The 56,246-nt window shown below is 71.2% G+C and carries 52 protein-coding genes, 1 tRNA gene, 1 rRNA gene and 1 pseudogene; 38 read left to right on the forward strand and 17 right to left on the reverse strand.

The window, feature by feature from the left end:
* Positions 1–74, forward strand: a 5S ribosomal RNA gene (gene rrf, locus AC3X7R_RS12150); the annotation flags it as partial.
* 105 nt (positions 75–179) lie between these two features.
* Here rrf and AC3X7R_RS12155 read toward each other — a convergent pair.
* Complete coding sequence (locus AC3X7R_RS12155) at positions 180–1,319, reverse strand: DUF1015 family protein (RefSeq protein ID WP_489965928.1); 1,140 nt, start codon at positions 1,317–1,319, stop codon at positions 180–182.
* Between the two features lie 56 nt (positions 1,320–1,375).
* Between AC3X7R_RS12155 and AC3X7R_RS12160 the strand changes: the two genes are divergently transcribed.
* From AC3X7R_RS12160 to der, 21 genes are all read left to right on the forward strand, one after another.
* Positions 1,376–2,398 (forward strand): HAD-IIA family hydrolase, encoded by a 1,023-nt coding sequence (locus AC3X7R_RS12160; protein WP_489965929.1) that lies wholly within the window; start codon positions 1,376–1,378, stop codon positions 2,396–2,398.
* Between the two features lie 10 nt (positions 2,399–2,408).
* Positions 2,409–2,642 carry a hypothetical protein gene (locus AC3X7R_RS12165; RefSeq protein WP_489965930.1) on the forward strand — a complete coding sequence of 78 codons (234 nt, stop codon included), beginning with the start codon at positions 2,409–2,411 and terminating at the stop codon, positions 2,640–2,642.
* A 6-nt stretch (positions 2,643–2,648) separates the two neighbouring features.
* Positions 2,649–3,482, forward strand: a complete 834-nt coding sequence (locus tag AC3X7R_RS12170) for a TlyA family RNA methyltransferase (RefSeq protein WP_489965931.1) — start codon at positions 2,649–2,651, stop codon at positions 3,480–3,482.
* Positions 3,483–3,484: 2 nt separating this feature from the next.
* Positions 3,485–4,462, forward strand: coding sequence for an NAD kinase (locus AC3X7R_RS12175; protein ID WP_489965932.1), 978 nt, complete (start codon positions 3,485–3,487; stop codon positions 4,460–4,462).
* Entirely contained in the window at positions 4,455–6,230 is a 1,776-nt protein-coding gene (gene recN, locus AC3X7R_RS12180) for a DNA repair protein RecN (RefSeq protein ID WP_489965933.1), read from the forward strand. The genes AC3X7R_RS12175 and recN overlap by 8 nt, the downstream gene beginning before the upstream one ends.
* Before the next feature lie 52 nt (positions 6,231–6,282).
* Positions 6,283–7,470 carry a putative cytokinetic ring protein SteA gene (gene steA / locus AC3X7R_RS12185; protein ID WP_489965934.1) on the forward strand — a complete coding sequence of 396 codons (1,188 nt, stop codon included), beginning with the start codon at positions 6,283–6,285 and terminating at the stop codon, positions 7,468–7,470.
* Positions 7,467–8,372 (forward strand): copper transporter, encoded by a 906-nt coding sequence (locus AC3X7R_RS12190; protein WP_489965935.1) that lies wholly within the window; start codon positions 7,467–7,469, stop codon positions 8,370–8,372. Before steA ends, AC3X7R_RS12190 begins: the two co-directional genes overlap by 4 nt.
* Before the next feature lie 11 nt (positions 8,373–8,383).
* Positions 8,384–10,060 carry a CTP synthase gene (gene pyrG, locus AC3X7R_RS12195; RefSeq protein ID WP_489965936.1) on the forward strand — a complete coding sequence of 559 codons (1,677 nt, stop codon included), beginning with the start codon at positions 8,384–8,386 and terminating at the stop codon, positions 10,058–10,060.
* The gene (locus tag AC3X7R_RS12200; RefSeq protein WP_489965937.1) at positions 10,057–10,668 is read left to right on the forward strand and encodes an NUDIX domain-containing protein; all 612 of its coding nucleotides are present in this window, start codon (positions 10,057–10,059) and stop codon (positions 10,666–10,668) included. The genes pyrG and AC3X7R_RS12200 overlap by 4 nt, the downstream gene beginning before the upstream one ends.
* Positions 10,655–11,593 (forward strand): site-specific tyrosine recombinase XerD, encoded by a 939-nt coding sequence (gene xerD / locus AC3X7R_RS12205; RefSeq protein ID WP_489965938.1) that lies wholly within the window; start codon positions 10,655–10,657, stop codon positions 11,591–11,593. Before AC3X7R_RS12200 ends, xerD begins: the two co-directional genes overlap by 14 nt.
* Positions 11,594–11,618: 25 nt before the next feature.
* Positions 11,619–14,231: a DEAD/DEAH box helicase gene (locus AC3X7R_RS12210; protein WP_489965939.1), complete on the forward strand. Its 2,613-nt coding sequence runs from the start codon at positions 11,619–11,621 to the stop codon at positions 14,229–14,231.
* A gap of 367 nt (positions 14,232–14,598) precedes the next feature.
* Positions 14,599–15,471: a ParA family protein gene (locus AC3X7R_RS12215; protein WP_489966487.1), complete on the forward strand. Its 873-nt coding sequence runs from the start codon at positions 14,599–14,601 to the stop codon at positions 15,469–15,471.
* Positions 15,456–15,788 carry a hypothetical protein gene (locus AC3X7R_RS12220; RefSeq protein ID WP_489965940.1) on the forward strand — a complete coding sequence of 111 codons (333 nt, stop codon included), beginning with the start codon at positions 15,456–15,458 and terminating at the stop codon, positions 15,786–15,788. Before AC3X7R_RS12215 ends, AC3X7R_RS12220 begins: the two co-directional genes overlap by 16 nt.
* Positions 15,785–16,660, forward strand: a complete 876-nt coding sequence (locus tag AC3X7R_RS12225; RefSeq protein ID WP_489965941.1) for a segregation and condensation protein A — start codon at positions 15,785–15,787, stop codon at positions 16,658–16,660. The genes AC3X7R_RS12220 and AC3X7R_RS12225 overlap by 4 nt, the downstream gene beginning before the upstream one ends.
* Complete coding sequence (gene scpB, locus AC3X7R_RS12230) at positions 16,657–17,481, forward strand: SMC-Scp complex subunit ScpB (protein WP_489965942.1); 825 nt, start codon at positions 16,657–16,659, stop codon at positions 17,479–17,481. Before AC3X7R_RS12225 ends, scpB begins: the two co-directional genes overlap by 4 nt.
* Positions 17,478–18,290, forward strand: coding sequence for a pseudouridine synthase (locus tag AC3X7R_RS12235; protein ID WP_489965943.1), 813 nt, complete (start codon positions 17,478–17,480; stop codon positions 18,288–18,290). Before scpB ends, AC3X7R_RS12235 begins: the two co-directional genes overlap by 4 nt.
* A 61-nt stretch (positions 18,291–18,351) precedes the next feature.
* On the forward strand, positions 18,352–18,744 hold the full coding sequence (aroH, locus tag AC3X7R_RS12240; RefSeq protein ID WP_489965944.1) for a chorismate mutase: 393 nt from the start codon (positions 18,352–18,354) through the stop codon (positions 18,742–18,744).
* Entirely contained in the window at positions 18,741–19,808 is a 1,068-nt protein-coding gene (locus AC3X7R_RS12245; RefSeq protein ID WP_489965945.1) for a prephenate dehydrogenase, read from the forward strand. The genes aroH and AC3X7R_RS12245 overlap by 4 nt, the downstream gene beginning before the upstream one ends.
* A gap of 46 nt (positions 19,809–19,854) precedes the next feature.
* On the forward strand, positions 19,855–20,541 hold the full coding sequence (gene cmk, locus AC3X7R_RS12250; protein WP_489965946.1) for a (d)CMP kinase: 687 nt from the start codon (positions 19,855–19,857) through the stop codon (positions 20,539–20,541).
* Positions 20,538–21,284 carry a lysophospholipid acyltransferase family protein gene (locus AC3X7R_RS12255; RefSeq protein ID WP_489965947.1) on the forward strand — a complete coding sequence of 249 codons (747 nt, stop codon included), beginning with the start codon at positions 20,538–20,540 and terminating at the stop codon, positions 21,282–21,284. The genes cmk and AC3X7R_RS12255 overlap by 4 nt, the downstream gene beginning before the upstream one ends.
* Positions 21,281–22,630 (forward strand): ribosome biogenesis GTPase Der, encoded by a 1,350-nt coding sequence (gene der, locus AC3X7R_RS12260; protein ID WP_489965948.1) that lies wholly within the window; start codon positions 21,281–21,283, stop codon positions 22,628–22,630. The genes AC3X7R_RS12255 and der overlap by 4 nt, the downstream gene beginning before the upstream one ends.
* Before the next feature lie 33 nt (positions 22,631–22,663).
* Here the strand turns inward: der and AC3X7R_RS12265 are convergent, their stop codons facing one another.
* Positions 22,664–23,401 (reverse strand): M23 family metallopeptidase, encoded by a 738-nt coding sequence (locus AC3X7R_RS12265; protein ID WP_489965949.1) that lies wholly within the window; start codon positions 23,399–23,401, stop codon positions 22,664–22,666.
* Positions 23,402–23,641: 240 nt separating this feature from the next.
* On the opposite strand from AC3X7R_RS12265, the gene AC3X7R_RS12270 reads away from it, so the two are divergent.
* Positions 23,642–23,715 (forward strand) — tRNA-Pro (locus AC3X7R_RS12270).
* An 81-nt stretch (positions 23,716–23,796) separates the two neighbouring features.
* On the opposite strand, the gene AC3X7R_RS12275 is transcribed toward AC3X7R_RS12270, so the two are convergent.
* Complete coding sequence (locus AC3X7R_RS12275) at positions 23,797–23,961, reverse strand: hypothetical protein (RefSeq protein WP_489965950.1); 165 nt, start codon at positions 23,959–23,961, stop codon at positions 23,797–23,799.
* A gap of 39 nt (positions 23,962–24,000) precedes the next feature.
* On the opposite strand from AC3X7R_RS12275, the gene AC3X7R_RS12280 reads away from it, so the two are divergent.
* Positions 24,001–24,171, forward strand: coding sequence for a hypothetical protein (locus AC3X7R_RS12280; RefSeq protein WP_489965951.1), 171 nt, complete (start codon positions 24,001–24,003; stop codon positions 24,169–24,171).
* Positions 24,172–24,180: 9 nt separating this feature from the next.
* Here AC3X7R_RS12280 and AC3X7R_RS12285 read toward each other — a convergent pair whose 3' ends face one another.
* Positions 24,181–24,672: a DUF427 domain-containing protein gene (locus AC3X7R_RS12285; protein ID WP_489965952.1), complete on the reverse strand. Its 492-nt coding sequence runs from the start codon at positions 24,670–24,672 to the stop codon at positions 24,181–24,183.
* Positions 24,673–24,754: 82 nt separating this feature from the next.
* On the opposite strand from AC3X7R_RS12285, the gene AC3X7R_RS12290 reads away from it, so the two are divergent.
* A complete protein-coding gene (locus AC3X7R_RS12290) occupies positions 24,755–25,417 on the forward strand; it encodes a DUF6629 family protein (RefSeq protein WP_489965953.1) in 663 nt (220 codons plus the stop codon).
* 169 nt (positions 25,418–25,586) lie between these two features.
* On the opposite strand, the gene AC3X7R_RS12295 is transcribed toward AC3X7R_RS12290, so the two are convergent.
* On the reverse strand, positions 25,587–26,921 hold the full coding sequence (locus AC3X7R_RS12295) for an alpha/beta fold hydrolase (RefSeq protein WP_489965954.1): 1,335 nt from the start codon (positions 26,919–26,921) through the stop codon (positions 25,587–25,589).
* A gap of 163 nt (positions 26,922–27,084) precedes the next feature.
* On the opposite strand from AC3X7R_RS12295, the gene AC3X7R_RS12300 reads away from it, so the two are divergent.
* From AC3X7R_RS12300 to AC3X7R_RS12320, 5 genes are all read left to right on the forward strand, one after another.
* Complete coding sequence (locus AC3X7R_RS12300) at positions 27,085–27,375, forward strand: hypothetical protein (protein ID WP_489965955.1); 291 nt, start codon at positions 27,085–27,087, stop codon at positions 27,373–27,375.
* A gap of 259 nt (positions 27,376–27,634) precedes the next feature.
* Positions 27,635–28,144 (forward strand): 2Fe-2S iron-sulfur cluster-binding protein, encoded by a 510-nt coding sequence (locus AC3X7R_RS12305; protein ID WP_489965956.1) that lies wholly within the window; start codon positions 27,635–27,637, stop codon positions 28,142–28,144.
* A complete protein-coding gene (locus AC3X7R_RS12310; protein ID WP_489965957.1) occupies positions 28,141–29,142 on the forward strand; it encodes an FAD binding domain-containing protein in 1,002 nt (333 codons plus the stop codon). Before AC3X7R_RS12305 ends, AC3X7R_RS12310 begins: the two co-directional genes overlap by 4 nt.
* Positions 29,139–31,265, forward strand: a complete 2,127-nt coding sequence (locus tag AC3X7R_RS12315; protein WP_489965958.1) for a xanthine dehydrogenase family protein molybdopterin-binding subunit — start codon at positions 29,139–29,141, stop codon at positions 31,263–31,265. The genes AC3X7R_RS12310 and AC3X7R_RS12315 overlap by 4 nt, the downstream gene beginning before the upstream one ends.
* 128 nt (positions 31,266–31,393) lie before the next feature.
* Positions 31,394–32,539, forward strand: coding sequence for an XdhC family protein (locus AC3X7R_RS12320; RefSeq protein ID WP_489965959.1), 1,146 nt, complete (start codon positions 31,394–31,396; stop codon positions 32,537–32,539).
* Positions 32,540–32,560: 21 nt separating this feature from the next.
* Here the strand turns inward: AC3X7R_RS12320 and AC3X7R_RS12325 are convergent, their stop codons facing one another.
* Positions 32,561–33,205 carry a nucleotidyltransferase family protein gene (locus tag AC3X7R_RS12325; RefSeq protein ID WP_489965960.1) on the reverse strand — a complete coding sequence of 215 codons (645 nt, stop codon included), beginning with the start codon at positions 33,203–33,205 and terminating at the stop codon, positions 32,561–32,563.
* A 124-nt stretch (positions 33,206–33,329) separates the two neighbouring features.
* On the opposite strand from AC3X7R_RS12325, the pseudogene AC3X7R_RS12330 reads away from it, so the two are divergent.
* Positions 33,330–34,192: pseudogene (locus AC3X7R_RS12330) on the forward strand (IS3 family transposase); the annotation flags it as partial.
* Positions 34,193–34,767: 575 nt separating this feature from the next.
* Positions 34,768–35,823, forward strand: coding sequence for a zinc-dependent alcohol dehydrogenase family protein (locus AC3X7R_RS12335; protein ID WP_489965961.1), 1,056 nt, complete (start codon positions 34,768–34,770; stop codon positions 35,821–35,823).
* A gap of 66 nt (positions 35,824–35,889) precedes the next feature.
* Here the strand turns inward: AC3X7R_RS12335 and AC3X7R_RS12340 are convergent, their stop codons facing one another.
* Positions 35,890–37,062, reverse strand: coding sequence for an ROK family transcriptional regulator (locus tag AC3X7R_RS12340; RefSeq protein ID WP_489965962.1), 1,173 nt, complete (start codon positions 37,060–37,062; stop codon positions 35,890–35,892).
* A 174-nt stretch (positions 37,063–37,236) separates the two neighbouring features.
* On the opposite strand from AC3X7R_RS12340, the gene AC3X7R_RS12345 reads away from it, so the two are divergent.
* Genes AC3X7R_RS12345 through AC3X7R_RS12355 form a run of 3 tightly spaced genes read left to right on the forward strand, consistent with a single transcriptional unit; the run spans position 37,237 to position 40,372 of the window.
* Positions 37,237–38,319, forward strand: coding sequence for a sugar ABC transporter substrate-binding protein (locus tag AC3X7R_RS12345; RefSeq protein WP_489965963.1), 1,083 nt, complete (start codon positions 37,237–37,239; stop codon positions 38,317–38,319).
* Between the two features lie 35 nt (positions 38,320–38,354).
* Positions 38,355–39,113 carry an ATP-binding cassette domain-containing protein gene (locus tag AC3X7R_RS12350; protein ID WP_489965964.1) on the forward strand — a complete coding sequence of 253 codons (759 nt, stop codon included), beginning with the start codon at positions 38,355–38,357 and terminating at the stop codon, positions 39,111–39,113.
* Complete coding sequence (locus AC3X7R_RS12355) at positions 39,110–40,372, forward strand: sugar ABC transporter permease (protein WP_489965965.1); 1,263 nt, start codon at positions 39,110–39,112, stop codon at positions 40,370–40,372. Before AC3X7R_RS12350 ends, AC3X7R_RS12355 begins: the two co-directional genes overlap by 4 nt.
* Positions 40,373–40,468: 96 nt before the next feature.
* Here AC3X7R_RS12355 and AC3X7R_RS12360 read toward each other — a convergent pair whose 3' ends face one another.
* From AC3X7R_RS12360 to AC3X7R_RS12400, 9 genes are all read right to left on the reverse strand, one after another.
* The gene (locus tag AC3X7R_RS12360) at positions 40,469–41,212 is read right to left on the reverse strand and encodes a hypothetical protein (RefSeq protein ID WP_489965966.1); all 744 of its coding nucleotides are present in this window, start codon (positions 41,210–41,212) and stop codon (positions 40,469–40,471) included.
* A 77-nt stretch (positions 41,213–41,289) separates the two neighbouring features.
* Complete coding sequence (locus AC3X7R_RS12365; RefSeq protein ID WP_489965967.1) at positions 41,290–42,420, reverse strand: phosphatase PAP2 family protein; 1,131 nt, start codon at positions 42,418–42,420, stop codon at positions 41,290–41,292.
* Between the two features lie 107 nt (positions 42,421–42,527).
* Positions 42,528–43,880, reverse strand: a complete 1,353-nt coding sequence (locus AC3X7R_RS12370; RefSeq protein ID WP_489965968.1) for a dihydrolipoyl dehydrogenase family protein — start codon at positions 43,878–43,880, stop codon at positions 42,528–42,530.
* Between the two features lie 43 nt (positions 43,881–43,923).
* Positions 43,924–45,204 (reverse strand): glutaminase, encoded by a 1,281-nt coding sequence (locus tag AC3X7R_RS12375; protein ID WP_489965969.1) that lies wholly within the window; start codon positions 45,202–45,204, stop codon positions 43,924–43,926.
* Between the two features lie 27 nt (positions 45,205–45,231).
* A complete protein-coding gene (locus AC3X7R_RS12380; RefSeq protein ID WP_489965970.1) occupies positions 45,232–46,311 on the reverse strand; it encodes an extracellular catalytic domain type 1 short-chain-length polyhydroxyalkanoate depolymerase in 1,080 nt (359 codons plus the stop codon).
* A complete protein-coding gene (locus AC3X7R_RS12385) occupies positions 46,308–47,189 on the reverse strand; it encodes an alpha/beta fold hydrolase (RefSeq protein WP_489965971.1) in 882 nt (293 codons plus the stop codon). Before AC3X7R_RS12385 ends, AC3X7R_RS12380 begins: the two co-directional genes overlap by 4 nt.
* Positions 47,190–47,230: 41 nt before the next feature.
* Positions 47,231–48,115: a protein kinase domain-containing protein gene (locus AC3X7R_RS12390; protein WP_489965972.1), complete on the reverse strand. Its 885-nt coding sequence runs from the start codon at positions 48,113–48,115 to the stop codon at positions 47,231–47,233.
* 77 nt (positions 48,116–48,192) lie between these two features.
* A complete protein-coding gene (locus AC3X7R_RS12395) occupies positions 48,193–48,912 on the reverse strand; it encodes an ABC transporter permease (RefSeq protein WP_489965973.1) in 720 nt (239 codons plus the stop codon).
* Between the two features lie 56 nt (positions 48,913–48,968).
* Positions 48,969–49,847: an ABC transporter ATP-binding protein gene (locus AC3X7R_RS12400; RefSeq protein ID WP_489965974.1), complete on the reverse strand. Its 879-nt coding sequence runs from the start codon at positions 49,845–49,847 to the stop codon at positions 48,969–48,971.
* A 120-nt stretch (positions 49,848–49,967) separates the two neighbouring features.
* Here AC3X7R_RS12400 and AC3X7R_RS12405 point away from each other — a divergent pair, with 120 nt between their 5' ends.
* The 3 genes from AC3X7R_RS12405 (at position 49,968) to AC3X7R_RS12415 (ending at position 53,556) form a co-directional block, all read left to right on the forward strand.
* Positions 49,968–52,877, forward strand: coding sequence for an ATP-binding protein (locus tag AC3X7R_RS12405; RefSeq protein WP_489965975.1), 2,910 nt, complete (start codon positions 49,968–49,970; stop codon positions 52,875–52,877).
* 120 nt (positions 52,878–52,997) lie between these two features.
* Entirely contained in the window at positions 52,998–53,312 is a 315-nt protein-coding gene (locus AC3X7R_RS12410; RefSeq protein WP_489965976.1) for a GNAT family N-acetyltransferase, read from the forward strand.
* A gap of 13 nt (positions 53,313–53,325) precedes the next feature.
* Positions 53,326–53,556 carry a (4Fe-4S)-binding protein gene (locus AC3X7R_RS12415; protein ID WP_489965977.1) on the forward strand — a complete coding sequence of 77 codons (231 nt, stop codon included), beginning with the start codon at positions 53,326–53,328 and terminating at the stop codon, positions 53,554–53,556.
* A 421-nt stretch (positions 53,557–53,977) separates the two neighbouring features.
* On the opposite strand, the gene AC3X7R_RS12420 is transcribed toward AC3X7R_RS12415, so the two are convergent.
* On the reverse strand, positions 53,978–56,179 hold the full coding sequence (locus AC3X7R_RS12420; RefSeq protein WP_489965978.1) for a hypothetical protein: 2,202 nt from the start codon (positions 56,177–56,179) through the stop codon (positions 53,978–53,980).
* Positions 56,180–56,246: the final 67 nt, after the last annotated feature.

The raw sequence follows: 56,246 nt of genomic DNA on the forward strand, positions 1-56,246 counted from the left end.
ACCCGGAAGTTAAGCCTTTCAGCGCCGATGGTACTGCAACCGAGAGGTTGTGGGAGAGTAGGACGCCGCCGGACATAATTTGAGAAGAGGGACCGCCTTAGGGCGGTCCCTCTTCGTCATTTCGGGGCACGCTAGTAGATGGTGTCTTGGTAGGCCGATTGATCGTGTGGCGGGATGTGTCACGCGTCCGCGCGCACGGCCCGCATGTAGACACCGAGACTCGGCTTGGGTTGGAATGACGTGGCCTTCTCAGGCAGGAGGCGCCCCTCGAGGGAGGCGCGCTCCACCTCGGTGAACGTCGGCGCGGGCAACAGGACCGCCACGGCGCCGGGCCTCGCGCTCTCCGTCTCGGCCTCCTCCATCGTGTGCCGGTAGGAGACCGCCACCCAGTGGCTGCGACGGAGCTGGGGAAGCAGCGTGTGGTGGAGATGTTCCACCGCGGTCTCGTCCCCGTAGGACGGGTGCACCGTCAGCCAGCGGTCGCCGTCCGTGATCACCCAGACAGCGGGGGAGAGCGCCCCGACGGCCACGTCGCGGCTCGCCGGCTCGGCCCGGCCGCCGGTCGCTGTGACGGCTTCGACGAGCTCATCGAGCGCGACCCCTCGGATCACCCGGTGGATGGCTCCGAGGTGGAGGGGGGTGTCGTCCTGGTCGACGACCATGGCGAGGCCGCGGTCCCATGCGGTGCCGGGGTGCAGCTCCTGCAGGCGGAGGTACGCGGCGTACCTGTGGTGTCCGTCGGCGATGAGCAACGGATTGTCGGCGAGTGCCTGGGCCAGCTGCGCCTGATGGGCCGGCTCGGTGATCCGCCATTGGCGGTGGTGCTGGCCGGCATGGTCGAGGAAGTCGTGGTCGGGTGGAGCCGACATGACTGCCTCGAGGACTCTCCGACTCGACGGCCCACCGCGGTGGACCAGAAGAATCGGGGCCGGGTTGAGACTCAGCTCGGCCATGCGTCGTGCCAGCTCGTCGGCCTGCTCAGGGTGGATGGCCTCATGGGGCAGCACGGCACGCTCTGAGGGCTCGGACGCCCTGGTCGAGAGATCGAGTGCGCCCACGAGACCCCGCACAGTGACGCCCATCGTGGTGTACTCGTGGAGGTGGAGGGCCCGCTCGTCCTCCCGGGTGATGCGGCCAGTCTCCTCCCAGTGGGCCAGACGTCGCGCCGCCTGCCGATAGGGTCGTGACATCGGCCGCAGGGTGCCGAGGTCCGTGACCCGGTCGGGCGCGAGTCGCAGGGCACGAAATGGGTGCAGGCGAGCGGGGCGGCGCGGCGAGAGTGGTACCTCGAACCCCGGTGCCACCCCTTCAGCCGTCATCGTCACAATCCTAGGGGCCGAGCCCTGGGACCCACAGGAAGGACACCCCAGGAGCCATGCTGCGCGAGTCCCAGGCGCCCCTGAGCGAACGGCACGACCTGATCATGCTGGACCTCGATGGTGTGGTCTACATCGGGGACGATGCCGTGCCGGGAGTCGGTGACCAGCTGCGGCGACTGCGGGAGGCGGGTGTCCCGGCCGCCTTCATCACCAACAATGCCTCTCGTCCCCCGGAAGCCGTCGCTGAGCGCCTGACACGCATGGGGATCTCCGCCGCCGCCGACGACGTGGTGACCTCGGCTCAAGCTGCGGCCTCGGTGCTGCGAGAGCGGTTCGGCCCCGGCGCCCGGGTGCTGGTGCTGGGTGGTCAGGGGCTGCAGGAGGCGCTGAAGGCCGCCGGTCTCGTGCCCGCGGGTGCCTACGACGAGTCGGTGGTCGCGCTGGCCACCGGGTACGGCCCCGACGTGCTCTGGCGCGACGTGATGCGGGCAGCCGTGGCGGTGCGGGAGGGCCTCCCCTGGGTGGCGAGCAACACCGACATGACGATTCCCACCCCGTACGGGAAGGCGCCGGGGCACGGCGTGCTGGTGCGCACCATCTCGGAGTTCGCCGGCACGTGGCCCGTGGTGGCCGGCAAGCCGGCGTCGCCGCTGTTGGAGGAGACCGTGCGACGGATGGGGGGCACGTCCCCGCTGATGGTGGGGGACCGGCTCGACACCGACATCCTCGGGGCCACGACGCTGGACCTGGACTCCCTGCTCGTCCTCACCGGCGTCAGCGGTCTCCACGAGGTCGTCGGCGCGCCGGAGGATCAGCGTCCGGCGTACCTCTCCCCGACCTTGGCGGGGCTCTTCGAGGTCCACCCGGTGCCGGTGGCTGACGCGTCGGGTGGCCATGCCTGCGGGGGCTGGACGGCGCGGACCGAGGCGGGACGGCTGGTCGTCACCGGCTCCGGCGCCGCGCCGGACTGGTGGCGTGCGGTCGCGACCGCCGGCTGGGCCTACCTGGACGACTGCGGGCAGGTGGTCGACACCACCGGACTGCGTCCGCCCGGGGATGACGTCGGCGGTCACGGGTAGCCTCACCTGCATGGATCACCACCGCCCTGACGTGCCCGGCTCCGGCGAGGGGAGCGAGGAGCTCGTCCGTCCCGCAGCCACCGAGCGTGTCGGCGTCCCCGCCGTCGACGCCGTCCTCGAGGAGGTGGAGTCGGTCAACGACCTGCCGGTGGGTGAGCAGGTCGCCGTCTTCGAGCGGGCCCACGAGCAGCTGAGACGGGCCCTGAACGCCACCGACGAGCCCGCTGCCGGCCCGACGAGCTGAGGGCCCGTGGCACCACGCCGTCTGAGGCTCGACCAGGAGCTCGTACGCCGCGGCCTCGCCAGGTCGCGCGAGCACGCGAGCGCTCTCGTCGCCGAACGCCGGGTGAAGGTCGCCGGGGTGGTGGCGACCAAGCCCGCCACCGGCGTCACCACCGACGTGGCACTGGTAGTGATCGAGGACGCCAGCAAACCTGAGTTCGCCTCCCGGGGCGGGCACAAGCTCGCCGGGGCGCTCGACGCCTTCGCGGCTCATGGTCTCGACGTGGCGGGACGGCGCTGCCTGGACGCAGGTGCCTCGACCGGTGGCTTCACCGACGTGCTCCTGCGCGCGGGTGCGCGTAAGGTCCTCGCGGTCGACGTCGGCTACGGACAGCTGGTGTGGCGGCTGAGGCAGGACGACCGCGTGGTGATCCACGACCGCACCAACATCCGGGACCTCACGCCGGAGCTGGTCGGCGAGCCCGTCGACCTGGTGGTGGGAGACCTCTCCTTCATCTCCCTCGTGCTGGTCCTCGACGCCCTGCTCTCGGTCACGGCGCCCTCCGGCGCGCTGGTGCTGATGGTCAAGCCTCAGTTCGAGGTGGGCAAGGATCGTGTCGGGAAGGGCGGCGTGGTGCGAGACCCCGCGCTTCGCGCCGAGGCCGTCCAGAAGGTCGCCGACGCAGCGGCTCAGCGCGGGTGGGGGGCGGTGGCCGTCTGCACCAGCCCCTTGCCCGGTCCCTCCGGGAACGTTGAGTTCTTCCTGCTGCTGCGCCAGGGCCCGCCGTCCATCGACGAGGACGCCATCAGGTCCGAGGTCGAGCGCGCGAGCTCATCGTCGCCGCCGGATGAGAAGGTGTGACCGTGACTGACTCCCAGGCTCCCGTGCGCCGCGTCCTGCTGCTGGCCCACACCGGCCGGGAGGAGGCCCGGAAGGTGGCCCGAGCCTTCGTCGACGCCCTGACCGGACACGACATCGTGGTGCGTCTGCTGACCGACGAGGCGGACGACCTCGGGATCGACCGCACCTTCCTCGACCCCGCCATCGAGGTGGTGGGCGTGGAGGACCGGCCCGGCGACGACTGCGAGCTCGCCCTGGTCGTCGGAGGCGACGGCACGCTCCTGCGCGCCGTCGAGCTCACCCACAGCAGCGGCACGCCCCTGCTGGGTGTCAACCTCGGACACGTGGGCTTCCTGGCCGAGGCCGAGGTGGACGACGTCGAGTCGACGATCGAGGCGGTCGTGCACGGCCGCTACACCCTGGAGGAGCGGCTCACCCTCGAGGTGAGCATCCTGCAGGACAAGGAGCTCGTCGCCAGCACCTTCGCCCTCAACGAGGCGAGCGTCGAGAAGGCCGCCCGCGAGAGGATGCTGGAGGTGGTCGTCGAGATCGACGGCCGCCCGCTCTCCCGGTGGGGGTGTGACGGGGTGGTCTGCGCCACGCCCACCGGGTCCACCGCCTACAACTTCAGCGCCGGCGGCCCTGTCGTCTGGCCCGGTGTCGAGGCGCTGCTGATGGTCCCGATCAGCGCCCACGCCCTCTTCGCCCGCCCCATGGTGGTCGCCCCCACGTCGGTGCTCGCCGTCGAGGTGTTGGCCGGGACCGAAGGGGCCGGCGTGCTGTGGTGCGACGGGCGACGGACCGTCGACCTCGCCCCCGGCGCCCGGATCGAGGTGCGCAGAGGGGCGCAGCCGGTCCGGCTGGTCCGGCTGCACGAGGCCCCCTTCACCGATCGCCTCGTGGCGAAGTTCGGGCTCTCCGTCGAGGGGTGGCGCGGAGCCGCCGAACGACGCCGACCCCAGGCCGCCGAGGCGGAGCAGGGGAGCGGGTCACATGCTTGAGGAGATCCGGATCCGCTCCCTGGGAGTGATCGAGTCCTCGACCCTGGAGCTCGGTCCCGGACTGACGGTGATCACCGGAGAGACGGGCGCCGGCAAGACGATGGTCGTGACGGCCCTGGGGCTGCTCCTCGGCGGGCGTGCTGACACCGGCGCCGTCCGCAAGGGCTCGGACACCGCGCGGGTCGAGGGGGTCGTCGACGCCCGGCAGCTCGACACGTTCACCGCCGAGGTCCTCGACGCCGGCGGGGAGGTGGAGGACGGGCGGGTCGTGCTGGCGCGCAACATCTCCGCCGAGGGGAGGTCGCGAGCCTGGGTCGGGGGCGCCGGAGTACCCGCCTCCAAGCTCGCCGGCATCGCCGAGCCACTCGTGGCGGTCCACGGCCAGTCCGACCAGCACCGCCTGCTGCGGCCCGCTGCCCAGCGCCTCGCGCTCGACAGGTTCGGGGGAGAGCGGGTCGCGGAGCTCCTGACCCGCTACCAGGCCCTGCACGGTCGGCTGGCGGAGGTCGAGGCGCGGCTGCACGAGGTGGTCTCCACGGCCCGTGAACGCGCCCGTGAGGCCGATCAGCTGCGCTTCGCCCTGCAGGAGATCGAGGCAGTCTCACCCGAGCCCGGTGAGGACGCCGCCCTGGCGGCCGAGGAGTCACGGCTCGGCTTCGCCGACACCCTGCGCACGGCGGCCGAGGTGGCCCGCGAGGCCCTCTCCAGCGACCAGGACGCACCCGACGCGCTGGGGACCGCCGCCGCCGCTCGCTCCGCCCTCGACGGGGTGCGCGAGCACGACCCCGAGGCGGGCCAGCTCGCCGACCGCCTCGGCGAGCTGACCTACCTGCTCTCCGACCTGGCTGCCGACGTCGCGTCCTACGCCAGCAGGCTGGAGACCGATCCGTTGCGGCTCGCTGCGGTGAGCGAGCGGCGCGCGGCGCTGGTCGCGCTCACCCGCAAGTACGGCGAGACGATCGACGAGGTCCTCGACTGGTCGGGCCGGGCCGCGCTGCGCCTGGTGGACCTGGAGGACACCGACGACACGATCACGGCGCTGCGCGACGAGCGGGCCGGGCTGAGGAGCCGGCTCGCCGCGGCCGCCGGCGAGCTGTCGCAGGCTCGTCAGGAGGCGGCCGTCCGCCTGGGGCGTGAGGTCACCGACGAGCTGACCCTGCTGGCGATGCCGCACGCCACCCTTGAGGTCGTCGTCTCCCAGCAGGAGGTCGCCACCGACCGGCTCCAGGACGCCGAGGAGGAGCCCGGCGTCCTGCCTCCCGGTGCCCCCCTCGACGTGGGCGGCCGGCGGGTCCGCTTCACCGCGTCCGGGATCGACGACGTCGAGCTCCTCCTGGCGGCCAACGCCGGGATGACCCCGCGTCCGCTCGACAAGGGGGCGTCGGGGGGTGAGCTCTCCCGGGTCATGCTCGCGGTCGAGGTGGCGCTGGCGGGCACCACCCAGGTGCCGACCTTCGTCTTCGACGAGGTGGACGCCGGGGTCGGTGGGAAGGCCGCGATCGAGATCGGCCGCCGGCTGGCCCGGCTGGCCCGCGACTCCCAGGTGCTGGTCGTGACCCACCTGCCCCAGGTCGCCGCCTTCGCCGACCGGCACATCGTGGTCGCCAAGGCCAGCGACGGCTCGGTGACCACCTCGGGCCTGACGTCGCTGAGCGCGGAGGAGAGGGAGCGCGAGCTCTCCCGCATGCTCGCCGGCGTCGAGGACTCCGACACCGCACTGGCCCATGCCCGCGAGCTGCTGGAGGCCGCGCGCTCCACGACGCGCTGAGCAGGGCGCGGTCCCCGTCTGGCCCCACCGGGCCTGACAGCATGGTCACGCCATGAAGTTCGCGACCAGGAACCGTCCCGCCCCCACCCTCCCGGGAGTGGAGGGCACCGCCCGAGCCGACCGGCGTACCCGGGGGCTGCTGGGTCGACTCAACGCCGGTGACGTCGCCGTCCTCGACCAGGTCGACCTCGACCGAGCCACCGCCCAGGCGCTGGTGGACGCGGGGGTGGTGGCGGTGCTCAACGCCTCCGCCATGATCTCCGGGCGCTTTCCCAACCTGGGGCCCAGCGTCCTCGCCGCCGCCGGGGTGCCGATGGTCGACCTGCTCGGTCCGGAGCTCTTCGCCCGGGTGAAGGACGGAGCGACCATCCGCGTCGTCGACGGGGAGATCCGGGTCGAGGACGACGCCGTCCTCACCGGTCGCTGCCTGGACCAGGAGCTCATCGCCGGCCAGCTCGACGACGCCCGTCAGGGCCTCGCCCACCAGCTCGACAGCTTCACCCACAACAGCAGCGAGTTCCTCCGCCGCGAGCAGGACCTCCTCCTGCACGGGCAGGGAGTGCCGCGGCTCGTCACCCGGTTCGCCGACCGCCCGGTGGTCGTCGTGGCCCCGGGGGAGGACCACGAGGCGGAGCTGCGTCTGGTCCGCGGCTTCGTCAAGGACCAGCGCCCCGTGCTGATCGGCGTGGACGCCGGGGTCGAGGCGATCGTCGCCCAGGGCCTGCGCCCCGACGTGGTCGTCCTCTCCGACGCCCGCGACGAGGGGCCGTCGGTCAAGGCGCTGCGTGCGGCCACCGACGTCGTCGTCCGGGTCGACCGCGGTGCCGCGGCCTCGGTGACGGACCGGTTCTCCAAGCTCGGGCTCATGCCGCTGCGCTTCGAGTCCACCGCCACGGCCGAGGACGCCGCCCTGGTGCTCGCCGACGCCGGCCACGCCTCAGTCATCGTCGGCGTCGGGATGCACGCCACCCTGGCCGACTTCCTGGACCGGCAGCGGTCCGGCATCGCCAGCACGTTCCTCACTCGGCTCAAGGTCGGCCCCCGGCTCGTGGACGCCACCGCGGTGCCCACGCTCTACTCGGGCAGGGTGCGCCCCCGCCACCTGACCGGCGTGGTGATCGCCGGCCTCCTGGCACTCGCTGCCGCGGTGGGGACCACCCCCGTCGGTCAGGAGTGGGGCGACGCAGTGAGCAACCAGACCATCGAGCTCGTCGACTACCTGCAGGGAAAGCTCTCGTGATCTCCTTCCGTACCCACATCGTCACCCTCGTCTCCGTCTTCCTCGCCCTCGCGGTCGGCGTCGTGCTGGGGGGTGGTCCCCTCAGCGAGGTCGGCCGGGGTGGCGAGGACGGGACGGACGTCGCAGAGCTGCGCACCGTCGCCGCCGAGGACGCACGGAGGGCCGACGCGGGCGACCAGTTCGCCACGGCAGCCGCCGCTCCGCTCTACGCCGACCGGCTCACCTCCCACCAGGTGGCGGTGGTGACGATGCCGGGCGCGGACGAGCGGGTGACCACCGCGCTCACCGAGCAGGTGGCACTGGCCGGGGGAGTCGTCAGCGTCGTCCAGCCGCTGTCGGAGTCCTTGCTCAACCCGACGGAGAAGTCGCTGGTCGACACCCTCGGGACCCAGCTCGCTGCCCAGCTGCCGGCGAGCGCGGTGTCGGCCGAGGCCACGACGTACGACCGCATGGGACGCCTGGTGGGCCTCACCCTTGCGTCCGCCGACGCCGCCGACGCCGCCGGCGAGACCATCAACGGCCAGTCCGGGGCCGTCCTCGACAGCCTGCTGGGCGCCGGGCTGATCCCCGAGGCGCCCGCGCGGGAGCGCCGCGCGCCGCTGGTGCTGGTGGTGCTGGGCGACGAGGTCGACGGTGAGGGTGGGGACGCGCTGCTGGCCGCCCTGCTCAACGGCCTGGCGACCTCCGCCGTGGGCGTCGTGGTGGCCGCCGAGGACGGGTCAGACGGTTCCCAGCTCGCACGGCTGCGCGCGGACGGCGACGTGGCGGGTCTCACCACCGTCGACGGGGTCGGCACAGCGACCGGTCAGGTGGCCACGACGATGGGTCTGATCCGCGGTCTTGCCACCAACGGCGGCGCATTCGGTGCGTCGGGTGCCGATGGAGCCATCCCTCTCGGGTAGCATGGAACCCCGTGAAGAACCCGACCCCCACCAAGCACGTATTCGTCACCGGGGGCGTCGTCTCCTCCTTGGGAAAGGGACTGACGGCTTCGAGCCTCGGTAGCCTGCTGAAGTCGCGGGGCCTACGGGTCACCATGCAGAAGCTGGATCCCTATCTCAACGTGGATCCCGGCACGATGAACCCCTTCCAGCACGGCGAGGTCTTCGTCACCCAGGACGGCGCCGAGACCGATCTCGACATCGGCCACTACGAGCGGTTCCTGGACACCGACCTGTCGCAGATCGCCAACGTCACCACCGGGCAGGTCTACTCCAGCGTCATCGCCAAGGAGCGCCGCGGCGACTACCTGGGCGACACGGTCCAGGTCATCCCGCACATCACCAACGAGATCAAGGACCGCATCCTCGCGATGGGCGGTCCCGACGTCGACCTGGTGATCACCGAGATCGGCGGGACCGTCGGAGACATCGAGTCGCTGCCGTTCCTCGAGGCGGCCCGTCAGGTGCGCCACGAGATCGGGCGGAGCAACTGCTTCTTCATCCACGTCTCCCTGGTGCCCTTCATCGGCCCGTCGGGGGAGCTCAAGACCAAGCCCACCCAGCACTCGGTGGCCGCACTGCGCTCCATCGGCATCCAGCCCGACGCCATCGTGTGTCGCGCCGACCGGGACCTGCCCAGCGGCATCAAGCGCAAGATCGCCCTGATGTGCGACGTCGAGGACGAGGCCGTCATCACCTGCGCCGACGCCCCGTCGATCTACGACATCCCCAAGGTGCTCCACCGCGAGGGCCTCGACGCCTACCTGGTGCGCCGGCTCGACCTCCCCTTCCGCGACGTCGACTGGGCGCTCTGGGACGACCTCCTGCGCCGCGTCCACCACCCGAAGGAGGAGGTCACCATCGCGCTGGTCGGCAAGTACGTCGACCTCCCCGACGCCTACCTCTCGGTCGCCGAGGCGCTCCGCGCCGGCGGGTTCGCCCACGAGGCGAAGGTGAACCTGCGCTGGGTCGCCAGCGACGAGTGCTCGACCCCGGCCGGGGCGGCTCGCCATCTCTCCGACGTGGACGCCGTCTGCGTCCCGGGCGGATTCGGGATCCGGGGCATCGAGGGAAAGCTCGGCGCCCTGACCTACGCGCGCACCCACCGGATCCCGACCCTGGGACTCTGCCTGGGCCTGCAGTGCATGGTGATCGAGTACGCCCGCAACGAGGCCGGGCTGAGCGAGGCGGGCTCCACCGAGTTCGACCCGGAGTGCCCGGAGCCGGTCATCGCCACCATGGAGGAGCAGAAGTCCATCGTCGAGGGCGCGGGTGACCTGGGAGGGACCATGCGGCTCGGCTCCTACCCCGCCGACCTGGTTCGCGACTCCCTCGTCCAGGCGGCCTACGGCGAGAGCCGGGTCGAGGAGAGGCACCGGCACCGCTACGAGGTGAACAACGCCTACCGCGACCGGCTCGAGAAGGCGGGTCTGGTGATCTCCGGGACCAACCCCGACCTCGGGCTCGTCGAGTTCGTCGAGCTGCCGCGTGAGGTGCATCCCTACTACGTCGCCACTCAGGCACACCCTGAGCTCAAGTCGCGCCCGACCAGGCCGCACCCGCTCTTCGCCGGGCTGGTCGGTGCGGCGCTGGTACGGCAGAAGGAGCTCCTCATCCCGATGGAGGAAGAGGAGCGGCAGGGCTCGTGAGCGACGACCTCGCGGACCGGCCCCTGGAGTGGCCCGTCCTCTCCAGCCGGGAGATCCACCGCGACGACTGGGTCGTGGTGGTCCGCGAGGACGTGGTCACCCGTCCCGGCCATCCCGACGAGCGCTTCTCGCGGCTCGCGGTGGAGCACCCGGGGGCGGTGATGGTGCTCGCCGTGGACGACGACGAGCGGGTCTTCTGCCTCCGGCAGTACCGGCACACCTCACGCCACGAGTTCATCGAGATCCCCGCCGGCCTGCGGGACGCCGGGGACGAGCCCCCGGTGGAGACGGCCAAGCGGGAGCTCCGCGAGGAGGCCGAGCTGGCCGCCTCGGACTGGACGCTGCTGCTCAGCACCTACCCGTCGGCGGGGCTCACCGACGAGGTCCACGAGATCTACCTCGCCCGTGGGCTCTCCCACGCGCCCCGGGGCGACTTCGAGCTCCGTCACGAGGAGGCGGAGATGGAGGCCTTCTGGGTCCCCTTCGACGATCTCCTCGCCGCCGTCCTCGACGGCCGGGTCAGGCAGGGCCCGATCGTGCAGGCCGTCCTCGCCTACCAGGTCCAGCGGGGTCGGTTCCTCGAGCAAGGCCGCGATGTCGGCGCCTGACGTCACGCGTGCTGTCCGCACCTACCTGGACCACCTGGGAGTCGAGCGGGGCCTGGCGGCCAACACGCTCGCCTCCTACCGGCGCGACCTGCGCCGCTACGCCGAGTTCCTCGCCGAGCAGGGGATCGAGACGCTCGACGCCGTGGAGGAGGGCACCGTCTCCTCGTTCCTCGTCCGGCTCCGCGAGGGGGACCAGGAGCACCCTCCGCTGAGCGCGACGTCGGCCGCGCGCACGGTGGTCGCGGTCCGCGGGTTCCACAAGTTCGCTCTCCGCGACGGTCTGGCCGCCCACGACCCGGCCTCCGCGGTGCGACCGCCCACGCCGACGAAGCGGCTGCCCAAGGCCCTGCCACTCCCTGACGTCGAGGCGATCCTGGAGGCCGCCGGCTCGCCCGGGACGCCGCTGGCCCTGCGGGACCGCGCGCTGCTGGAGGTGCTCTACGGCACCGGCGCCCGGATCTCCGAGGCGGTGGGGCTCGACGTGGACGACATCGACACCGTGGACCGCACCGTGCTGCTCCGCGGCAAGGGCTCCAAGGAGCGACTGGTGCCCGTCGGGTCGTACGCCCTCGAGGCCGTCTCGGCGTACCTGACCGGTGGCCGTCCCGCCCTCGCCGAGGGCAGCGGCGCGGCGCGCAACGGCGGCGCGCTCTTCCTGAACTCCCGCGGTGGGCGCCTCTCCCGGCAGAGCGCCTGGGCGGTGCTGGTCAAGGCCGCTGACCGGGCCGGCGTCACCAAGGACGTCTCACCCCACACGCTCCGGCACTCCTTCGCCACCCACCTCCTCGACGGCGGTGCCGATATCCGGGTGGTGCAGGAGCTGCTCGGCCACGCCTCGGTGACCACCACGCAGGTCTACACCCTCGTCACGGTGGAGAGCCTGCGCGAGGTCTTCGCGACTGCCCATCCGCGGGCCCGGGCATGAGGGGCGCGGGCATGAGGGGCGCGGCATGACGGGGACGGGCGCCTGGTGGGAGCGCGCCGAGGGGACGGACGCGCTCTACGACGCCTTCACCACCTGGGCCGAGAAGCAGGGGACCGCGCTCTACCCCCACCAGGACGAGGCGGTGATGGAGCTGCTCGCCGGCAGCAACGTGGTGCTGGCCACCCCCACGGGGTCCGGGAAGTCACTGGTCGCCCTGGCCGCCCACGTCTCCGCGCTGGCTCAGGACCGGGTCTCCTTCTACACCGCTCCGATCAAGGCCCTGGTCAGCGAGAAGTTCTTCGCCCTCTGCGACGTGCTGGGTGCCGAGAACGTGGGGATGCTCACCGGCGACGCAGCCGTCAACGCGGACGCCCCGGTCATCTGCTGCACCGCCGAGGTGCTGGCCAACATCGCGCTGCGCGAGGGGTCGCGCGCCGACGTGGGCCTGGTGGTGATGGACGAGTTCCACTACTACGGCGACCACGAACGAGGGTGGGCCTGGCAGGTGCCGCTGCTGGAGCTCCCGCAGGCGCAGTTCCTCCTCATGTCGGCGACCCTGGGAGAGATGACCGCGATCGCGGAGGACCTGACGCGCCGCAACGGCCGTGAGACGGTGGTCGTCGACGACGCCCAGCGGCCGGTGCCGCTCGACTTCAGCTGGTCGCTCACGCCCCTCGACGAGACGCTCCAGGAGCTCGTCGCCACCCATCAGGCCCCGGTCTACGTCGTCCACTTCACCCAGGCCGCCGCGGTGGAGCACGCCACCAACGTCCTCAAGCAGCTCGGTCGCACCGACCGGGCCGAGGAGCTGCGCGAGCGGCTGGCGCCGTTCCGGTTCAGCGCCGGCTTCGGCAAGACCCTCTCCCAGCTGCTCCGGCAGGGGATCGGCGTCCACCACGCGGGGATGCTGCCGAAGTACCGCAGGCTCGTGGAGCAGCTCGCCCAGGCCGGCCTGCTCCGGGTGATCTGCGGCACCGACACCCTGGGCGTCGGCATCAACGTGCCGATCCGCACCGTGCTCTTCACCGGGCTGGCCAAGTTCGACGGCCGCCGCCAGCGGATCCTGCGCAGCCGCGAGTTCCTCCAGATCGCCGGGCGGGCGGGTCGCGCCGGGTTCGACACCCAGGGGTACGTCGTCGTCCAGGCGCCCGAGCACGTCATCGAGAACGAGCGGGCCAAGGCCAAGGCCGAGGCCAAGAACGCCGCGATGAGCGCGGAGAAGCAGGCCAAGCGGCGCAGCAAGGCGCAGCTGAGGAAGCCCCCCGAGGGCTCGGTGGTCTGGACCGAGCAGACCTTCGAGAAGCTGGTCGCCTCGACGCCGGAGCCGTTGGTCTCGCGGATGAAGGTCGACAACGCGATGCTCCTCAACGTGGTCGCGCGCGAGGAGGACGCCTTCCCGGTGATGCGCCACCTGGTGGAGGACAACCACGAGGACAGGCGCGGCCAGCTGCGGCTGGCCCGCCGGGCCCTGCGGCTCGCGCGGAGCCTGCTGCGCACCGGCGTGCTCACCCGGCTCGACGAGCCCGACGAGCACGGGCGCCGCTACGTGTTGACCGTCGACCTGCCCCTCGACTTCGCGCTCAACCAGCCGCTGTCGCACTTCGCGCTCGCCGCCTTCGACGTGCTCGACCCGGAGGCGCCGACCTACACCCTCGACGTGGTCTCGGTGGTCGAGGCCGTCCTGGAGGCGCCGCGCCAGGTGCTGATGGCTCAGCAGCACGTCGCGCGCGGCGAGGCGATCGCCGAGATGAAGGCGGACGGGCTCGAGTACGACGAGCGGATGGAGCGCCTCGAGCAGATCACCTGGCCGCAGCCGCTCGCGGAGCTGCTGGAGGTCACCTACGAGCTCTACCGGCAGAGCCACCCGTGGCTCCCCGAGGACGGGCTCAGCCCCAAGTCGGTGCTGCGGGAGATGTACGAGCAGGGGATGGGCTTCACCGACTTCGTCTCCCGCTACCAGCTGGCCCGGTCCGAGGGGCTGGTGCTGCGCTACCTCACCGACGCCTACCGGGCGCTGCGACAGACCGTCCCCGAGGCGCACCGCACCCCCGAGCTGGAGGACCTCACCGAGTGGCTGGGGGAGACGGTGCGGCAGACCGACTCCTCCCTCCTCGACGAGTGGGAGGCGCTGAGCGACCCCGCGCACGTGCCCAGCGAGGTCGCGCACCACGAGCCGCCCCACAACCCGCGGCCGCTCTCCCAGCAGGACCGTGCCATGCGGGTGATGGTCCGCAACGCGATGTTCGCCAAGGTCCAGGGCGTCGCGCGAGACGACCTGGACGCGCTGGTGCGCAGCGAGCGCCAGGCGGCGGACCGGACCGACCCGCCGCGCGAGGTGGTGATGACCCGCTCCGCCTGGGACGAGGCGCTGGAGGCCTACTACGCCGAGCACGACACGGTCGGCACGGACGCCGAGGCACGTGGCCCGTCGTACCTGACGATCGGCGAGGAGGAGACCGGGGAGCCGGTCGGCTCGAAGGACGACGAGCCGGTCCGCATCCGCCGGGTGGTCCAGACCCTGGCGGATCCCGAGGGGCACCGCGACTGGGTCGTGGAGGCCGTCCTCGACTGTGACGCGACAGACGAGCTCGGTGAGCTGGTGCTCCAGACCGCCGCGATGCGGAGGGTGGACGGGTGAGATCGCACCGGCTGGCTGCCCGGCCCGGGGGCCGCGTCGCCGTAGGGACTTGTGCACAGACTTCTGCACAGGCAGAACGGCCCTGTGCACAGGACCGTGCGGGAGTGCACAGATTCCGGCACCGGGTTGGGGAGTTCGGGAGTCGCCTTGTGACGCGGGAACAGCGGGGCCTAGAGTCGCGCGAAGCATCAAGATGTCGGCGAGTCGACAAACCGGGTGGGAGCTGCAGATGACTGGAGACAGGCCCATCCACGGCGCGTCCGGCAGCAGTCCCTCCCCGATGCCTCCCCTGGTCGTTCCTCGGCCTCAGCCCACCACCTCCCCCGGAGACGAGACCTCTGTGAGCGAACCGATTCCGTTCCCCTCCATGGAGGGGACCGTCCCGGCCCCACCCGAGAAGGTCATCGGCCCGACCGGACGCCCCATGCCGGTCTTCCCCGACCCGCAGCCCGTCGCCGAGGGCGCGCCGGCGCGGGTGATCTCCATGTGCAACCAGAAGGGCGGGGTGGGCAAGACGACCACCACCATCAACCTGGGCGCCTCCCTGGCGGAGTTCGGTCGCAAGGTGCTGCTGGTGGACTTCGACCCCCAGGGGTCCCTCTCGGTCGGGCTCGGCCTCAACCCGCACGAGATGGAGCTGACCGTCTACAACCTGCTGATGCAGCGCGACGTGACGCTCGACGAGGTGGTGGTGCCCTCCGGCGTGCCGGGGATGGACCTGCTGCCCTCCAACATCGACCTGTCGGCCGCCGAGGTCCAGCTCGTCCACGAGGTCGCCCGCGAGCAGACCCTGCAGCGGGTGCTCGCCCCGGCGCTGCAGCAGTACGACGTGATCCTGATCGACTGCCAGCCCTCGCTGGGCCTCCTCACCGTCAACGCGCTGACCGCCTCCGACGGCGTCATCGTGCCGCTGGAGTGCGAGTACTTCGCCCTGCGCGGGGTGGCGCTGCTCAAGACCACCATCGACAAGGTCCGCGAGCGGCTCAACCCCAAGCTCGAGATCGACGGCGTGCTCGGCACCATGTTCGACGGGCGCACCCTGCACAGCCGCGAGGTGATGGACCGGCTGGTCCAGGCGTGGGGCGACAAGGTCTTCCACACCGTGATCCGGCGGACGGTGAAGTTCTCCGACTCCACGGTCGCCGGGGAGCCGATCACCACCTATGCCTCGAGCTCCACCGGGGCCGAGGCCTACCGCAACCTCGCCAAGGAGGTGCTGGCCAGGTGGCTCGACGGGTGAGCCTGCCGGCTGCCGACGACCTCTTCCGTCCCACCTCGGAGCGCGCGGAGGAGCCGTCCCCGCGGCCGGTCCCCGACGCTCGGCGTACCCCCGCCCGCCGGCCCAGCGGCCGGGTGCGACACGACGAGAAGATGACGGTCTACGTGACCTCAGACGAGCTCCTGGAGCTCGAGCACGCGCGGCTGAGCCTGCGACGCAACCACGGCATGGCCGTGGACCGGGGACGGATCGTGCGCGAGGCGGTGGCCCTGGTGCTCGCCGACCTCGAGGCGCACGGTGACGAGAGTGCCCTGGTCCGGAGGTTGTCCGAGCAGTGACGACTCCGTCCTCGGCCGCGATCACCGAGCCCGGGCAGGCGGCTCCGGCGTTCGCGGTCCGGCTGGACAACTTCGAGGGTCCCTTCGACCTGCTGCTCTCGCTCATCTCCAAGCACAAGATGGACGTCACCGAGGTCTCCCTCTCCCGGGTCACCGACGAGTTCATCGCCCACGTGAAGGCGGGCGGCCCGGTCTGGGACCTGGAGCAGACCACCTCCTTCCTCCTGGTCGCGTCCACGCTGCTGGACCTCAAGGCCGCCCGGCTGCTGCCCCAGGGCGACGTCGAGGACGAGGAGGACCTGGCCCTGCTGGAGGCCCGCGACCTCCTCTTCGCCAGACTGATGCAGTACCGGGCGTTCAAGCTGGTCGCCGGCGTGCTCGAGGGCAGGCTGGCCGACGAGAGCCTCCGCTACCCGCGGGCCGTGGGCCTGGAGGAGCGGTTCGCCACGCTGCTGCCGGAGGTGCTGATCGGCATCGGGCTGGACAGGTTCGCCGCGCTCGCCGCGAAGGCACTGGAGCCCAAGGCCGTCCCCGAGGTCTCCCTCCAACACATCCACGCGGCCCGGGTCAGCGTCCGCGAGCAGGGGAACCTGGTCGTCGACCGGCTCCGCCGTCAGGGCACCATGACCTTCAGGGCCCTGTGCCGGGACTCCCCGGACACCCTGACCACGGTCGCGCGGTTCCTCTCCCTGCTCGAGCTCTTCCGGGAGGGGGCGGTGGCCTTCGACCAGGTCACCCCGCTCGGCGAGCTCACCGTCCGGTGGACCGGCAGCGAGGAGGGCGACGTGGAGATCGTGGACGAGTTCGACGGGGCGCCGCCGGACGACCAGGCACCCGCCACCGAGACGCAGACAGCGGAAGAGGATCGATGAGCGAGCAGACGGGCACCGAGCCGGGGCGCGAGCCCGGGGTCGACGAGCCCACCGTGGGTGACCGGCCTGCGCCGGACCAGCCCCAGGAGCAGGAGCCGCAGGAGCAGGAGCCGCAGGAGCCCGAGACGCTGGCCGTCGAGCTGGTGGCGCTGCGGCCGGCCCTGGAGGCGATCCTGATGGTGGCCGACCAGCCGCTGGACCGGGTCACCCTGGCCTCCGCCGTCGGGCACCCGGTGGAGGAGGTGGACGCGGCGCTCCACGCCCTGGCCCAGGAGTACACCGACCAGGACCGCGGCTTCGAGCTGAGGAACGTGGCCGGCGGGTGGCGCTACTACACCCGTGAGCAGTACGCCTTCGTGGTGGAGGGGTTCGTCCTGGAGGGCCAGCAGGCCAGGCTGACCCAGGCCGCGCTGGAGACGCTGGCGGTGGTGGCCTACAAGCAGCCCGTCTCGCGTGCCCGGGTCTCGGCGATCCGGGGGGTCAACGTCGACGGCGTGATGCGCACCCTCCTCTCGCGGGGCCTGGTGGAGGAGGCGGGGCAGGACGAGACGACCGGAGCGCACCTGTACCGCACCACGAGCTACTTCCTGGAGAGGATCGGCGTGACCAGCCTCGACGACCTGCCTGAGCTGGCGCCGTACCTGCCGGACATGGACGACCTGGACGAGGAGCTGGCCGCCGTGGGCGGCAGTGCTGGCTCGCGCCCCGAGCCGCAGCAGCCGCCCGCCCAGGCGTCCTCCCCACCGTCGGCGCAACCGCCGCACCCGTCACCGCACAGCGGGGCCGGGACCGAGCCGGACGCCGGGACGGAGATCGCATGAGTGACGACCAGCACGGCGCCCAGCACGGTGACCGGGACGGCGTCCAGCCTCCGGGCGGGTGGCCCGACGAGGAGGGGCTGGTGCGGCTGCAGAAGCTGCTGGCCCAGTCGGGGGTGGCCTCGCGGCGCAAGTGCGAGGAGCTGATGCTCGAGGGGCACGTGGAGGTCGACGGCGAGGTCGTCACCCGGCTCGGCACCAAGGTGGACCCGACGACCGCGGTGATCCGGGTCGACGGCAAGCGGCTGCCGCCGCAGTCGGCGCACGTCTACCTGGTGCTCAACAAGCCCAGGGGAGTGGTCTCCACGATGTCGGACCCCGAAGGACGCCGCTGCCTCACCGACGTGGTCGCCGACCGGCCGGAGCGGCTCTTCCACGTCGGCCGGCTCGATACCGACACCTCGGGCCTGCTGCTGCTCACCAACGACGGGGACTTCGCCCACCGGATGGCCCACCCCTCCTTCGAGGTGGAGAAGACCTACGTCGCGGAGGTGGAGGGCGAGGTGGATCGCGCCACCCTGAAGCGCCTGCGCGACGGTGTCGTCCTGGAGGACGGGCCCGTCCAGGTCTCCCGGGTCAAGGTGATCGAGACCGGGCGCGGCGGGGCGCAGGGACGCAGCATCGTGGAGCTGGTGATCCACGAGGGGCGCAACCGGATCGTGCGCCGGCTGCTCGCCGAGGTCGGACACCCCGTCCGCCGCCTGACGCGGACCAGGTTCGGGCCGGTCGAGCTGGGCCGTCTCCCGGCCGGGGAGCTGAGGGACCTGACGCGTGACGAGCTGGGCGCGCTGCTGGACCGCGTGGAGCTGTAGCGGCCGGGTCGAACTAGGCTGAGCCGGTCGGTGTAGACGAGAAGTCGGTCAGGAGAGAGACGTGAGCGTGCGCGCCGTGCGCGGAGCCACCCAGCTGGACGAGGACAGCCGCGAGCACATGCTCGAGCGGGTGGCCGAGATGGTGCAGGAGATGATGTCGGCAAACGGGCTGACCGTGGACGACTTCATCTCCGTGATCTTCACCGCCACCAGTGACCTGGTCGCCGAGTTCCCCGCCTACGCGGCACGCCAGCTGGGCTTCTCCGACGTTCCCCTGATGTGTGCCCGCGAGCTCGAGATCGCCCGCTCCATGCCACGGGTGGTCCGGATGATGGCGCACGTGGAGACCGACCTGCCCCGCGCCGAGGTCACCCACATCTACCTGCACGGCGCGGCCGCGCTCCGTCGTGACCTGGCCCGGGTCCGCGAGGTACCCGGCGGCGAGCACTCGTGAGGCTCACCGGACCGGTCGAGGTCGTGGGCGCCGGTCTGGTCGGGACCTCGATCGCCCTCGCCTGCCGCGGCGCCGGGCTCGAGGTGCTGCTCAGCGACGTCTCCGGGGAGAACCTCCGCACCGCCAGCGGTCTGGGGGCCGGCCGGGCCCGGCGCCCTGAGGACCAGCCTCAGCTGGTCGTCGTCGCGGTGCCGCCCGATCTGCTGGGTGAGTCAATCACGGAGGCGCTCCAGGCCAGCGACGCCGTGGTCACCGACGTGGGCAGCATCAAGTCCCGCCCCCTGGCCGAGGTCCTCGGCCGCGTCGACGCGCAGACGGCGTCGCGGTACGTCGGGAGCCACCCGATGGCCGGGAGTGAGCGCTCCGGCCCGCTGGCGGCCTCCTCAGGCCTCTTCGACGGGCGGCCGTGGGCCGTGGTGGGCCACGAGCGGAGCGCGCCCTCGGCGATCGAGCTGGTCCGCGACCTCGCCAGGCTCTGCGGCGCGGTGGTCGTCGAGCTCGGGCCCGAGGAGCACGACCGGGCGGTGGCCCGCACCTCCCACCTGCCGCACCTGGCCGCCGTCCTGGTCGCCGGACGGCTGCGGGAGGCACCCGACCGGGACCTGGCGCTCTCCGGGCAGGGTGTGCGGGACGTCACGCGCATCGCCGCCAGCGACCCACGACTGTGGGAGCAGATCGTGGCGGCGAACTCCGAGGCGGTGCTCGAGGTGCTCGGCGAGGTGCGCGAGCAGCTCGACGTCCTCCTGGACGCCGTCCGCGACGGTGAGCGGGGGGTGCTGCACGACCTCCTGACCCACGGGGTCGAGGGGACCCGTGCCATCCCCGGCAAGCACGGCGGTCCGATGGTGCCCGTCGCCTCCGTCTTCGTCGCCGTGCCGGACACCCCGGGCGAGCTCGCCCGTCTCTTCGCCGACGCCGGCGCCAGCGACGTCAACATCGAGGACGTGCGGATCGACCACGACCCCGGCCGCCCGGTGGGTCTGGTCGAGCTCGTCGTCCGGGAGCAGCGTGAGGCGCACCTGCGTGCGTCTCTGGAATCTCGGGGCTGGGTCACCCACCGGTAGGCTGCGCTGGCAAGGTCCGCCTCTGCCAGCTAGGAGCAACCCCGCGGTGAGCACGTCGCACGCACGTCCGTCCGGTCCCGTCATCGCGGTCGACGGACCCTCCGGTTCCGGCAAGTCGAGCACCTCGCGCGGCGTCGCCCGCGAGCTCGGCCTGCGCTACCTGGACACGGGCGCGATGTTCCGGGCGGTCACCTGGTGGATGCTGCGAGCTGGAGTGGACGTGCACGACGCCGCGCTCGTCGCGGCCAGGGCCGCTGAGCCCCGGATCGAGTCCGGCACCGACCCGGCCCACCCCACCATCACGGTCGACGGCACCGACGTCTCGGTCGCGATCCGCGCCGACGAGGTCAACGCCGCCGTCAGCCCGGTCAGCGCCGTGCCCGAGGTGCGGGCCCGGCTGCTCGAGCTGCAGCGCGAGGTGATCGGCGACGGCGGCATCGTCGTGGAGGGCCGCGACATCGGCTCCGTCGTCGCCCCCGACGCGGACGTGAAGGTCTTCCTGACCGCCGACCCGGCCGCGCGTGCTGCCAGGCGTGCCCTGGAGGAGGGCGGCTCCGACGTGGCCAGCACCGAGGCCTCGTTGCTCGCCCGCGACGCCATCGACTCCACCCGCAAGACCGCGCCGCTGGTGCAGGCCGACGGGGCGGTCCACCTCGACACCACCGGCTACTCCCTCGAGGAGGTCATCGCCCAGGTGGTGGACCTCGCGCGGGCGGTGGCGAGCCCGCGATGACCCTGGCCGAGCTGCCACGGAGCAGCGAACGGCACCCACCGACGAGGATGCTGGTGCGCTGCCGGCCGTTGGCCCACAGACTCGTCTCGTCCTGGTACGACGTGCGGGTGCACGGTGACTCCCAGATGCCCAGGACCGGCCCGGCGATCGTGGCCGGCAACCACATCGGGGTCCTCGACGGTCCGCTGATGGCGATCCTGGCGCCGCGTCCGGTGCACGCGCTGACCAAGGCCGAGATGTTCTCAGGCCGCCTGGGCGGTTTCCTGCGCCACGCTGGTCAGATCCCCCTCGACCGCTTCCACCCGGATCCGTCCGCCGTCCGCCAGTGTGTGCGGGTGCTGCGGGACGGTGGCGCGGTGGGCGTCTTTCCCGAGGGCACCCGCGGCCCCGGCGACCTGTCCCGGTTCCACCACGGGGCGGCGTACCTGGCCCTGGTCACCGGGGCGCCCGTGGTGCCGGTCAGCTTCTTCGGCACCCGCGTGCCTGGCGGGGCCTCGAGCTCCGTGCCGCCCCGCGGGGCCAGGATCGACTTCGTGCTGGGCGAGCCGTGGGCGGTGCAGCACTCTCCGTGGCCTCGGCGACGGGAACAAGTGCTGCGCGCCTCGGCGTTGCTCCTCCAGCACATGCGCGGACAGCTGGACCGCGCCTGCGCCCTGACCGGGCGAGACCTGCCGGGACCTCTCCCGGCCGGGCAGACCGAGAAGGACCCGGACACCGGGTTCGTGAACAGAGGAACACCATGACCGAGCCGCTCGAGACCTCCACCTCCCTGGGCCCTGTCCCGATCCTGGCGGTGGTCGGCCGGCCGAACGTCGGGAAGTCGACCCTCGTCAACCGGATCATCGGCCGCCGCGAGGCCGTCGTGGAGGACCGCCCGGGTGTGACCCGGGACCGGGTCTCCTACGACGCCAACTGGAACGGCCGTGCGTTCACGGTCGTCGACACCGGCGGCTGGGACCCCGACGCCCGTGGCCTGGCCGAGCAGATCTCCGGGCAGGCCGAGGTGGCGGTCCAGCTGGCCGACGCCGTCCTCTTCGTGGTCGACGCCAACGTGGGCATCACCGACGCCGACGAGGCGGTCGTCAAGGTGCTGCGCAAGTCGGGCAAGCCGGTCGTGCTGGCCGCCAACAAGGTCGACGACCAGCGGACCGAGACCGAGGCCTACGGCCTGTGGAACCTGGGTCTCGGCGAGCCGTACCCCGTCTCCGCGCTGCACGGCCGGGGGAGCGGCGACATGCTGGACGCCGTCCTCGCGGCGTTGCCGGAGACCCCGCCGGAGCGTTTCGACGAGGTCGGTGGACCCCGCCGGATCGCCATCGTCGGCCGGCCCAACGTCGGCAAGTCCAGCCTGCTCAACCGGTTGGCCGGGGAGGAGCGGGTGGTCGTCGACAACGTCGCCGGCACCACCGTGGACCCGGTCGACGAGCTGATCGAGCTGGGTGGTCGCACCTGGCGCTTCATCGACACCGCCGGGATCCGCAAGCGGGTCAAGACCGCGTCGGGCCACGAGTACTACGCCTCCCTGCGGACCACCAACGCGATCGACCGCGCCGAGGTCGCGGTGCTTGTGGTCGACGGGGGCCAGTCGATCTCCGAGCAGGACATGCGGATCATCCAGACGATCCGTGACGCCGGGCGTGCCCTGGTCATCGCCTTCAACAAGTGGGACCTGGTCGACGAGGAGCGTCGCTACTACCTCGAGCGGGAGATCGAGCGGGACCTGGTGCAGGTGCGTTGGGCGCCGCGGATCAACATCACCGCACGCACCGGCTGGCACGTGGACCGGCTCGTCCCCGCGCTGGACAAGGCCCTGGAGGGGTGGGAGACCCGGATCGGCACCGGTGCCCTCAACACCTTCCTCGGGCGCCTGGTGGCCGAGCAGCCGCACCCGGTCCGCAGCGGCAAGCAGCCGAAGATCCTCTTCGGCACCCAGGCCGGCACCGCGCCGCCGATGTTCGTGCTCTTCACCAGCGGCAAGCTGGACGCCTCCTACGAGCGCTTCATCGAGCGGCGGCTGCGGGAGGAGTTCGGCTTCGCGGGGACCCCGATCGTGCTGCAGCAGCGCCCGAGGGAGAAGCGCAAGCGCTGAGGCGCTGGGCCGCCGCGCTTCCGGGCGGTGGCGTCAGGGGGTGACCCCGTGCGTGGTCAGCCACGCGACGGGGTCCATCGCCACGCCCGAGGGGTCACGCACCTCCAGGTGCAGGTGGGGGCCGGTGGAGTTGCCCGTCGATCCCACCAGGCCGACCGTCTCGGCGATCTCCACGGTCTCACCGGGGGCGACCAGCGCGGTGAGCTGGTGGCAGTACCAGATCTGGGTGCCGTCGGGCAGCCCGAAGACGGTGCGCAGGCCGTAGGCCCCGGCGTCACCCACCGAGAGCACCTCGGCGTCGGCGACGGCGTGCAGGGAAGTGCCCGACGAGGCGCCGAAGTCCTGCCCGGTGTGGTCGTGCTCCCAGAGGTCGCCGGCGGCGCCGAAGCTGGCGGAGAGCCGGTAGGAGGCGAGCGGTAGTACCGCCGTGGCGGACTCGGGGTCGCCGTCGTAGCCGAGCTCGGAGAGCTGGGCCGACCGGTCGGCCAGCACCCGGGACCAGGCCGCAGCCTGTCGGTCGATCTGGGCCAGCGCGCGCTGCCGAGCCGCGACCTGCTTGGCCAGCAACCGCTCCATCGGGCTCACTTCAGGGCTGTCGTCGAGGTGCGCCGCGTGGGCGGGTGAGGCGGCCAGCAGCGAGCCGACCAGTCCTCCGCCCCCGAGCAGCAGGACCGCCATCAACACCCAGCGACGGACGCCGACGCCACGCCGGGGCGCGCGATGGGACGGGGCACCCGTGGGGGGCAGGTGCTCGGGGGGAGTGGCGGTCATGGTGGCTTCCTCGTCGTGGTCGGACGAAGCCATCGTGTGGCGGCGCGGACGGGCCCACCCGCGGAACGGCCAGAGATGACCCGGACGGGCCATTCCCAGGCACGCGTCCGGGGGGTCCGGGCGGGCCCTCAGGACGAGGGCGGACCACCCGAGCGGGTCATGCCCGGCGCCGGCGAGCCCGATGCGGACTCCCCGGACTCCCTGGGGTAATGTTCCCTCTGGCCTTCCTCGGAAGACCATCGGGCTGTAGCGCAGCTTGGTAGCGCACTTGACTGGGGGTCAAGGGGTCGCAGGTTCAAATCCTGTCAGCCCGACAAAAAACCGCCCCTGACCTGCGGAAACGCAGTGTCGGGGGCGGTTCGCATTTGAGCTAGAACGGCTAATCAACCACTTATTCACCACTTATTCGGCGGCTGCGGCTCCTGCTCACCCGGACTCAAGCCAGCAAGCTCGGCCAAGACGTGGGCCACATCGGCGGCGACCGCGGGCTTGGCGATGTAGAACTCGCGGGTGATGTCGGGGGAGGAGTGGCCGAGCTGCTGCGCGGCGGTGTCGGCCACTCGGCCCTGATCTTGACCGTCCGGTTCACCGTCTTCAAAATGGCCGGTGGTGTCGTCTGGGCGACCGCGGTCGCGGTGGCCGGCTACCTGGCTGGCGCGCCGTACCGGGCGCTGGCGCGAGACCTCGGGCGCGGTGCCGGCGCACTGTTCGTGGTCGTTCTGGTGGCGGTGGTCGCGTGGGTGGTCGTACGTCGCCGGCGTCGGCGATGAAACGCTGGCCTACCAGCCGTCCGTGCCGGGCGCGCCCTTGAACGGCCCGGTGACCCTGCTGGTGATCCAGCCCCCGTAGAAGTCGCCGGCCTGGGCGACGACTGTCTCGCCGTCGACCGTGCACCGGTCCATCCGGCCGGGGTAGAGGGCCACGTGGCCGACGAGCGCCTCGAAGCCTCTGCTGGGGTGCGGGTAGTGCCACGCCGACCGCGGCAGCACCCGACCGCTCGGCCCGCCCACGTCGAAGTAGGAGGCGGAACCCTTGAACTCGCACCATGTCGTGCCCTGGACCGGCCTGAGCAGACCGCTAGCGACGGCTCGGTCGGGGACGTAGTAGACCGGCGGGTGGCTGGTCTCCAGGACTCGGAGCGACTCCCTGGTGTCGACCACCACCTCGCCGTCGAGCTCGGCCACGACGTGCTCGCTCGACGGCACCACGACTGGCGGGCGCGGGTAGTCCCACACCGACTCGGTACCCGGGCCGTCGACGTCCTCGCTCACCCAGCCATCCTCGCTCGGTGAAGCAAGGACGACGGGCGGTTGACTTCACCGGGCAGGGGTACCGGTGAGTGTGTGCTTCTCGATGAGTGCCGATGTGACCGCCGGGCTGGCGCTGCTCCCCGTCGCGGTTGTCTCCCTGCGCGAGGTGCGCACCGCTCGAGAGCTCCCGTTCGCGTCGCTGCCCCTGCTCTTCGCGCTGCACCAACTGACCGAGGCGTTGGTCTGGCGCGGCGCGTCCGACTACGTCTCGGCCGGGATACAGGACGCGGCCGCGATGCTCTACGTCCTCTTCGCCTTCCCGGTCCTCCCGATCCTGGTGCCGCTCGCAGTGCTGCTGCTCGAGCCGCGGGGACTGCGCCAGCGGGTGGCGCCGTTCGTCGTGCTCGGCGGGGTGGTCTCGGCGTACCTGCTCTGGGCGGTGCTCGACGGCCCCCTGCTGGTCAGGGAGGAGCCGCATGCACTGGTCTACAACGTCGACCTGACGTGGGGGCCGATGTGGGCCGTGCTGTACATCGTGGCGGTGATCGGCCCGTCGGTGCTGTCGGGCTACCCCTCGATCGTCGCCTTCGGGCTGCTCAACCTCGTCGGGCTCACGGTGGTCGCCCTCGTCTACGTCCAGGCCTTCGCGTCGCTGTGGTGCGTCTACGCGGCGCTGACCTCCGGTCTGGTCACCGTGCACATGGTGCTGCGCCGTCGGCTGCCCGACCTCCACCGCCTCGAGGGTCACGCGCTGGCACCCGGCTGAGCCCTGGGGGGCATGCTGCGCGGCGCAGCTCGAGGGCACGCGCCGCCCGCGGGTCTGGCACCACGACTTCTTCTACGCCGAGATCGTCCCCTGCCCGGACGCCTCGGTGGTGATGGTCGGGAGCCGACCGGCTCGTTCCTCAGGGCGGGTGAGCCGGTCGCCGTCCCGGTCAGCGAAGACGCGGCACGAAGTCGTCGAACTGCACGCTGATGCGGTGCTCGCTCGACGGGAGCGCCGGGACGTTGATCACCTGGGCGCGGCGCTCCCCGCGGGCCTTCGCCACCAGCCGCACGGTCCCGCGCTCGGACACTGGGAGGTAGACGTCCGTGCCCGTGATGAACGGGAGCGAGGCGAAGGCGGGCAGCACCGCGTCGGTGGCGCTCACCTTGTCGCTGCCGGCGTCGAAGGCGAACATCCCGATGATCCGGCGCTTCCGGGGCGCGACCGCGGGGGTCAGCACGTTCTGCCCGCCGATGCTCAGGGTGTCACCGGCCTCACCCTGGTCGCCCCACCACTCCTTGTTGCGGTTCACGGTGAGGTTCACGTGGGCGTCGCTCTTCTCGGTGGCGGCGTCCAGTCCGGTGCCGGGGACGCTGGCGAGCAGCCGGACGAGCGAGTCGGAGCGCCGGAACGGCTGGCGGTAGAAGTGGTGGGTCGGCCCGCCCGGCCAGATGAGCGCGAACTCGTAGGACGCCGTCGGGGAGGCCTTGAACGGACCGAACGACCCGGTGCCGGAGAGCTGGTAGGTGGCGACCGGGCGGCGACCGATCCGCCGGCCGGTGTGCGCGTTGACCTGGTGCACCTCGAGGGTCGCGCCGTCGACGCCGACGTTGCTGGGGAACAGCACGGCGCGGCCGGAGACGTCGATGCGCCCGGAGGCCCGGACCACCTCGGTCGTCCTCGGCGCCTTGTCGGTGAAGAACGTGTACGCCTCGGTGAACGACTCGGGCGAGGTGACCGTCTCGGTGTGGCCCTGGTCGTCGAGGTGCACGTTGCGGGCGCCGGTGATCTCCCCCGCGGCGTTGTTCTCCCCCCAGATGGCGAGGGTCTCGACGCCGCCGGGAGGCTCGGCCGCCGGGGCACCGTCGAGGTTCACGTAGTGCGCGACCTCGGCCGCCCGCTCGGGCGAGCTGGTCAGGTACCGCTGCAGCACGTAGGTGCCCAACGAGTGGGCCAGGACGTCGACCTGCTCGGCGCCGGTGCGCTCGCGCAGGGCGTCGATCCGGGCGTCGAGTGCGGCGTGGACGTCGGCCAGCGAGGTGGTCGCGAACGTCGAGTCGTACTCGTGCGCCTCGATCCACGACACCGGGTAGCCGTTCGACGCGTACCGTTGGGCCTGGCTCTCGAACTGCGACCCGGAGCCCGACGACCCGTGCACGAACACGATGGGTCTGCGCTCCTCCTTGGGCGACGGGCCGTGGTGGGGGGTGGCCGAGGTGGGTGCCGTCAGGCCGGCGAACATCAGCGCGGCGGTGGCAAGGGCGGTGGCGAGCGGTCGCAGCATGGGGGCTCCGTGGTCCTGGAGTGGGGTGCCGGACGCTATCCGTGGTCGCGAAGCGGGGTCAACGGACGTCTCGGGCGTCGGATCCGAGGGTGCTGGTCGCCCTGCTGGGGGTGTGCGGACGACACAGCCGCCCGCCGCGCCCGGTCGTCCTAGGCTGGCCCGCGTGAGCACCCACGACGACGGACCCACGCACCAGGACGACCGGCCCGGCCTGAGGCACGCGCTGGCCTCGGCCGCACGCTCGATGGTGGGCGACCTCCGCGACAGCGTCCTCGAGGTGGTGGCGATCGCCGGCCCGGTCGTCCTGGGCGCCGTCATCGGCTACTTCGTCGCGGGCACCGTCGGGCTCCTCGTCGGCGCCGGCGTGGGCGCGGCGCTGCTCGCCCTCTGGTTCGCCTGGGCCCTGGTCACTGGGGTCCGCGACGTCGTCCGGAAGTGGCGCGGCGGCAGCTAGACCTTGCCGGCCTCCGGCGGCGCGGGGGCGTCGAACGATCGTCACCTCCTCCCCTCGGGCGCTGGATGTCTTCGTCCCCCTGAAGGCAGGCAAGGGCGCGGTAGCCGCCGATACCCCAGCGCACCGATTCCGCGTCCTGCAGGATCTCGAGGGACCAGCAGATCGTGACCTGATCCTGGGAGGCTAACGCGGTTCGGATCGCCGGATCCGCGCTCCGTGACCCACGGATAGCCGCCTTTGATCTGGGTACGGCCCCAGCATGGATTCCGAGATCCGGCTGGTCGTCGACGGCACCCCGCACTCCCTGTCCGTCGACACGCGGACAACCCTCCTTGACGCGCTGCGCGAGCGGCTGCAGGTCACCTCCCCGAAGAAGGGGTGTGACCACGGCCAGTGCGGCTCGTGCACCGTCCTCCTCGAGGGACGTCGCCACCTGACCTGCCTGTCGCTGGCGGTCGCGCACGACGGAGCCGAGATCGTCACAGCGGCGGGACTCGGTGAGTCCGAGGGCGACCTGCATCCCGTCCAGCAGTCGTTCCTGGAGCACGACGGCTACCAGTGCGGCTACTGCACGCCCGGCCAGGTCTGCTCGGCGGTCGGCATGCTGGAGGAGGCCAGGCAAGGGCACCCGAGCCATGTCACCGGCGACCTGACAGCCGACGTGGACCTCGATGACGCGGAGATCCGGGAGCGGATGAGCGGCAACCTGTGCCGGTGCGGGGCGTATCCCGGCATTCTCGCGGCAGTTCGCCAGGCGGCCGGCCGATGAGGACCCTGGAGTACCGCCGCCCCACCTCCGCGGAGGAGGCCGTCGAGCTCATGGCGAGCAACCCCGGGGCCAGGTTCATGGCCGGCGGCAGCAACCTGGTCGACCACCTCAAGCTCGGTGTCGCCTCTCCGGAGCTGGTGGTCGACGTCAGCGGCCTTCCCCTCGACGTCGTCGAGGAGTGCGAGGGGGAGGACGGCCACCTGCTGCGCATCGGCGCCAACGTCCGCAACAGCGACCTGGCCGCGCACCCGGTGGTCCGCTCCCGTTTCGCGGTGGTCGCTCGCGCGTTGCTCGCCGGCGCCTCTGGCCAGATCCGCAATCAGGCGACCACGGCCGGCAACCTCCTCCAGCGCACCCGCTGCGTCTACTTTCAGGACGTCACGACACCGTGCAACAAGCGGGAGCCAGGAAGCGGCTGTTCCGCGCTGGACGGCTACGGGCGCTACAACGCGATCCTGGGCGCGAGTCCGGAATGTGTGACGACCCATCCCTCGGACCTGGCGGTCGGGCTGGCCGCCGTCGACGCCACCGTGGTGGTGCTCGGCGTGGACGGCGAGCGCCGGGTCCCGCTGGAGGACCTGCACCGGCTGCCGGGAGAGCACCCCGAGGCCGACACCACGCTCGCTCCCACCGACCTGATCACCGCCGTCGAGCTGCCGATGAGTCACCCGGACACGGTGTCGACGTACTCGAAGGTCCGCGACCGCGCCTCCTTCGCCTTCGCCCTCGTCTCGGTGGCCGGGACCCTGCGCCTCGACGGTGGCACCGTGGACGACGTCCGCATCGCCTGGGGCGGTGTCGCCCACAAACCATGGCGCGCGTACCGCGCCGAGACGGCGCTGGTCGGAGGGCGGCTCGACGAGGACGCGCTCCGGACCGCCGTCGATGACGAGCTGGACGTAGCCACGACCAGTGCCGAGACCGCCTTCAAGGTCGCCCTGGTCCGCAACACCACCACCATGACGCTCCTGCGGCTCGCCGAGGAGGCAGCGCGATGACCGAGCAGCAGACCCGACGGATCTCGCCGCGCTCGATCGGGACGTCGCTGGACCGCGTGGACGGGCCGGAGAAGGTGACGGGCCTGGCGTCGTACGCCGTGGAGCACTCCGCGGACGACGGAGTCGCCGCGCCGCTCAGCCTGTGGCTGGTGACCTCGACGGTGGCCAAGGGGCGGGTGACCCGGGTCGACGGCTCCGCCGCGCTGACCCACCCCGGTGTGACAGCCGTGCTGGACCACACCAACGCGCCCCGGCTGGCGAAGACGGACAACGGCGAGCTGGCGATCCTGCAGGACGACCGGGTGGGCTTCCGCGGCCAGGTGGTCGCCCTGGTGCTGGCCGAGACCTCCGAGGCGGCGCGGGAGGGCGCGGCGCTGGTCGAGGTGACGTACGAGCAGGAGCCGCACGCGGCAGAGCTGCGCGAGGACAACGCGACGTACCGTCCCGAGCGCGTCAATCCCGACATGGAGACCGACACCGACGAGGGCGACGTGGACGCGGCCCTGGCGTCGGCGGAGGTCGTGGTCGTGGTCGAGCAGACCTACCGCACTCCCTACGAGCACAACAACCCGCTCGAGCCGCACGCCACCGTCGCCTGGTGGGAGCAGCACGACGGGCGCGACATGCTCACGATGTTCGACTCGACCCAGGGTGTGCACGGTGTCGTCCAGGCCCTGGCACCCATGCTCGGCCTCGAGCCCGACCAGGTGCGGGTACGGGCGCCGTACGTCGGGGGCGGGTTCGGCAGCAAGGGCGAGGCCCACGCACACGTCATGGCGGCCGCGCTCGCCGCCCGCACGACCGGGGGACGACCGGTCCGCGTCGCGGTGACCCGCCAGCAGATGTTCTCCCTCACCGGCTACCGCACCGCCACGATCTCGCACATCAGGCTCGGGGCGGACGCCGATGGTCGATTGGCTGCCATCGAGCACGCCGTGCAGGAGCAGACGTCGGTCGTGCGCGAGTTCGCCGAACAGACCGCCGCGCCGACGCGGATGATGTACGCCGCCCCGAACCGGCGCACCAGCCACCGCCTGGCGCAGCTCGACGTCGCAGTGCCGTCGTGGATGCGCGCACCGGGGGAGATGCCAGGCATGTACGCCCACGAGGTTGCCATGGACGAGCTCGCGGTGGCGTGCGGTCTCGACCCGATCGTGGTGCGCGAGCGCAACGAGCCCGACCGGGACCCGGAGACCGGCCGGCCGTTCAACGACCGTCGGCTGCTGGACTGCCTGCACCGCGGGGCCGACCGGTTCGGCTGGGGTGACCGACCGCTCCAGCCGCGGTCCCGCCTGGACGGCGACTGGTGGGTCGGCACGGGGGTCGCGTCGGCGACGTACCCGGCCATGAGGTCGCCCGGGAACAGCGCTCGCATCACCTCGCTCGAGGGTGGTCGCTACGCTGTCGCGATCGGCGCCGTCGACATCGGCACCGGCGCGCGGACGGTCCTGACCCAGATCGCGGCCGACGCGCTCGAGGTCGACCCGGGGGACATCGACCTCGCGCTCGCGGACAGCCTCCTGCCACCCGCCTCAGTGGCTGGCGGCTCCTCCGGCACGACCTCGTGGGGCTCCGCGATCGTCGCCGCCGCGCAGCTCTTTCGAGCCGACCACGGCGACACCCCCGACCCGGGCCTGCACACCACAGCCTCCGCTGCGGACAACCCTGCGGCCGAGGAGCTCGCCTTCCACTCGTTCGGTGCCGTCTTCGCCGAGGCCCGGGTCAACCGCTGGACGGGCGAGGTCCGGGTCCCGCGGCTGCACGGCGTCTACTCCGTCGGCCGGGTCATCAACCCGAGGACCGCGCGCTCGCAGCTGATCGGCGGGCTCGTGATGGGGCTCTCCGCGGGCCTGTTCGAGGAGTCGTACCGCGACCCGCGCTTCGGCCACGTCGTCACCCAGGACCTCGCGACGTACCACGTGGCCGCGCACGCCGACGTGCTCGACGTCGACGCGGAGTGGCTCGAGGAGTCCGACGAGGTCTTCACGCCCATGGGGTCGCGCGGCATCGGCGAGATCGGCATCGTCGGCACGGCCGCCGCGGTCGCCAACGCCACCTTCCACGCCACCGGCGTACGAGTGCGCTCGCTGCCGCTGACGCCCGACCACTTCCTCGATACCTGAAAGTCCTGGGGACGATCCGGCGTCCCAGGTGCTCGTGTCCGGTCAGCTCGGCCGTGCCGAAGCGTCGTTCGACGGACCCTGCAACGGAACGGAGTGGAGAGAAGTGGACATGTGGCTAGGCCGATGCGATGCGTGAGGTGCTGCCGCAGCTGCTGGCGTGGTGGGAGTCCGGCGAGACCGTGGGCATGGGGACCGTCATCGCGACCTTCCAGTCGGCGCCCCGTCCGCCGGGTGCCTCGATGCTGGTGGGTCCAGATGCGTCGGCCGTCGGCTCGGTCTCGGGAGGCTGCGTGGAGGGATCCGTCTACGAGTCGGCGCAGGAAGTTGCCGGCACCGGCGAGCCGGTTCTGCACCGCTACGGCGTGTCCGACGACGATGCCTTCGCCGTCGGTCTGACGTGCGGGGGAATCCTCGACGTCTATGTCGAAAGGGTGAATCGGGACACATTTCCGGAGCTGGCTGAGATCGCTGCAGACATCGCGGCCGGGCGCCCGGTGGCCGTGGCAACCGTTGTCGAACATCCGGAGAGAGCTCGGCTGGGCCGCCGCAAGGTGATCCGGCCCAGTGACGCGGTGACTTCTGGCGAGCGATCGCTAGGGAGCGCGCGGGTAGATGCCGCCGTTCGAGACGACGCCTTGGGCATGCTCGCAGCTGGCCAGAGCGCAACCCTCTCGTACGGACCGAGTGGGGAACGGCGCGGGGAAGGCATGCGGGTCTTCGTCTGGGCCTTCGCACCGCCGCCTCGCATGCTCGTCTTCGGGGCAACCGACTTTGCCGCCGAGATGGCACGGGTCGGTCGTTTCCTCGGCTACCGGGTCACGGTGTGTGATGCCCGGCCGGTCTTTGCCACGGCCAGTCGGTTCCCGGAGGCAGACGAGGTTGTCGTGGAGTGGCCGCACCACTACCTGGCTGCGGAGCTGCAGGGGGGACGCATTGACGGGCGCACCGTGGTCACGGTCCTCACCCACGACCCGAAGTTCGACGTACCACTGCTGGAAGTGGCGTTGCGGGCACCCGAGATCGGCTACGTCGGCGCCATGGGCTCGCGGCGCACCCACGAGGACCGGATGGCGAAGCTCCGTGAGGCGGGGTTGGACGAGAAGGAGCTGGCCCGGCTGTCCAGCCCGATCGGACTCGACCTCGGAGCCAGGACGCCGGAAGAGACTGCGATCAGCATCGCCGCCGAGGTCATTGCGGTTCGCTGCGGCGGGACCGGTCAGCGGCTTCGTGCGACTCAGGGGACGATCCACCGTGCGGCGCGCCCTCCCTGCTGACGTGCATCGCCCCGGAACGGGTCAACGGTGTGGCGGGAAGTCCTCGGGGCGGTCGATGTCCATCCCGGTCGCCAAGTCTCCGCATTCCACGGAACGGACCTGAAGCGTTGCCAAGTAGCCGCGGGCTCCGGCGTCGCCCACCGAGCTGCTTCGAATCGCGCTCCAGTGCGCGCGGCCCAGGACCACGGGGTGGCCTGGGTTGCCGTCGTAGATCGCGCGTGCGAGCGAATCGGGACCGATACGGGCCGTCATTCTCTGAACGACTGCAGCCGATACGTCCGGCAGGTCCACCAGGGTGACGACGGCTGCCTGTGCCGCAGTTCCCGTGGCCGCAGCCAGTCCTGCCCTCAATGACGCCGACTGCCCCGTCTCCCAATCCTCGGCGATGACGGATTCGACGATGCTGCCCTTCACGGCACAACGAGCGACCAACGTGCGTGCCTCAGCCGCTGCGGCACCAAGGACGACAACGAGGTGGTCACACCCACCCAGGACGAGGGCGTGGATCGCGTGGTGCACCAAGGGGACGCCGCCAGGATCACGAACCAGAACCTTGGGCTGTCCGTACCGACGGCCCGCCCCGGCCGCAAGGATCAGCCCAGTCAGCATTCCATCATCTTCACACGGTGCGGGTAGGGCGCCAGTGCGCAACGGTGCGCTCGACATGCATCCGCACGTTCGGTGGTGCCCCGTGGGTGTGCTGAAGAGATAGAGGACTTCCTGACCTGCCCATCGAAAGGGTTCCAGCTCCGGTGGCCAAGTGACTGCCTTGACCGGAAGGCTGAACACCGTGCCCCGTGCCTACCCGCCCGAGTTCCGCGCCCGAGCCATCGCGCTCGTCCGTGCGGGCGAACCGCAGAAGCAGCCCGCTCACGAGCTCGACATCCACCCCGTCAGGCTCTCCAAGTGGGTCAAGCAGGACCGCATCGATCGTGGCGAGACCGATCGCTGCTGCCTGGTCCTAGGAGTGGCACGGCAGAACTACTACAAGCAGAAGCGGTCCCGACCACCCCCACGCAGCTGCGCCGCCAATGGCTCACCGGCCTGATCCGCGAGGTCCACGTCGCCTCCCGTGGCACCTACGGGTACCGGCGCGTGCACGCCGAACTCACCCTGGGGATGGGCATCACCGTCTGTGAACGCACCGTCTGGCTGCTCATGAACCAAGCTGGCCTCCACGGCCTACCGGGACCGACCAGGGTCAAGCGGCTACGCGGCGTGGTCACCGCCGACGATCTGGTCAACCGGAAGTTCCACAGGCTTCGTCCCAACGAGCTCTGGGTTACCGACATCACCCAGCATCGGACACGGGAAGGGTGGATCTACTGTGCCGCGGTCCTCGACGCCTACAGCCGCCGCATCGTGGGCTGGTCCATCGACTCCAAGCAGGACGCACGCTCGTGGTCAACGCCCTCGACATGGCCATCCGCAACCGTCGGCCCGAGCCCGGAGGCATCGTCCACGCCGACCACATCACCCAGTTCACCTCCTGGGTCTTCGCCCGAGTTCATCCGCTCCGCCGGCCTCCTGCCGTCCTTCGGCACGGTAGGCGACGCCTCGACAACGCCATCTGGGGGGAGCTTCGGGTCCTCGAAGCACATCGAGCCCCACAACCGCCGCCGACGCCACTCCGCGCTCGGCTATCGCACCCCGTTAGTCACAGAGACTGGAACCCAAACGGTGGGACAGGTCAGTCGGGACCAACTACGAGTGGTGTACCCACCCCCGCGGCCCGTGCGCGGTCCGGGTGGGACGCCACCTCAAGTTCGCCATCTCCGACGTCCACCCGCCTTGTCGTGGATCTGGGCGCCGTCGGGGGCGGCGGTGTAGGGCACGGCGTTCTCCTCCGAGGACGGTTGCGGCCAGCGCTAGGACGAGGATGATGGGTCGTAGGAGCGGGCGGTGAGGTGTTCTTTCGCTTCGATCCGGATTCAAGTCTCGAGGTGTCAGTACTCGGTCGTCAGCACGCTGGGCGTCAACCTTCGAACGATTCGGGACAGAGGAGCGGCTATGGCACATCGCGTGGCGATCGTCGCCCTGCCGGGCACTGTCGTGCTCGACAACCTCGCCGTCCCGGCTAATCGGCGTGAACACACCGCCAAGAGTGCGGCTGGGCCACCTTCCTCCAGGGAGTCGCAGGTCCATCTCTTGTCAGCCTGATGAAGGCCGCCGGCGAACCCGGAGAACTCGCGGCCGCACGAGGCGGCCGACCCATATCAGGAGGAGAAATGAAGGCACTGGTTTACCACGGTCCCGGCAGCAAGGCTTGGGAGGACGTTCCCGATCCCCGGATCCAGCAGCCGACCGACGTCATCGTGCGGATCGATACGACCACGATCTGCGGCACGGACCTGCACATCCTCAAGGGCGACGTGCCGGCGGTGACGGAGGGTCGGATCCTCGGCCACGAGGGCGTCGGCACCGTCACCGAGGTGGGCTCCGCGGTCTCCACGGTGGCTGTCGGTGACAGGGTCCTGATCTCGTGCGTCAGTGCTTGCGGCGCCTGCTCGTACTGTCACCAGGGCCTCTACTCACACTGTCTGGCCGACGAGGGCGCCAGTGGCATCGGCTGGATCTTCGGTCACCTGATCGACGGCACCCAGGCGGAGCTGGTCCGTGTGCCGTTCGCGGACAACTCCGTATACAAGCTGCCCGAGGGGGTAAGCGACGAGGCCGCCGTGATGTTGTCCGACATCCTCCCGACCTCCTTCGAGATCGGCGTCGTGTACGGCAAGGTGAAGCCCGGCGACGTGGTCGCGGTGATCGGGTCCGGACCGATCGGCCTGGCCGCGATGATGACCGCCACCCTGTACGGCGCGGCCCGGATCATCGCCCTGGACCTCGATGCCAACCGGCTGGACCAGGCGCTGGGGTTCGGGGCAACCCACTCGGTCAACAGCGGCGACCCGGACTGGCGCGAGCAGGTGCTCGCCATGACTGACGGGCTCGGCGTGGACGTGGCGATCGAGGCCGTGGGCATCCCGGCGACGCTCGACGCCTGCACCAGGATCGTCCGGCCCGGTGGCTCCATCGCCAACGTGGGCGTGCACGGAGCACCGGTGGAGCTGCAGATGCAGGACCTGTGGATCATGGACCTCTCGATCACCATGGGCCTGGTCAGCACCTCGACCACGCCGATGCTGCTGAAGCTGGTCGCCCAGCAGAAGCTGGAGGCCGAGAAGTTTGCGACCCATCACTTCAGGCTCGACGAGATGCTGGATGCCTACGACACCTTCAGCCGCGCCGCGGAGACCGATGCGCTGAAGGTCGTGATCTCCCGGTAGCTCCGCGCTCGGGCCTGACGCCCGCACCATGCCCCACGAATCGCGAGACGGCGGGTCCTTTCCGGCTCAGGCCAGCAGGTCGGTCCGCTCTGCGGCCATCAGCACCGCGCCCGCCAACGACGCCCGCTCGCCGAGCCTGCTGGCGACAACCGGGGTGGAGGCGACCGCATCGAGCGCGTGGCGTCGCAGGCCGATCCGGGCCGGTCCGAGCAGCAGCTCGCCGGCCCGGGCCATGTCCCCTCCCACGACCACCAGTTCGGGATCGAGCAGGTTGACGACGCTGGCCACGCCCCAGCCCAGGTGCAGTCCCGCGTCCTCGAAGGTGCGGACGGCGGAGACGTTGCCCGACTCGGCCGCCGCGATGATGTCGTCCAAGGTCGCGCCAGGCAGCTGGGTGGCCATCAGCGCCGTCACGGCTGAGCCGGAGACGTAGGCCTCGAGGCACCCCCTGCTCCCGCACCTGCACATGGGACCTTGCTCGTCGAGGGTCAAATGGCCGACTTCGCCGGCGGCGCCCACGCTCCCGCGATGGAGGGAGTTGTTGATCACGATGCCAGCGCCGACGCCGGAGGAGATCTTGATGAAGACCGAGGACTCGTGCCCGTGCGCCACGCCGAGCCGGTGCTCGGCCAGGGCGCCGAGGTTCGCGTCGTTCTCCACGTGCACCGGCAGCCCGAGGTGCTCGGTGGCCACCTCTGCCGCGTGCACGCCGACCCAGCCGGGCAGGATCGCAGAGGAGCGGACGACGCCGCCGGTGACTGGCGCGGGCAGACCTAAGATGACCTGGCGCAGCGGCGTCCCTCCCACGGTCAGGTCAGTCTTCAGTTCCCTCAGCAGCTCCCTGGCACGGTCCAGGCCCTGCTGCCAGGTGTGGTCGGAGTCAAGGGGTGCCCGTCGCTCGCACCTGACGGAGCCCGCGAGGTCCCCGAGCGCCACCGCGACGTGGCTGTGGCCGAAGTCGATGCCAGCCACCACGCCTGCACCTCCGGAGAGCTGGACCGTGGTCCCGCGGCGCCCGCTGCCCGGTTCGGTCTCCACGAGTCCGTGGGAGACCAGGTCACGCACGATGTTGGAGACGGTGGCCGGCGCCAGGCCCGTCTCGCGGGCGAGGTCGGCCTGGGTGAGTGGCCGGCCGGGCGGCCCCGCGGCCGAGCCCCGGCGCAGAGCGTCCAGCACCCGATGCTGGTTGGCGGTGCGCAGGGTGGCGGTGGAGCCAGGCGCGCGCTCCCGGTTCGGCATGGGGCCAATCTGGAGGTGAGCGCCATTCATCGTCAAGTGTTGGGAGCAAAACAGCCTGAATGCCAAGGACTGCTGCTCTTGCTTTCAGACCTTGACTGCTAGGTGTGACGCTCATCACACTCGTGAGTGGGAGTGGCCCCGGTCGGGGTCCGGGAATCTCAACGAGGAGGGACCATGTCCACCACCCTGCAGAGGGTCGCAACCCTGGGGGCCGTGCTGCTGTTCGGCTCGTCCGTGCTGACTGCGTGCGGAGCCAACGACAGCAACGGGAACGACGCCGGCGACGGGGGTGACGCCGGCGGGCAGGTGATCGCGTTGTTGCTGCCGGAGTCCAAGACGACGCGCTACGAGGCGTTCGACCGCCCGTTGTTCGAGGCGAAGGTCAAGGAGCTCTGCGACGACTGCGAGCTGCTCTACTACAACGCCGACCAGGACGAGCAGAAGCAGACCGAGCAGGTCGACACCGCCATCTCGGAGGGGGCCAGCGTGATCGTGCTCGACCCGGTCAACGGCGCCGGAGCTGGAGGCATGGTGCGCTCGGCGCAGGACTCCGGCGCGACCGTCGTCGCCTACGACCGGTTCATCCCCGAGGCGGACTACTACCTTTCGTTCGACAACGAGACGGTCGGAAGGATGCAGGGCGAGGCGCTGGTCGAGGCGATGGGCGGCAAGGGCAGCATCCTGATGCTGAACGGCGCCCCGTCGGATCCCAACGCCGCCCAGTTCAAGGCGGGCGCGCACAGCGTCCTCGATGACGCCGACGTCGAGATCCTGGAGGAGTACGACAACCCTGACTGGAGCCCTGAGAACGCCCAGGAGTTCGTCACCGACATGCTCAACCAGTACGACGCCGACCAGATCCAGGGCGTCTACGCGGCGAACGACGGACAGGCCGGTGGCGTGGTGGCCGCGATGACCGGGGCCGGTGTCGCGGAGGACCAGCTGCCGCCGATCACCGGGCAGGACGCTGAGCTCGCCGGGGTCCAGAGGATCCTCGCCGGGCAGCAGGCAATGACCATCTACAAGCCGATCCCGGTCGAGGCCGAGAAGGCGGCCGAGGTGGCCGTCGCCCTCGCGAACGGTGAGGACGTCGGGGACACCGAGGAGTACGAAGGCGTTCCGTCGTTCATCTTCGACCCGATCGTGGTGACCAAGGACAACGTCGCCGACACGGTGGTCGCAGACGACTTCTACACCGTGGAGGACATCTGCAGCGGCCAGTACGCCGGCGCTTGCACGGACGCTGGTCTGCAGTGACCCAGTCCACGGTCGCAGTGACGGGGGAGAGAGGGGTGCTCTCCCTCACCGGGGTCAGCAAACGGTTCGGTGCGGTCCAGGCGCTCACTGAGGTCGATCTGGATGTCCGAGCCAGCGAGGTGGTCGCCTTGGTGGGGGACAACGGCGCCGGGAAGTCGACGCTGGTCAAGGTGATCGCCGGCGTGCACAGCCCGGATGCCGGCGACCTCACCTTCGCCGGTCGCAAGATCACGGTCGGCGGCCCTTCGGAGGCCCAGACGATGGGGATCGCCACCGTCTTCCAGGACCTGGCGCTCTGCGACAACCTGGACGTGGTGGGCAACCTCTTCCTCGGCCAGGAGCTCACCCGGGGACCGCTTCTGGACGAGGTCGCCATGGAGCAGGAGTCGTGGAGGCTGCTGCGCTCGCTGTCGGCGAAGATTCCCTCGGTGCGGATTCCCGTGGCCTCCCTGTCCGGTGGCCAGCGGCAGACCGTGGCGATCGCCCGCAGCCTGATCGGCCAGCCGAAGGTGGTCATGCTCGACGAGCCGACCGCGGCCCTGGGCGTCGCCCAGACCGCCGAGGTCCTGAACCTGATCGAGCGACTCCGCGAATCCGGTCTGGGAGTGATCCTGGTCAGCCACAACATGGCCGACGTGCAGGCGGTGGCCGACCGGATCGTGGTGCTCCGCCTCGGGCGCAACGCCGCCGAGTTCCGGGTCTCGGAGACCACCACCGATGAGGTGGTGGCCGCCATCACCGGTGCTTCCGACAACGTGGTGTCCCAGCGCGCTCTCCGACGGGAGCAGCCATGAGCGCCACCGACCAGACCGGCTCGGCCGTGGCCGCGCAGGCCGCCGATCTTGGCGACGAGCGGCTCATCCAGACCGCAGGACTGGGCGGGTACGCCCGCTTGCTGTGGGGCCGGCTGCGCTCCGGAGAGCTGGGCAGCCTGCCCGTGGTGGTGGGGCTAGTGATCATCTCGCTCGGCTTCTACCTGGAGAACCCGCGCTTTCTCTCCTCTCAGAACATCGTCTCCATCACCCAGTTCGCTGCCCCGATCGGCATCATCTCCCTGGGGATCGTGCTGGTGCTGCTGCTGGGTGAGATCGACCTCTCGGTCGGCTCAGTGAGCGGCTTCGCCGCCGCCACCATGTCGGTGCTGCTGGTCGACCGTGAGGTGGGAACCCCGCTGGCCCTGGCCGCCGGCATCGGCGTGGGTGTGGCGGTGGGGCTCTTCTACGCACTGCTCTACATCAAGCTCGGGGTGCCGTCGTTCGTCTTCTCCCTCGCCGGCCTCCTGGGGTTCCAGGGTGCGCTTCTCTACGTGCTGGGTACGCAGGGCACCATCAACCTGCCAAGCGACAGCTACCTGGTGCAGTTCACCCGGTTCGAGTTCCTCTCGCCTGGCCTCTCCTACCTGCTGGTGGCGGTCGTGACGGCCCTCTACCTGGTCGCTCAGCTGCTCACCGCCCGCCAGCGGTCGCGGGCCGGCCTCAGCACGTCGTGGATGCCGCTGGTCCTGATCAGGACGGGCGCGCTGCTGGTCGGCCTCGGAGCGATCACCTGGTACGTGAACATCGACCGGGGCTGGACCTATCTCTGGCTCTTCTTCGTGCTGCTCGTGGTCATCATGGACCTGGCCCTGCGGCGGACCCGCTGGGGACGGCACGTCTTCGCCGTGGGCGGGAACGAGGAGGCGGCGCGCCGCTCCGGGATCAAGGTGACACGGGTCTACGTGTCGGTCTTCGTGCTGGCATCTTCGCTGGCCGCCCTCGGCGGTCTGCTGGCCGCGGGCCTCCAGACCTCGGTGTCCCAGGCCAGCGGCACAACGGATACGAACCTGATGGCGATCGCCGCCGCGGTGATCGGCGGGACGTCCCTGTTCGGCGGCCGCGGGTCTGCCTACTCCGCTCTGCTCGGCATCATCGTGCTCCAAGCAATCCAGCGTGGCCTCAACCTGGTCGGGGTCGACTCCTCGGTGCGCTTCATGGTCACCGGCGTGGTGCTGCTGCTCGCGGTCAGCATCGACTCGCTGTCCAGACGCGCTCGTTCGACGAGCGGTCGGGGGTGAGCTGGACGTGCAGCGCACGCCGACTGCGAGGTCGTCGATCCCCCGGCCCCACGGAGCGGCACAGCGGCCGCACCGTGGGGCGTCGTGTCGTTTGGGTCAGCGGCCCTTGACCGTGAAGGGCGACGACGTCGCGGTGCCCAGGACGTCGACGGTGGAGACGGCGCGCAGTGTCGTCTTCCCCTTCCAGGTGTGCTTGTAGCGCAGCTGCACCTTGCCCGAGCTCTGCGTGGTGCCCTTCGCCTTCGGGACCGCGACCCACTTCGAGCCCTTCTGGCGCTGCAGGTAGACCCGGGCGCCGTCGGTGCCGAAGTAGCCCCCGGTCGGGCGCTCGTCGGTCACCGAGACGTTGACCTTCACCTTCTTCCCGCGCTTCACCTTCTTGGTCGACGTCTTGGCCGAGACCGCTGTCCCGGGGAGTCGCATGTCGAAGGCGAAGGGGGTGACTGGGGTGGTCGCGGTGACAGGTGTTCCGGTGCGGTTGGGTCCCGGCCAGGTGGTCAGCGAGTAGGAGCCGGTGACCGTGTAGGTGCCGGGAAGGTCGCTCCCGCCGCAGAACTGCTCCGTGTCGACGCCGGTGGTCGGGTCGCCCTTGCTGATGTAGAGGGAGCCGGCGGAGGTGCCGTCAGGGGCCTGGACGGTCAGCTCGATGTTCCAGCTGATGTTGTCCAGCGGAGGGGCGACGGAGTAGTTGAAGGGGTGGTCGACACAGTCGGTGAAGAGGATGCCGGGTCCGGCGCTCACCGAGACGGCGGTGGGGTCGGCCTGGGCGGGGGCGCTGAAGGCACCCGCCGCGAGGACTCCGGCGAGGAGGACGGATGAGCGACGAAGCAACGCAGGCATGGAGGAGCCCTTTCAGACGGGGTGAGGACCGGTGCATACCCGGGTGGGTCAAGGGCAAACCTGCTTGCCCGGCCGGTCTAGCCGGGTGGTGCGGCCGCGGCGTCGCCGTCCGCTTGGGCGGGGACACGGCGCTCGGGCAGGCGGCCCGGACGCAGTCGGTGTCCGGTTGCCACCGCGCCCAGCCAGAAGGCGAAGAGGGCGAGGGCGATGCCGCCGAGGTCGTCGGCGACGTAGTGCCACCCGAAGTAGAGGGTGGCCACCACGGTGAGCCCGAAGTTGACCCAGAAGGCGACGCGGATGGTCCGGCTACGGACGGTGTACTGCGCCATCAGGGCCCACAGCAGGGCGATGGCCGTGTGCAGGCTGGCGAAGCCGGCGACCCCCTGGTAGTCCGCGCCCGACCAGAGGAAGCCATGTCGGGCGTAGACGAGGGAGTCCATCAGCTCCGAGGCTCCGGTGGCCGGCAGGTCGGAGACCAGGGAGGGGTACATGATCCCCGGGCCGAGGGTGGGGAGCATGTAGTAGAAGACCGTCCCGAGGGTCCAGGCGATCCCCTGGGCGGTCACGAACCACCAGCCGTAGCCGATGTTGTTCGACCAGACCAGCCACACGGTGACCAGGATCGCCACGAGCGGGATGTAGGCCAGGTAGACCGCCGAGAGCACGTGAGCCGACAGGCCGGTGCCGAGCAGGTCGTGCAGCACCGAGACGGGGTCCTCGCCGAAGAAGAGCGCCCGGTCGAGGACCCGCAGCTCGCGGTCGTACTTCACGTCCCGCATCAGCGGGAGCAGCGACTTGAGGTTCCGGTAGGACACGTAGATCACGTAGAAGCACGAGATGCCCACGACCACGAGGAGGAGCCGGGGCCTGGTCCAGTGGGTCCGCAGCCGTTCCCGGACGGCCGCGACGGTCTTCACGGGGTGGAGGCGTCCGTACCACAGGGCGCGGGGGAGCAGGTCGACGACGATCGCTGCGCCGCACAGCACCGGCAGGCGTACCCAGGACGGCCCCAGGAAGCTGCCCTCGGGGTCGGCGATCGGCCGGTCCAGGGCGAGGCTCGCGGCAAAGGCCGACCCGCCGATCACGACGGCGGTCGCCAGGAGCAGGAGGAAGTCCCACCGCCAGGCACCATGCCGGAGATCCTGCAGCTTTCCGGGGCGAGACCTGCTTGGCGGGTGGGGCAACGCGTCTTGGGGGGCCTCGGCCACGCGGGTCTACTCCTCGGTGCAGTCGGGGGTTCGGGCACGAGGCTATCCGGCGGCCCCACAGGCCCCGCGGGGTGGAGTCGCTTGCGGCAGACGGGATCTAGGCGGCGCTACTCCAGGAGTCCCTCCAGGGCGGGAACGTAGGCCTCGCTGTACGTCGGGAACTGGGGGATGTGGTCGAGGAGCCGCTGGAGGGGGATCTCTGCCCCGATGGCCAGGGCCGCCTGGTGGATCCACTCGCTCGCCTGCGGGGCGACGGCCCAGGCCCCGAGGAGCAGATCGGTCTCCGCGTCGGCGAGCAGACCGAGGGCAGCCCCCACCGGCTCCTCCTCGTAGGTCCAGGGACGCGCAAGTGCGGCGGCGAGGTCGACCTCCGACTTCCGGACGCGCCGCCCGCCGGTGGCCGCCTGCTCCTCGGTCATGCCGACGGCGGCGATCTCGGGGTGGCCGAAGACGACGCGGGGGACGCTGTCGTACCTCGCGGTCCGCGGGCGTCCCAGGATCGCCGCGGTGGCGATGCGTGCCTGGTACTTGGCCACGTGCGTGAACATCTCCGTCCCGGTGACGTCGCCGACGCCCCAGATGCCCGGGCCGGCGTGGCAGTGCTCGTCCACGGCGAGGGCACCTCGCTCGTCGAGCGTGACGTCCAGCTCCTCCAAGCCCAGGCCTTCGGTCCGAGGCCGCCGGCCGGTGGCCAGGACGAGGGCATCGGCCTTCAGCACGCTGTCGTCGTCGAGCACGAGCGCGCTGTCGGTGCCGTCCTTGAAGGCGCGGACCGGCGCCGCCCCGAGTCGCAGGTCGATCCCCCGGGCGCGGAGGTGCTCGGCCGTCAGCTCGCTGACGCGCGGCTCCTCGCGTCGCAACAGGCGTGGCCCTCGTCCCACGACGGTGACCTCCGCGCCGTACCCGTGGAGGTACTGCGCCGTCTCGACCGCGACGGCGCTCGCGCCGATGACGACGACCCGACCGGGGACCTTCTCGAAGGTGGTCGCCTCGCGGTTCGTCCACACGGTGCACTCGTCGAGCCCTTCGATCTCCGGGACGACCGGGCGGGAGCCGGTGGCCACGATCACGTGCTGCGTGGAGAGGCGGCGTCCGTCGACCTCCACCACGCCGGGACCGGCGACCCGGGCCTCGCCTCGCACCACCGTGGCGCCCTGGTCCTCGTAGCCGGCGACCTGCTTGGCGTCGTCGAGGTGCCGCACCATGGCGTCGCGCCAGTGGCGGGCGGCCTCCCAGTCGAGAGGGGCGGTGGTGACCCCGGGGGCGGCTGCCGCCTGGAGTGCGAGCTCCACGGGACGGAGCAGGGTCTTCGACGGGATGCAGGCCCAGTAGCCGCACTCACCGCCGATGAGCTCGCGTTCGACGACCGCGACCCTCTTGCCGGCCTGCAGCAGGCGGGTGGCGGCGACCTCCCCGCCAGGACCCATGCCGATCACCACGGCGTCGTACGACTCGGTCATGCGCTGCTCCTCTCGCGTGCGGGCATGAGTGCCCTCTCCACTCTCATCCCCGGGGGACCACTTCGTCGAGGGTGCCGACGACGATCACCCGGCCGCCCTCGCCCGGGTCGGGGTCAGGGAGCATCGACTCCGGGTCGACGAGGTAGACCTCATGACCGTCGAGCGTGAGGCGCCGTGCCAGCTCCAGGAGCATCCGGCGGGCCACGTCGTCGAGGGAGAAGACCATTGTGAGGTCCAGCACCACCGTGGCTTCCGTGGGCGCCGTGGCCGCGGCCTCGCGGACCACTCGCTCGGCTCCGGCGAACCGGATCCCTCCCTGCAGCTGGAGGACCCGGACCGCCCCCGGTCCGGTGCCGACCACGTGGTTGGCTCTCACCACCGCACGCGCCACGGGCGGAACCTCCATCACGTGCAGTCCCATGTCGGTGGAGAAGCGCTCGAAGAGCGACACCCCGCGGACGCTGGTCCCGTGGGCGTCCAAGCGGGGTGAGAACGTGGCGATGCCGAGCTGGCCGGGCAGCGCGCCGATCAGTCCTCCGGCCACCCCGCTCTTCGCCGGGATCCCGACCTGGGTGGTCCAGTCGCCGGCTGCGTCGTACATCCCGCAGGTGGACATGACACTCAGCACCTGGCGCACCACCGGCTCCGGAACCACCCGCTGCCCCGACAGGGGATTGACGCCGCGGTTGGCCAGGGTGGCGGCCATCAGGGCGAGGTCGCGAGCCGTGACGAGCAGGGAGCACTGCCGGGTGTAGCCGTCGACGACGGTGGTCGGGTCCTCGGTGAGGATGTCGTGGCTGCGGAGCATGTGCCCGATGGCCAGGTTCCGGTGCGCATGCTCCAGCTCCGAGGCGCAGACCGACTCATCCATCTCCAGTCGTCGGCCGGCGAACGCCGAGAGACCGGCCACCACCCGCTCCAGCCGCTCGCTGGGCTCCACTCCCTCGGGGCCTGCCAACGAGTGCGCGGTGATCGCACCGGCGTTGATCATCGGGTTGAGCGGGCGCCCGGAGCCGTCCTCGAGGGAGATCTCGTTGAACGCCTCCCCGGACGGCTCGACCCCGACCTTGGCCAGCACGGCGTCGAAACCGCGATCGGCCAGGGCCAGCGCGTAGGTGAAGGGCTTGGAGATCGACTGGATCGTGAACTCGACGTCCAGGTCGCCCGCACCGTAGATCTCACCGTCGACGGTGGCGAAGGCCGCTGCGAGCCGCTCGGGATCGGCCGCTGCCAGCTCGGGGATGTACGCCGCCGGGGAGCCGGACGTGTCCGACGCGACGCCTGCGAGCGCCTCGGTCAGGTAGTCGGAGATCAGCGAGAGCACAGGACTCCTCCTCGTTTCATGCTTGTCTCAGCGGTGTGGGACTCGCGGGTGGCGTCGGGCGAAGTCCCAGGTGAGGGCGCTGGCGTCCGGTCCGGCATGGTCGGTGAAGAGGCCATGACCGTCGGGGCCGGGCCAGGCGTGCCCCATGCCGTGGACGAGGTAGGACTCGACGAGGGACTCACCGTCCGGCGTGGTGAGGGTGGTGCGTGTGTAGGCGTGCCTGCCCTCTTGCGCAGGCACCCTCGTCGTCTCCTCGACCAGGTCCAGGCTGTCGTTGGGGAGGCCGTCGTCGACCAGGTCGTTCACGGCGGTCCAGTGCTCGACGAGACGGGTGGCGACCAGGGCGGGGACGACGTCGTCCTCCTCGCCCTGGATGACCAGCAGCGGCACCGGTCGCGCTCGGTCGCCCATCTGGGACCACGCCTGGCCCGCGGTGTAGTCCGGCGGCGTGGAGTCGGGGTCGTCCGGGTCCACCTGGTCGAGCCCGTACTCGCCGCCGGCGACCGACGTCGCGCTCGCGAAGACGTCGGGGTAGGTCGCGGCGAGGATGACGGCGGCGCCCGCGCCTGAGGACGCTCCGGCGACGTGCACGCTGTCCGGGTCCGCCTCGTACTCCTCGACCACCTGCCGGGCCACCCCCGCGAGCAGGGCGGGTTCGCCGCGGTGGCGGTGCTGTTCGCGTGGGTCGTCGGAGTTCCAGCAGTTGATCGCGCTGCGGAAGACCCGCTGGGTCGGATAGACGACGATGAACCCCTCGCGGTCGGCCAGGTCGTTGAACCGGGTGGTGGACTTCATCGAGTTCCACCCGTACCCGGACATCGCGCATCCGTGGATGGCCATGACCACCGGCAGCTTGGTCGTGCCGTCGTACTGCGGGGGAAGGTGCACCTGGTAGCGCAGAGCGCCGGCCTCGCTCTCGTGCTCGTGGTTGCGGTCCCCGTCCTCCATCCACCAGGGCAGGCCGTGCTGGAAGACCGCAGCGGCGATCCCGAGGGGGAGCGCGAGCACCAGGACGGCGGCCGCTGCGATCCGTGGCCAACGCCGCCGTCGACGAGCACGGCCGGACGGCGACGCCTCGGAGCCGGCCGTCCGGCCGAGAGCGATCATGCGGCCGTGTCGCCTCGTCCTTCGCCGCTCACCGCGGCTGAGCCGAGGAAGGTGCGCAGAGCGGCGTTGACCTCGTCGGCGTGCGTCCACAGCAGGCCGTGCGGGGCGCCCTCGATCTCGAGGTACTCGGCGTGCGGGACGAGGTCGCGGAAGCGCCGACCGGTGGCGTCGATGGGCAGGATGTTGTCGGCGGTCCCGTGCACGATCAGCGTCGGCAGCCCGGCGGCGCGGACCGCCTCGACGTCGTCGCGGAAGTCCTCGATCCAGCTCGGGACGACCGCGTAGGCCGCGACGGGCGCGCTGGCGGTGGCGGTGTGCCAGTTCGCCCGGACGACCTCCTCGCTGATCCGGGACCCGAGGTTCTCGTCCAGGTTGTAGAAGTCCCGGTAGAACTGGGTGAACCAGGCGTAGCGGTCGGCCCTGGCGGCAGCCTCGATGCCGTCGAAGACCTGCTGGGGCACGCCCTCGGGGTTGTCGGCGCGCTGCACGAGGAACGGCTCGAGGGAGGCGAGGAAGGCGAGCTTCGCGATGCGGTCGGTGCCGTACGTCTCGACGTAGCGGGCGAGCTCGCCGGTGCCCATCGAGAAGCCGACCAGGATGACGTCGCGCAGGTCGAGGGTGTCGAGCACGGTGCTCAGGTCTGCGGCGAAGGTGTCGTAGTCGTAGCCCGTTGCGACCTTCGAGGAGCGGCCGAAGCCGCGCCGGTCGTAGGTGATGACGCGGTAGCCGGCGGCGAGCAGCTCGCTCGTCTGGCGCTCCCAGCTGTCACCGTTGAGCGGATACCCGTGGAGGAGCACCACGGGCTGACCCGCCCCCTGGTCCTCGTAGTAGAGCTCGACGGGGGTGCTGTTCTCGTGTGCGACGGTGATGAATCCCATGACGTGTGCCTTTCCTTGTTGTTGCTGGTCTCGGGTGCCGGTCAGCGGTCGACGCGAACGCGAGCGTCGTGATCGGCGTGGAGGGTGGTGTCTCTCATCGCGTCCAGGAGCGCGTCGCTGAACGAGCGCGCGTCCTGGAACCGGTCGTTGCGGTCCTTGGCGAGTGCCTTCAGGAGGACGGAGTCGAGCGCGGGGATGCTCGTGCTGACCTGCACGGGCTCCGCGTGGACGTGCTGGTAGGCGACGGAGACCGGGTCGTCGCCCACGAAGGGAGGTACCCCGGTCAACAGCTGGTAGAGCAGGCAGCCTGCGGAGTACAGGTCGCTGCGCGCGTCGGCCGGCTCTCCGCGCACCTGCTCGGGAGCCAGGTACGAAGGGGTGCCGAGGAGCTCGCCGGGCGAGGTGAGAGTGGCCTCGGGATCGCGGCTGCCCCGCGCGATCCCGAAGTCGACGACCTTGACGGCACCCTCGGGCGTGACCATCACGTTGGCCGGCTTGATGTCTCGGTGCACCACGCCCGCTCGGTGGCTGGCCTCGAGGGCTGACAGGACCCCCAGCTGGTAGCCGATCGCTTCGGCGAGGGGGAGGCGACCGCCCCCGAGGAGATCCCGCAGGGTGCGGCCCGCCACGAGCTCCATCACGATGAACGGGACGAGCATCCGGGTGGCCGGGTCATCGCCCACCGCTTCGTACCCGGCGTCGTAGATCGAGACGATCGAGGGGTGGCTGAGGCGAGCCGTCTGCCGGGCCTCACGCTGGAACCTGGTGGAGAACCGCGGGTTGCTCGCCAGGCTCTTGTGAAGCACCTTGATGGCCACGGGCCGGCCGGTGCGCAGGTCGCGCCCCCGATGGACGGCGGCCGTCGAGCCGAAGCCGATGAACTCGCCCACCTCGTAGTGTCCGTGCAGGACGCGATTCGTGCCCATCTGGTCCTCCACCGAGCGTGGGGGAGCGTCTCCTTGCTCGTTGCTCCGGCGCCGCGCGAGCCCACACGTCGCGCCGCTCATCGCCGCGGCTCCCACTGGAAGAGCCGGCCGGCCAGGGCGACGGCGACGGCGACCCAGGCCATGGTGGGGACCACGAGGGGGAGCGAGTCGACCAGGGGTACGCCGCCGTCCCAAGCGTTGACCACGAGCTCGGTGGCCGAGCCCCCGGGAAGGAGCCGCTTGAGGTAGCCGAGCTCCTCGGTGCCGGAGATCCCCACCCAGCTGGCCACCGCGATCACCGCGAGGCTGACCGGCAGGGTGGTCACCTGCGCGTGCTCGGGTGAGTTCGTGAGCCCCGCGGTCGCCAGCGCCAGGGCCCCCATCATCGCCGTCGTCGCCAGGATCGCCACCACCAGGAGAGGGATCTGGGCCGGGCTGGAGGTGACCACGGCGAAGACGGTGAGGATGGCGACCACCTGGACGAGCGAGAGGACGACGACCGGGAGGACCAGCCCGGCGAGGATGCTCGCGTCGCTGGCAGCGGTGGAGCGCAACCGCTTGAGGAAGAGGTCCTGACGTCGTGAGGCCAGGGTGGTCACGGCGGTCGTGTAGAGCCCGAAGGCCATGACGGTGAACATCACGATGGCGGCGATGTAGCCAGGGCTGCCCAGGTCGGAGAAGGTCTCGTGCTGGTAGACGAAGTAGGCCCCGGCGGCCGCCGGGATGACGAGTCCGGTGACCAGGACCAGCCGGTTCCGGAAGATCTGTACCAATTCACTGCGAGCGATCTCGAGCATGGCGGTGGTTCCCTTCGTGGGACGTGAGGTGAGGTGGCGGGAGAGGGCCGGGGCGTTCAGCCGGCGTCGAGCGCGCGGAAGACGTCGTCGAGGCGGGTGGGCCCGGCTGCCAGCTCCAGCAGCTCGACGTCCGCGTCGTGCGCCCAGTCCAGCAACCGGTGCAGGTCCTTCTGCAGGCTGAACGTCTCGACATGGAACGCACCGTTGAGGGCACCGACGATCGGTGGCTGGGGCGCACCGGGCGGGAGCCCGAAGGTGATCACCGAGGGCATGGCCTGCGTCAGCTCCGCGACCGTGCCCTCCCGCTGCAGCATGCCCCCGTGCATGAGGCCGATGCGGTCCGCGCGCTGCTGGGCCTCCTCGAGGTAGTGGGTCGTGAGCACGACCGTGGAGCCCTCGTCGCGGAGTCGGTCCACGGCCGCCCAGAGCGCGTCGCGGGACTGGATGTCCAGCCCCGTCGTGGGCTCGTCGAGGATGACCAGCTCGGGCTCGCCGTAGACGGCCGTGGCGAAGTCCAGGCGGCGCTTCTCGCCACCGGAGAGCTGGGAGACCCGCGTGGCCTCCTTGCGCGTGAGCCCGGAGATGCTGAGCACCCGATCGACGTCGTCCTCGCGTCCGCTCAGCTCGCCGATCAGCCCGACCGACTCGCGGACCGTCAGGTCTCCCGAGAACCCGCTCTCCTGCAGCATGATGCCCATCCGCGGCCGCACCGCGCTCCGATCCTGCGGGCTCTCCCCGAAGATGCGCACCGTGCCGGAGGTGGCCGGCCGATGGCCCTCGACGACCTCCAGGGTGGACGTCTTGCCGGCTCCGTTCGTGCCGAGCAGCGCGTAGAGCTCCCCGCGATGCACCTGGAAGGAGAGGTCGCGGACGGCGGTGAAGTCGCCGTAGGTGAGATGCAGGTGTTCCACGTCGATGACGGGGGAGGCGGTCATGAGAGTTCCTTTTCGAGTCGATGAGCTTCGGGCCTCCCTGTCGCCGTCCGGGCCGAGGAAGCTGGGCAGTCCCGGTTTTCCACACCGGTTCACTGCCGTGTCATCAGGCTCGCGCAGGAGATGACTTCCCCGCGTCGGTGGAATCCACCGATCTCCTGGCTGGTCGTCTGTCCAGTGGCGAAACGGGGCGTTGCAGGCGTGCCCCGCATCCGTGAGAATTACCTACTCGCGCGCAGACTGGGGGGAGTCGTCGCCTTGAACCTCGTGGGCAGGGATGCCGAATGGGTGGAGATCGAGAAGCTGCTCGCTGAGGCGCGGGCCGGGCGCAGCGGTGCCCTCGTGGTGCGCGGCGAGGCCGGCATGGGGAAGACGGCTCTGGTGGAAAAGGCCTGCGTCGCCGCGGTGTCGTCCGGGTTCCGGGTGGAGTCCGCGGTGGGGATCGAGGCCGAGGCGCAGTTCGCGTTCGCTGGTCTGCACCAGCTCTGCGCCCCCATGTTGAGCCGCCTGGGTGCGCTGCCTGACCCGCAGCAGGCCGCTCTCGGTGTGGCGTTCGGCCTATGGGCCGGACCTGCAGCTGACCGCTTCCTGGTCGGCTTGGCCACCCTCCACCTGCTGGCCGAGGTCGCCGAGGAGAGCCCCCTGCTTTGTCGCATCGACGATGCTCAGTGGCTGGACGAGGCGTCCGCACAGGTGATGGCGTTCGTGGCGCGGCGGCTGTCGGCCGAGCGCGTGGCACTGTTGTTCGCGGTGCGTGACCCCAGCGCGGCCGACGACCATGCGTTCGCCGGGTTGCCCGAGCTGCGACTGGAGGGTCTCTCTGAGTCCGACGCGAAGGAGCTGCTCGCGACAGCCGTGACAGGACCGCTCGACGACGCCGTCCGTGACCGGATCGCCTCCGAGGCGCGCGGCAACCCCTTGGCGTTGCTCGAGCTGCCCCGCGCGAGGCCAGCCCAGCGGGCGGGTGGGTTCGAGCGGCCCGACGCGCTCGCTGTCCCTCGCCGCATCGAGGACGGATTCCGAAGCCGTTCGGCGAGTCTCCCGGCTGAGACCCAGCTGCTGATGCTGGTCGCCGCGGCCGACCCGACGGGCGACGCGGCGCTCCTGTGGCGCGCGTCCGACCACCTGGGCATCGCGCGCGAGGCGGCCGCACCCGCGGAGGCCACCGGCCTGCTGGAGATCGACACCCGGGTCCGGTTCCGTCACCCGCTGGTCCGGTCGGCGGTCTACCAGGCGGCCACCCCGCCCGACAGGCGCCGCGCACACCACGCCTTGGCCGTCGCCACCGACGCTCAGGCCGATCCTGACCGCCGTGCCTGGCACCGGGGACAGGCGGTGCTCGGCACCGACGAGCAGGCCGCCGCCGAGCTGGAGCGCTCTGCCCGGCGGGTGTGCGCGCGCGGGGGGCTCGCCGCGGCAGCCGCGGTCATGCAGCACGCGGCCGAGCTCACCCCCGACCCTGTGACCCGAGCGAGCCGGACGCTCGCGGCCGCGCACGCCATGCACGACGCCGGCGCCTCCCAGTCCGCCCTGGACCTGTTGGACGGTGCCGTGTCCGGGCCGCTGGACGCCCTGCAGCGCGCCGGGGTCGAGCTGCTGCGTGCTCAGATCGCGTTCCACCAGACGCGAGGTGGCGACGTCCCGGGGATGCTGCTCGACGCCGCCAAGTCGTTCACCCCGCTCGACCCCGCGCTGGCCCGCGAGACCTACCTCCACGCCGTCGATGCCGCCATCCACGCCGGCTACCTCGCTTCCGGCTGCGGGTTGGCCGAGGCAGCGAAAGCCGCCCACGACGCGCCCCCTGCGCCGTCGCCCCCGCGAGCGTCCGACCTGCTGCTGCACGGACTCGCGGTCAGGTTCACGGAAGGGTTCGAGGCGAGTGTCCCCGCCCTGCAGCGATCGCTCGTGGCCCTGCTCGACCTAGAGTCCCGAGATGACGACGAGTACCGCCGCTGGCTGTGGCTGGCGTGCCATGTCGCGTCAGCGCTCTGGGACGACGAGGCCCTCTACCGGCTGTCCATCAGCGCGGTCCGACTGGCCCGCGACGCCGGCTCCCTGTCCATGCTTCCTGCCGCGCTCAACGCCGTCGCCTCGATGCAGGTGATCGCCGGCGACATGGCCGGGTCGGCTGATCTGGCGGCCGAGGAGGCCGCGGTCACCCAGGCGACCGGGGCGCCGCCCCTGCCGAACGCGCGGCTCATGATGGCTGCCTGGCGCGGTCAGAAGCGCGAGACCTTGGCTCAGCACGCAGCCATGGTGGAGGAGGCCACCGCGCGGGGAGAAGGCACAACCGTCAGCCTGGCCCACGCCACACTGGCAGCACTGCACAACGGCCTGGGCAACTACGAGGAGGCTCTCGCCGCGGCCACTCCGCCGTGCGAGCACGACGACTTCACCTACAGCGCACTCGCCCTTCCCGAGCTCGTCGAAGCGGCGGCCCGCGCCGGTCATCAGGAGCGTGCCGCGGCTGCGCTGGCGCAGCTGACGTCCCGGGCCCGTGCCTGCGGGACGGACTTCGCCCTGGGACTGGCCGCCCGGTCGCGCGCGCTGACCACGGCTGGTCCTGCCGCCGAGGAGCACTTCCGCGAGGCGATCGTGCGGCTCGGCAGCTGCCGCTGGCGGGGCTTCCTTGCCCGCACCCACCTCGTCTACGGCGAGTGGCTGCGCCGCGAGGGCCGCCGCCGGGAAGCGCGGGAACAGCTGCGGATCGCGCATCAGCAGCTCTCGGAGATGGGGATGGAAGCCTTCGCGGAGCGTGCCGCTCGCGAGCTGCGCGCCTCCGGCGAGCATCCGCGCACACGCACGGTCCAGACGGCCGGCTCACTGACCGATCAGGAGCTGCACATCGCGCGGCTCGTGGCTACCGGGGCGACGTCCCGGGAGGTCGCCGCCCAGCTGTTCCTCAGCCCACGCACGATCGAGGCGCACCTTCGAAGCATCTTCCGCAAGCTGGGCATCTCTTCGCGCCGCCAGCTCCGGGAGCTGTCGCTTTCTCAGCAGACGTCACGGGCCACGACGGGCGCACGGGGATGACGGCTGGGGAGACGGTAGGAACTCGATCGGGCTAGGCAGTTCTCCCTGACGCGAGCGGGCGACCTCCTGCACGAGTGTGGGGACGTCGCACTTGCTTCGATTCCAGGAGGCTCCACCATCATGCCCATCAACGTCCACGTGACCCGGAACCCGGACCGGCAGCGCTACGAGGCATCCCTCGAGGGGCCAGCGGTCGCCGGATTCCTCGACTACCAGGAGACCAGCGAGCTCGTCGTCCTCACCCACACCGAGGTCGACCCCTCCTTCGAGGGCCAGGGGGTCGGCAGTGCCTTGGCCCGCGCCGCCCTCGACGACATCAGAGGGCGAGGGCTGAGGGCCCTGGTGATCTGCCCCTACGTCCTCCGCTGGCTGCGCACGCATCCCGAGTACCGCGACCTGCTCTTCAACGCGGCACCGTCCAAGGTCAGCGACTAGCGAAGGAGAGGCCATGACTCGCAAGACCTACACCGGTCCGCTGGTGGACGTCTCCTTCGACGCGGCGGTGTGCCGGCACGCCGCGGAGTGTGTACGGGGCATGCCCGCCGTGTTCAACCCGACGAAGCGGCCGTGGATCGACCCCACCCGGGCCGGCAGCGCCGCGGCCGCCCAGACCTTGCGGGACGTGATCGGACGTTGCCCGACCGGGGCGCTGCGCGTGGTGGAGCACGGCGATCCGTAGCACCGACAAGACCAGCGCCCCCAGCCGATCGGGGGAACAGGCGGGGGGCGCTGGCGGGGTGAATGGTACGCGATCAATTGCCAGTTCAACTAACTGCTACGGGTTCCCCCCACCCGGCGGAAGCCGTCCGCGAGGTCCCTGGTCCGCGATCTCGGTCACAGTGCGGCATGTGCTCCCTGGCATGGGGGTACACGAGCGTGCGTTCTCAAACAGCGGGCACGTACCGGTCCTTCACCGAGGAGTCCGCATGCCCGTTCGTCAGAGAGCCGTCGACCGCAACCGTGACCGCGTCCACCAGGCCTCGGAGCGGTGATGAGCGTGATCCACTTCCGGTCCCTGGCTGACTTCCTGGTCCTGGTCACCGTGACGGCCGGACAGCTCGCGACCAGCACGCGCCCACGGAACTGGCGCTGACGCCGCCCTATCCGGCGCTGCCTGCACCACCCCCGGTGCCGGCGAGCGCCTCGCCGCCCGGGGCGGACGTATCCCTGGGCGTGCGGCTCGGCGCGTGCCGGGGGCCCATCGGAGCGTGAGGGCGGGCGGTCGGGCGGTTCAGCCACGGGTCCACGACGAGGAGGTTGAGCAGCAGGCCGACCACTCCCCAGACCGTGAGGACCAGGAGGTCGCCCCCGATCCCTGCCCCGTCGAGGTAGACCGTGGAGCGAGCGAGGTCGACGGCAGCCGGGAGGGGCAGCGCGTCGGCAAGAGGGCGGAAGAAGTCCGGGACCATGTAGATCGAGAGCCCTCCGCCCGAGGCCGGCACGCCGGCCAGCATGACCACGAGCATCACCGGGATCAGGGCGCCCATTCCCGCGACGCGGATCAGCACCGCGCTGGCCCAGGCCACGGCGAAGACCGTGAGCGACCCGTAGCCGATCAGCTCGAGCGCGTGCCCGGAGACCGCGCCGATGAGCACGTCGAAAAGGAACCACAACCACAGCGAGATGCCCACCGACCAGCCGGCGACCAGCGGCAGCAGCTGGCGCGTGCGAGTCAGGTCGGGCGCGCCCCCGCGCATCACGGCGAAGAAGAGGAACCCGGCCATGATCCAGCTCATGCCGACGTACATGCTGTTGGTGCCGCCGGTGTCGTCCTCGGTCAGCGGCGCCAGGTCCTCGGTCGCCAGGTCGCTGCCGCCCTCGGCGGCCACAGCACCGAACATCTGCGTCACGGCCGACTGCTGGCTGAGCCCGGCGCCGGCGGCGGTGAGGAGGGTCGGGCTCTCTCCCCGCGAGGTCGGCAGCACGTACGCCGCGACGATCTCCTGGTCGCGCATCAGGTCGGCCGCCTCCTGCTGGGTCGAGACCGCGCTCAGGTCGAGGTAGTCGCCGAGACCCGGCTCGAGCTGGGCGACGACCGCGTCGGCCTGGGCAGCCGGTCCGACGACCGCGACCGGCATGTCGTGGACGTCGGGCTGGTGCATGGAGAGGCTCATCACGGTCACGACGGTGATCATGATGGCGAGGGGGAAGAGGGCGACCGCGACGAGTCGCCGCCGGTACGGCGCGACGGGACCACCCGCCAGTGCGGGCAGTGGCGCGTCGGGCTCGGTGTAGGCGGGGCCGCCGACGATGAGGTGACCCGATCGCCGCTCCTTGACGGCGGCGAGTGCCAACGCGACGACTAGCCAGAGCCCCAGGGTCACCACGTGGCCCCAGAAGTCGCGACCGTCGAAGTACACGGCCGAGCGCAGGGCCTCACCCGCCGCGGGGAGCGGCAGGACGCCGTGGAGCCATTGGAGGAACCCCGGCATGGAGTGGATCGACAACGCCAGGTTGGACGACGGCACGCCGAAGACCACCCAGAGCAGCATGCCCAGCAGCACCGCGAACGGCCCCATCACCTTGGTGAAGAGGAGCTGCGCCGTGGCGACCGCGGTCACCGCCAAGGTGCCGACGCCCAGGAACAGCGGGTAGTGCCCGTCGACGGACCCGACGAGCGGTCCCAGGATCAACCAGATCAGGGTGCTGGTCACGGCCCCCCACCCGAGCGCGAGAGGGAGGAAGCGGCGCACCCGCAGCAGGTTCGGCGTACCCAGGAGCAGGCCGCTCAGCGGCACGTAGCCGGCGAGCATCATGCCCATCGCCGCGAACAGGACCATGGTGCCGGACCCGTCGCCCTCGGGCAGCGGCTCGGGGTCGACGGTCTCGACCTGCCAGGACCTTGCGGCCGCCGCCGCGCTCAGCCTCTGGTCGACGAGGTTCGCCTGGGAAGCCCCGGCCGCCATCGTCCGGAAGATGGTGGCGGTCCGGTCGCCGGCCGGCACGGTGATCGCGCCCGCGACCTCCCGGTCGCGCACGAGCTCCTCCGCCGCGTCGCGGTCGGGTACGAGGCGTACGTCGAGGGCGCCGTCGGAGTCGGCCTCGAGGTCCTCGGCGAACCGCTCCGCCGACGCGCTCGCACCGACCACGGCGACCGGCAGGTCCTGTGGCTGCGGGTCGTGCATGGTGCCCACGTAGGTCGCGTACATCATCGTGACGATCAGGAACGGCATCACGAAGAGCGCGGCCATCCGCCCCTTGCGCTCGGCCGGCGTCTCGGGCGGGGGAGGTGGGTACTTCGACGTGGGCGTCACGGGCTGGTCAGGCTGGGGGCGGTCGACGGGGTCTTGGCTGGTGGGCACGGACAGGTCTCCTCGCGGACGGCTGCGGGGTGGCGGCGATCCGCTGGTGTGGATGGGGGCGGCCAGG

The sequence above is a fragment of the Nocardioides sp. Z22_16 genome (assembly GCF_058134365.1).

Bases quoted from the DNA above. Each gene is read 5' to 3' on its own strand.
- AC3X7R_RS12155 (WP_489965928.1), bottom strand. From the start codon at position 1,319: ATGACGGCTGAAGGGGTGGCACCGGGGTTCGAGGTACCACTCTCGCCG.
- AC3X7R_RS12160 (WP_489965929.1), top strand. From the start codon at position 1,376: ATGCTGCGCGAGTCCCAGGCGCCCCTGAGCGAACGGCACGACCTGATC.
- AC3X7R_RS12165 (WP_489965930.1), top strand. From the start codon at position 2,409: ATGGATCACCACCGCCCTGACGTGCCCGGCTCCGGCGAGGGGAGCGAG.
- recN (WP_489965933.1), top strand. From the start codon at position 4,455: ATGCTTGAGGAGATCCGGATCCGCTCCCTGGGAGTGATCGAGTCCTCG.
- steA (WP_489965934.1), top strand. From the start codon at position 6,283: ATGAAGTTCGCGACCAGGAACCGTCCCGCCCCCACCCTCCCGGGAGTG.
- xerD (WP_489965938.1), top strand. From the start codon at position 10,655: ATGTCGGCGCCTGACGTCACGCGTGCTGTCCGCACCTACCTGGACCAC.
- AC3X7R_RS12210 (WP_489965939.1), top strand. From the start codon at position 11,619: ATGACGGGGACGGGCGCCTGGTGGGAGCGCGCCGAGGGGACGGACGCG.
- AC3X7R_RS12215 (WP_489966487.1), top strand. From the start codon at position 14,599: ATGGAGGGGACCGTCCCGGCCCCACCCGAGAAGGTCATCGGCCCGACC.
- scpB (WP_489965942.1), top strand. From the start codon at position 16,657: ATGAGCGAGCAGACGGGCACCGAGCCGGGGCGCGAGCCCGGGGTCGAC.
- AC3X7R_RS12235 (WP_489965943.1), top strand. From the start codon at position 17,478: ATGAGTGACGACCAGCACGGCGCCCAGCACGGTGACCGGGACGGCGTC.
- AC3X7R_RS12255 (WP_489965947.1), top strand. From the start codon at position 20,538: ATGACCCTGGCCGAGCTGCCACGGAGCAGCGAACGGCACCCACCGACG.
- der (WP_489965948.1), top strand. From the start codon at position 21,281: ATGACCGAGCCGCTCGAGACCTCCACCTCCCTGGGCCCTGTCCCGATC.
- AC3X7R_RS12265 (WP_489965949.1), bottom strand. From the start codon at position 23,401: ATGACCGCCACTCCCCCCGAGCACCTGCCCCCCACGGGTGCCCCGTCC.
- AC3X7R_RS12280 (WP_489965951.1), top strand. From the start codon at position 24,001: ATGGCCGGTGGTGTCGTCTGGGCGACCGCGGTCGCGGTGGCCGGCTAC.
- AC3X7R_RS12290 (WP_489965953.1), top strand. From the start codon at position 24,755: ATGAGTGCCGATGTGACCGCCGGGCTGGCGCTGCTCCCCGTCGCGGTT.
- AC3X7R_RS12295 (WP_489965954.1), bottom strand. From the start codon at position 26,921: ATGCTGCGACCGCTCGCCACCGCCCTTGCCACCGCCGCGCTGATGTTC.
- AC3X7R_RS12305 (WP_489965956.1), top strand. From the start codon at position 27,635: ATGGATTCCGAGATCCGGCTGGTCGTCGACGGCACCCCGCACTCCCTG.
- AC3X7R_RS12310 (WP_489965957.1), top strand. From the start codon at position 28,141: ATGAGGACCCTGGAGTACCGCCGCCCCACCTCCGCGGAGGAGGCCGTC.
- AC3X7R_RS12315 (WP_489965958.1), top strand. From the start codon at position 29,139: ATGACCGAGCAGCAGACCCGACGGATCTCGCCGCGCTCGATCGGGACG.
- AC3X7R_RS12320 (WP_489965959.1), top strand. From the start codon at position 31,394: ATGCGTGAGGTGCTGCCGCAGCTGCTGGCGTGGTGGGAGTCCGGCGAG.
- AC3X7R_RS12325 (WP_489965960.1), bottom strand. From the start codon at position 33,205: ATGTCGAGCGCACCGTTGCGCACTGGCGCCCTACCCGCACCGTGTGAA.
- AC3X7R_RS12335 (WP_489965961.1), top strand. From the start codon at position 34,768: ATGAAGGCACTGGTTTACCACGGTCCCGGCAGCAAGGCTTGGGAGGAC.
- AC3X7R_RS12340 (WP_489965962.1), bottom strand. From the start codon at position 37,062: ATGCCGAACCGGGAGCGCGCGCCTGGCTCCACCGCCACCCTGCGCACC.
- AC3X7R_RS12345 (WP_489965963.1), top strand. From the start codon at position 37,237: ATGTCCACCACCCTGCAGAGGGTCGCAACCCTGGGGGCCGTGCTGCTG.
- AC3X7R_RS12355 (WP_489965965.1), top strand. From the start codon at position 39,110: ATGAGCGCCACCGACCAGACCGGCTCGGCCGTGGCCGCGCAGGCCGCC.
- AC3X7R_RS12360 (WP_489965966.1), bottom strand. From the start codon at position 41,212: ATGCCTGCGTTGCTTCGTCGCTCATCCGTCCTCCTCGCCGGAGTCCTC.
- AC3X7R_RS12370 (WP_489965968.1), bottom strand. From the start codon at position 43,880: ATGACCGAGTCGTACGACGCCGTGGTGATCGGCATGGGTCCTGGCGGG.
- AC3X7R_RS12380 (WP_489965970.1), bottom strand. From the start codon at position 46,311: ATGATCGCTCTCGGCCGGACGGCCGGCTCCGAGGCGTCGCCGTCCGGC.
- AC3X7R_RS12385 (WP_489965971.1), bottom strand. From the start codon at position 47,189: ATGGGATTCATCACCGTCGCACACGAGAACAGCACCCCCGTCGAGCTC.
- AC3X7R_RS12390 (WP_489965972.1), bottom strand. From the start codon at position 48,115: ATGGGCACGAATCGCGTCCTGCACGGACACTACGAGGTGGGCGAGTTC.
- AC3X7R_RS12395 (WP_489965973.1), bottom strand. From the start codon at position 48,912: ATGCTCGAGATCGCTCGCAGTGAATTGGTACAGATCTTCCGGAACCGG.
- AC3X7R_RS12400 (WP_489965974.1), bottom strand. From the start codon at position 49,847: ATGACCGCCTCCCCCGTCATCGACGTGGAACACCTGCATCTCACCTAC.
- AC3X7R_RS12405 (WP_489965975.1), top strand. From the start codon at position 49,968: ATGACTTCCCCGCGTCGGTGGAATCCACCGATCTCCTGGCTGGTCGTC.
- AC3X7R_RS12410 (WP_489965976.1), top strand. From the start codon at position 52,998: ATGCCCATCAACGTCCACGTGACCCGGAACCCGGACCGGCAGCGCTAC.
- AC3X7R_RS12415 (WP_489965977.1), top strand. From the start codon at position 53,326: ATGACTCGCAAGACCTACACCGGTCCGCTGGTGGACGTCTCCTTCGAC.